The sequence below is a fragment of the Saccharothrix stipae genome, from assembly GCF_054781895.1.
Genome location: NZ_BAAGTN010000002.1, coordinates 683,791 through 741,461, shown reverse-complemented (window position 1 = coordinate 741,461; position 57,671 = coordinate 683,791). Strand labels below are relative to the sequence as shown.

Below are 57,671 nucleotides of genomic sequence, written 5' to 3'. Positions count from 1 at the left end.
AGCAGGTCCACCAGTCGGGTGCCCGCGACGACGTGCGGCACCACCACGAGCACAACACGGCAACCCGCCACCGTGATGCGGTTCTCCGCACCCAGGCCGACAGGTGCGTTCGTCCAGCCGTCTCCGATCATGACGAGTTTCGGCGTAGTGCAGGAGTCGTGGTGATCCGCCTTCGCATCATCGGTATGCCACCTCGTCATGGCCACGCGTGAGCGCCCGACTTTCCTGGGCGGTGCAAAGGGGCATACGTGCCGCCCGCCGTCGACGACCTGGGTGTTACTCCTTCGTTATCCGGGCTGTGGTCGCTCTGAGGCCGGCGGCCAAACGGAGCTATGAGTCCACCCGACGGTCACCCGGCGACCGATGTCATTTCTGTGACACTCAAGTCACGGGTTGTACAGGGAGGGGGCCTGTGAGGCACAGCAGGGAGAACGTGGTGGCAGGCACGGCTTACGGTCCGGTGGTCCAAGCCGGAAGCGTCGGAGCGGTGCACTTCAACACTCCGCGCTCGGAACCGGTGATTCCCTACCAACTACCGCCCGCGCCGAAGCTGTTCACGAGCCGGCGTCGTGAACTGGCGGCGCTCAACGGCTGGCTGGAGGCGGACGAGGCGCCGGTGGTGGTGATCAGCGGACCGGGCGGCGTGGGAAAGACCTCGTTGGCCTTGCGGTGGCTACATGACACCCGCAAGCGCTTCCCTGACGGCCAGCTGTACGCGGACCTGGGCATTCACCACCTCGGGGCACCGACAACGCCGGAGGAAGTCCTTGAGTGGTTCCTCCTGGCGCTGGGCGTACCGGGAACCGACATCCCGTCGGGGCTCGCCCGAAGACAGGCGACCTTCCGCACCCTCACCGCCGACCGGCAAGTGGCGCTGCTGCTGGACAACGCGATCTCCGCGGCACAGGTGCGCCCGCTGCTCCCCACCTCGCCGCGCAGTGCGGTCGTGGTCACCAGCCGCTGGCGGTTGGGCGGACTGGCGGTGGACGGCGCCAGGTTCGTGGAGGTCGAGTCGTTCGACGAAGACGCGTCGCTGGAACTGCTCGAACGCGCCGTGGGCTCGCGCGTCACGTCGGAACCTTCTGCCGCTCGGGAACTGGCCCGGCTCTGCGCGGGGCTGCCCATCGCGCTGTCCGTGATCGGTGCGCGCCTGTCGACCCACCCACGTCGGTCGCTGTCGAAAGAGGCAGGCTCGCTGCGCGCCGAACGCCTGGCCACCCTGGTGGCGGACGACGGCGTGTCGGTCGAGGCGGTCTTCGACCTGTCGTACACGGACCTGCCACCTGATCACGCCCGCGTCTACCGCCTGTGTGCCCTGCACCCCGGGCCGACCTTCGATGCCGAAGCCGCGGCCGCGATGGCGGGCGAGCCACGGCCGGAGATCGAGCCCGTGTTGGGCGAACTCGTCGAGAAGAACCTCCTGACCGAGGTGGGGGACGAGCGGTTCCGGTTCCACGACCTGCTGCGGCTGCACGCCCGCCGGCACGCCGACTGGGCTTCGCACGAGGAGCGCGACGCTGCCCTTCGACGCATGGTGGAGTGGTACCTGGACCGCTTGGTGGACGCGGACCTGGCCCTGCGCCCGACGCGCCACCGGGTCAACACGCGCTTCCACGACCGGCGGTCCTCGTTCCCGACCACGCGCGAAGCGCTGGTTTGGCTGGAGGAGGAACGGGTCAACCTGCGCGAGGTCTGCCAAATCGCCGACAACCTGGGCTTCGACGAGCAGGTCTGGAAGTTCTGCGAGGCGATGTGGGGGTTGTTCCTCCACCTGCGGCACTACGACGACTGGTTGGCGTTGCACGAACTCGGCGTGCCGGCGGCCGTGCGGTGCGGCAACCGGGCAGCGGAGGCCAAGCTGAGGGCACAGTTGGCGTTCACCTACGGGAGCCTGCGCCGGTTCCAGGACGCCGAGCGGGAGGGAACCCGTGCGCTGGCCATTGCGGAGCAAGACGGGGACAGCCAGGGTGTTGCCGTCGCGCTGACCGAACTCGGCGGCGTGGCGCAGGGTGCAGGTGACCTGCAACGGGCTTTGGACCTCTTGGTGCGTGCGCGGGAGATCCGCCGGCACACCGGGTCGCCACGGGCCGAGGCGCTGTGCACCCGCCGGATCGGAGAGGTGCTGGCCGAACTGGGCCGCGACGATGACGCGATGGCGGAGCTGGTCGCCGCGGCCGACTCCATGAGACGGCACGGTGATCGCGCGGGAGAGGCCAGGTGCCTCATGTCCGTCGCCGCGATCGAAGTGGGCCGGAGGCACACCGCCGAGGCCGAGGGGCACCTGCGCACGGCGTTGGAAGTGGTCCGCGGCTTCGGTTCGCCGTTCTACGAGGCGGAGATCCTGGTGATGCTCGGGGAGGTCGCCGAGTCCGGCGGCGACCTCCCCGCAGCACGCGAACGCTACCGCGAGGCGCAGCGACTGCTCGGTGGCTCGGGGAACCCGAAGGCCGCCACGATCACCACCAGACTCGCGGAGCTCGACCGGTGAGTCGGCTCTATCACCAGGTCGGCCAATCCGAGCGCGGCGGGGTCGGCGCGGCCCACCTCACCGATCAGGAGTTGGTCGAGGCTGCCGGACAGGGGGCCGAAGACGAGGCGGTGCACGCCGACACCCACGCCGTCGACGACCAGCCACGCGATCATGTGTGCTCCAGGTGGAGGCGAGTTGGAGCGGGCACCGCCGCGGTGGTGGCGGCCCGATCGGGCTCCGGCAACCTCATCAAGCGGTACATGATCGCGCGCAGGGCCGCCGAGGCCCGACCCGGTCGTGATGACATCAACTCGGCCACCCCCGCCGCGTTCCCGGCGCGGACCGCGGCGACCTGGGGCAGCAACGGCCGATCGCGGTCCAGCATCGGCACGCGTTCGCGGACCGCGTCCGCGAGGCTGCCGCTGCGGACGTTCGCCTCGGGGAAGGACGCCAGCACCACCGGTTTGCCGATCGCCGCGGCGTACTGGGTGGTGGAGCCGTGATCCCCCACCACGGTGTCACTGGCGATGACGGTGCCTCGCCAGCCCTCCTCGGGCGGGATCACCAACAACCCGTCTTCGATGCAGTCGTGCAACCAAGCCCGCACCTGCCACCACCCGTGGACGGCCCAGACGTTCGGATGCAGTACCAGCGCGACCCTGTACCTCGCCCTCGGCAACTCGTCGAGCAACGCGCGGCACAACGACAGGTCGCTGCCGAAGGCCGAATCGGGCGCCCAGGTCGAACTCACCGTGACCAGGAGCTGCTCCTCGCGCACCGCCAGCGCCTCGCGGTAGCGAGACCGGAACGGGAGGCTGGCCACCATCCGGTCGAGGCAGGGATCCCCGACCACCGAAGCGCTTCCCAGTGCTTCCGGGCAGGACGTGCCCAACGCGACCAACTCGTCCTCGTGCGTCAGGCCGATCACGGTGGGGAGGACCCGGCCGCGCCGGACAAGCGACTCACGGCTCAGCCCGGCGTGCGGCAGGGCGGCGCGTCCCGCGTGTCTGCTGTACTTGCGCGACGCCAGGTTGCCCGCTCCGTGCGGCAGCAGCACGATCGGCCCGCGAGCCTGGTCCAGGTCGTTGTGGGCCGCGGCCAGCACCAGGTCGAAGTCGTGCTGGGTCGCCTGGTGCCAGGGCACGACGACTCCTCCCTGCCTGCGCACGTACTCCTCGGTGCCGTGCCACCACTGCCCGGTGTCGGTGACCGAGAACACCACCTGCACCCTGGGGTCGTTGAACAGGAGCGGCACCACGTCGGAGATCAGCCGCGTGCCCGCGACGAGGTGCGGCACCATCACCAGGACGGTCCGACAACCGGGCACCGTCACCCGTCGTTCGGCGTCCGGCCCGATCGGGCCCCTGATCCAGTGGTCCGTCATGCCGCGGACCGGAGGCGTTCGGGAACCAGGCGCGGCTCGCCGGTCGAGCAGTCGAAGACCGGCACGCCCAACCCGTGCAGGTCCTCGTAGACGCGGTGCGGAGTCATGACGACCGCGAAGTCGACACCTCCGAGATCCCCGATGTCCCTGCTGCGGAGCTCGGCTCCGTCGGACAGGACGAGCTCCGCCACATAGGGGTCGTGGTAGTCGACCGCGGTCTCCCTGCGCAGTTCCTCCAGCACCGCCACCGCCGCCGACTGGCGCACGTTCGGGGTGTCGGGCTTGTAGGTCACGCCCAGCACGAGGACCTTGCTGTCGCACAGGGGTTTCCGGGTCACCCGCGCGGCCGCCTCGCGCAACCGGTCGACCGTGTGCGCGGGCATCGCGTCGTTGAGGGCCAAGGCGGCGTCGATCAGCGGGGTGAGCGTGCCGCGGCGTCGTGCGGCGGTGGAGAGGAAGCGTGCCGAGACGGGCACGCAGTCGCCTCCCGCGCCCGCGCTCGGTTGGTGCCCGAGGAACCCGAACGGCTTGGTGCCCGCGGCGCGCAGCACTTCCGCCACGTCGACCCCGTACGCCCGGCAGACGACCGCCAACTCGTTGACCAATGAGATGTTGACCAGCCGGAAGGCGTTCTCGAAGACCTTGGCCAACTCTGCCGCGCAGCTCGTGGTCACGGTGACGACCTGGTGCGCGATCGAGGACAGGAACTGGGTGGCTTGAGCCGCGCACCGGGCGGTGTGGCCACCTACGACGCGGGGTATGGCGGCGAGTTGGTGCGTCCGGTTCCCCGGGTCGATCCGCATCGGGGCCGTGGCGACGTGGAAGTCCGTGCCGGCGCGCATGCCGGAGAGCCGCTCCAGTGCCGGCACCAGGGACTGGTCGACGGTTCCCGGGGGGCACGTGCTCTGGACGATCACCAGATCACCCCGACGCAGCACCTTCGCGACCGCGTGCACCGAGTGGATCAAGGGGCGGATGTCCACCCCGCCGCGCGGTTCGGGCGGGGTCGGAAGGCACAGCACGTGCACCTTCGCGGCCGGCAAGCCACCGGCGACGTCGCGAACGACCAGCCGCCCCGTCGCCAGCACGTCGCTCAGGACCTCTTCCGGCACGGTGCCCAGCCCGCAACCGGGTTGGACGGCGACCACGTCGTCGATGCGCTGCGGTGAGCTGTCCAGACCGAGGACCCGCAGGCCTGCTTCCGCCGCCGCCACCGCCGTGGGCAACCCGGTGAAGCCGAGACCGACCACCACCACATCAGGGAACTCCATGCGTACCTCCTCGGCGATCCGAGCGGGCGTTTCCCGCCGGAGGTGTCCCCAGCCTGGGAGCGGCCGCTGTCGAATCCGGTTCATCGCGCATACGGAAGGCTGAAAGCCGTGCTCCGGGTGGTTGCGGAGATCAATACCGACGCGGATTTGCACGTGCAGGAGCGCGAGCACCAGGTGTGAGCCGCACGCACCTTTCAAAAACCTTTCGGACTCCACCGGGCTAGGCCGACCGGACTACGCATTGTCACATCGAGGTATCGGAACGTGATGGGGAGCTGGATCGAGTAGGTGTGTACGGGCAGACTCAAACGCGAATCATTGCCTCCAGCGAGGGGTGGCGCTGGTGACCATGGATTTCAAGATCCTCGGACGGACACGCGTGCGGGTGGTCGACGGTTTCAGCCACGACTGGGGAACGCCAAAGGAACGCGGTGTTCTCGCGGTGCTGCTGATGTACGTCGGCAAAGCCGTGCCGGTCCGCACTTTGGCGGAATGGGTGTGGCCGGACGGCAAGGCGCCGCGTGATCCCGCGGCCACGCTGTCCACGTACTCGACACGAATACGCAGTGCCCTCAAGCTGCACGACCTGCCGGCGCAACTCAAGACCGAGGACGGGGCGTACCGATTGATCGCCGACCCCGCCACCATCGATTTCCACGTGTTCCAGCGGATCGTGGGAGAGGCGCGTCGGCTGGGGAAGTCGGGCGAGCGGGAGCGCGCCTGCGAGCTGCTGGAGTCGGCGCTGGAGCTCTGGGACGAGCCGCTGGCGGACCTCGACACCGACCGCGCCGACGACTGGCGCCGCGTGGTCGGCCGGGACGAGTGGTTGCAAGCCAACAACGCCCTGATCTACGGCCGCCACCAGTTGGGCGAGTACGAGGAGGTGCTGCGCCTGGTCAAGGCGGCACAGATCGAGTACGACGCGGACGTGCTGCTGGCCAAGCGCCGTCTCCAGGCGTTGTACGCCCTGGAGCGCAGGGAAGAAGCAGTCCAGTACTTCCTCGACTACCACCGCCGTGCCCGGGCGGCGGACTTCCCGGAACGGGCCGACGAGCTGCGCAGGTTCCACGACGAACTGCTGAACGGCAGTCCTCGACCGGTGCCCGCGCGCGGTGCGCCGCAGCGCACCGTGCCGATGTACCTCCCGTACGACATCGACGGCTTCACCGGTCACGAGGACCTGTTGTCCGAGTTGGACGCGCTCCTTGCGGACGGCCCCCGGTCGCGCCTGATCGCGTTGGACGGGCAGCCGGGAGTCGGCAAGACCACCCTCGCCGTGCACTGGGCGCACCGGGTGAAGGGTCGGTTCCCGCAGGGCTTGTGGTTCGTCAACCTCAACGGCTTCGGCGAAGGCCCTTCGATGACCGAGGAGGAGGTCGTCGCGGGACTGCTCGACGCGGTCGGGGTCACCCCCGCGGACTGCCCTCCCACCACCCGGGCCAGGCGCGCGAAGCTGCGCGACGTCCTCTCGACCCGCCGGCTCCTCGTCATCCTGGACAACGCCGCCGACGCCGGACACGTCGAAGGCCTGCTCCCGCTGCTCACGGGGTCGGTCGTGGTCGTCACGAGTCGCGGACGGCTCAGCGACCTCAGCCTCCGCTACGGAGCGCGCTGCTTCACCGTGTCCCCGCTGGAGATCGGCTTGGCGAGGCAGTGGCTGCACGACCGCCTCGGGGCTCGTGCGGAGGCCGAGCCGGACGCGGTGGAGCGGCTCGCGGTGCAGGCAGGGGGCATCCCGTTGACGCTCGGGCTGATCGGGGAGTACGTGGCCGCGCAGCGCGGGAAGCCGATCAGCGACTTCGTGGTCCAGTTCCGCGAGCGCGGCGCCCTCCTCGACCTCGACGCGAACGGATCCCAGGTCGTGGTGTCGCCGCGCGCGGCCATCGACTGCTCGTACGAGGTGTTGAGTCCGCCGGTGCGCCGCCTGTTCCGCCTGCTGGGCTTGTACCCGGGTCTCGTCGTCCAGATCGGGGTGGCCGCGGCGTTGACCGGTCTCCCGCTCGCCGAAGTCCGGCCGCAGCTCGAAGCGCTGGTGTGGGCCAGGCTGCTGGAGCCCAGGGAGGGTGATCGGTACGCCTTCCACGACCTGCTGCGCGACTACGCGGCCGAGCGCGTAGGCCGCGACGAGGGAGCGGAGGAACGACGCCAGGCGGCACGGCGAATGCTCGACTGGTTTCTGCACACCGGCAACAACGCCGACCGCATGGTGTTCGCGAACCAGGAGGGCGTGCCGCTGCTGGAACTCTCCGAGGGCGTCGCGCCTTCGGTGTTCGAAGACCCGGAAGCGGCACTGGACTGGTGCGCCCGGGAACGCGCGGAGCTCGCGGCCGTGATCGATTTCGCGGCGTCGAACGACTTCCACGACCACGTCTGGCGCCTGTTGAACGCCGTTGGCGAGATCATGATGCGCCTGGGGTTCAAGGACGAGGTATTACAGGGGTCGCAGGCGGCCGTCCGGAGTGCCGGGTCTTCGGGCGACCGGGCCGGTGAGGGAAGTCTGCTGTGCAACCTCGGGCTCACCTACGCACGTTTCTACGAATACCCACAGGCCGACGAGTGCTACCGGCTCTCGTACGACATCCTGCTCGAAATCGGGCATCTGCGTGGACAGGCGACGGTGCTGCGCAACATCGGTGAACGGCGCTCCATGGCCGGCGACGTCCCGGGCGCGTTGGAGGTGCTGAACCGGGCCCTGGTGGTCGCGCGGCAGGCGGATGACGTGAACTTGGAAGCCAGCGTGCTGCAGCGCATCGGCGACGCCATGCTCCAGGGCGGGAGGCTGCACGATGCCGTGGTCCAGTTGCACCTGGCGCGGTCGTTGCGGGATCGCCTGAACGACGAGGCCGGTGCCGGCGTGGCCCTGGCATCCCTGGCCAACGCCTACCACGCCCTGGGCGACCACTCCGGTGCGCTGGGCCACGCCCACCAGGCGATGTCCATGTTGAGCAAGGCCCGCGGGCCGGCCCTTGAAGGGCAGGCTGCCACCACGGCGGCTTCCGTGCACCGTGACCTCGGCGATCTGGAGAACGCCTCCTTCTACGCCGAGCGCGCCGTAGACCTCTGTCGTCGAGCCCACGACCCGCTTCGACTGGCGACGGCCCTGGACATGATGGCGCAGATCCGCTGGCGTCAGGGCGCGCACGAGGAAGCACGTCGGTGCTGGAGCCTGGCTCGTGAGCTGTACGGCGGCTTGGGCGACCCCAGGGCGCACAGCATCAGCGCCCAGCTGGCCGAGTGGAGCGACCCGGATGTCCCTGCACCACAGGCCACCGATGGGGTCGGGAAACTCTCACCCGTTAGAGGGAATTGAGTCACTCGAACGGATGGGTTTTCCGCGCGTCGAACCACGAGACGCGGCATGGCGTGGGTCTGGTTCACGTGTCTGACGACGCATGATCACCTAACGCAACCGGGTTCGCCCGCTCGCCGGTACTGTCCCGCTGGGACAGTACCGGTTCGGGAGTGTGCGAGGATTCCCGGCCGTGACACGAAAGAGCCCAATTGGGCGAACCAGATGGCGAGTTGTCCCCAGGGTCCTGGTGGTGCTCGCAGTGATGACGGCGGCGACCGCACTGGTAGGTACGGCCACCGCGTCGGCTGAGCCGACAGACGTTGAGTCCACCCTTGGTCAGTGCGACGTCAACGCCTCGTCATCCATGTGGTGGGAATAGTGATCTTCAAGCACGCCTGCTAAACGCCGATCGATTACCCCCACCACACAGTGCCCGGCTCTGAGACAGAGCCGGGCACGATTATGTGCACATGCAGCATGCTCGATCGGAGCGGTTGCGGACAAGTCGGCACGGGTCGATGTTCCGGAATTGACACCATCGTGTGGATCGCGATTCTTGGTTCCCTGGAATAGTGCATGATCCGAATCGGTACCGTCGGCCCAGAAACTGTGACGGGGCAACCAATGTCCTATTTTGCCTGGTAAGTCACGCTTTCCCGGCGATGAAAGACCACGGGCGGGTGATCGTTCGCGGTGTCGGGGCCGGCGGTCCACGGGCGACCACATCTTCCCGGCCCTGCCGACCCTGTCGATTTGCTGTAGAAGTGCCACCCTGCCGGCGACGGCCTTCACCGCGCGTCCGGCGCTGCGGAACACTCCGGGTCGCCTCACGAGCGAACGCTCCACGAGTCGAGAAGGAGTGTGGTCATGTCTCGCACCCTCGGTGCGCTGGCCGCCGTGGTGTTGGGGGTTTCCCTCGTCACCGCCGCGCCCGCCACCGCAGCGCAAGCACACCCGTTCCCCACCGAGTTCCCCCTGCCCGACGGCTTCCTGCCGGAGGGCATCGCGATCGGCTCGGCGCCGACGGCCTACTTCGGGTCCCGGGCCGACGGCGACCTGTTCCGCGTCGACCTCCGCACCGGGCGCGGCGAGGTGTTCAGCCAAGGGCCGGGAACGGCGTCGGTCGGGCTGAAGGTCGATCGGCGCAAGAGGCTGTTCGTGGCGGGTGGCGCGGGCGGTGACGGTCGCGTTGTCGACGCGCGAACCGGAGTAATCCTCAAGTCCTACGAGTTCGCCGCCGATCCGAGCACTTTCGTCAACGACGTCGTGATCACCGATGAGGCCGCGTACTTCACCGACTCGCGCAAGGCGCTGCTCTATCGCGTCCCGTTCGGCCGGCACGGCGCGTTGCCCGACTCCCACACCGCGATTCCACTCACCGGTGACTTCGTGCTCACTCCGGGCGTGAACAACGCCAACGGGATCGCCGAGACGCCCGACGGCAAAGCCCTGCTGATCGTGCAGAGCAACACCGGCCAACTCCACCGGGTCGACCCGCGCACGGGCCGCACGACCCTCGTCGACCTGGGCGGCGAGGTGCTGACCAACGGCGACGGGCTGCTGGTCGAGGGCCGCACGCTCTACGTCGTGCAGAACCGCCTGAACACCGTCGCGGTGTTTTCGCTGGCCAAGGACGGGTCGCGGGGCACGCTCGTGACGAAGATCACCGATTCACGGTTCGACGTGCCGACGACGGTCGCCTCGTTCGCGGGCCGGCTGTACCTGCCGAACGCCCGCTTCACCACACCGCCCACGCCCACGACGACGTACGACGCGGTTTCGGTCCCGAAGCCGTGAAAGACAGGGGGCCGGTGTCGAGAAGTTCACATCGGCCCCCTGTTGGTGGGATCACTCGACTGGGTAACCTCATCGTCGCGTCGCGCAAGTGATCGCTGTCTCTTCGTAATGATGATCTTCGGGTGTTACCGTTCCGTCGCCGATCGGGTGAAGAAGAGGCAGCGGTACTAGTGCTGCGCCTGACCTGGCAACGGACGAGGCTGCGGAGCGCTGTGAAGCAGAAGAGCACCACGGAGACGAACTACAAGACGATCCGTTCACGACTCACCGGTGTCGTCGTCGTCCCCAGCATCGTCCTGCTCATCATGTGGGCGCTGTTCTCGTCGTACACCCTGTTCGACGGCTTCTACCTCCGCGCGGTCGCCTCCGGCGTGAAGGACGCGTCGATCCCGGCGGTCCAGACGTTCGCCGCGCTGCAGAAGGAGCGCGAGCTGAGCATGACCGCGCTCAGCCAGCCCGACCGCGGCACCAGCGACCTGCAGGCCCAGCAGCAGGAGACCGACCGCGCGGTCGACGAGATGCGCACGGCGTTCGACGAGTTGGCCGCCCAGGCGCCGCAGGAGATCGTCGACAAGATCAACGCGCTGAACGTGCTGCTGGACCAGCTGCCGCAGCGCCGCAGCGCCCTCGAATCGGACCGCGCGTCCAAGTCCGAGATCTACACGTACTACAACAGCCTCCTGGACGCCGGTGACGCGCTGTTCAGCGTGCAGGCCCGGGTGGTGCCCGACCACGAGTCGGTCAAGGGCGCCATCACCGCCACCGAGTACTTCAAGGCCGCCGACTGGATGTCCCGCGCCACGTCGCTCGCGTCCAGCGCCCTGGCCTCCGGGCAGTTCACGCCCGAGGAGCACATCGAGTTCGCCAACCTGGTCGGCGCCTACCACTCCTCGTACGACTCGATCGCCCCATACGCCCGGCCCGAGGTGCGCGAGCACTACCAGTTCATGATCGAGGGCGACCAGTGGAAGCGGCTGGTCGAGTTCGAGGGCAAGCTGATCCAGAACGGCCCGAAGCCGTCCAACGCCGGGTCGCTGCAGGAGTGGCAGAGCGTCAGCGGCCCGATCTCCGACGAGCTGACGGCGCTGGTCAGCGAGCAGGCCTCCAGCGCGGTGGGCGTCACCATGGCCCGCGGCGAGAGCAAGTTCCGCACCGTGCTGATCGGCAGCCTGGTCGCGCTGCTCGCCGTGATCATCGGCATCCTGATCGCGATCCGCACGTCGAACCGCCTGGTCAACCGCGCCCTGATCACCCGCCTCGCGGCGCTGAAGAAGGACTCGCTGACCCTGGCGCACGAACGGCTGCCCGACATCGTCGACCGGCTCCGCGAGGGCAAGCACGTCGACGTCGAGGTCGAGGTGCCGCCGCTGGACTACGGCAGCGACGAGATCGGCCAGGTGGCCGACGCGTTCAACGCCGCCCAGTACACCGCCGTCGCCGCGGCGGTGAAGGAGAGCCAGGCCCGCGAGGGCGTGAACCGCGTCTTCCTCGACATCGCGCACCGCAACCAGGGGCTGGTGCACCGCCAGCTGAAGATCCTGGACAAGCTGGAGCGCGAGGAGGAGAACCCCGAGCAGCTCGACGCGCTGTTCCAGCTCGACCACCTCGCCACCCGCGCCCGCCGCAACGCGGAGAACCTGATCATCCTCGCGGGCGAGCAGCCGGGCAGGCAGTGGCGCAAGCCGGTGCGTCTGCTCGACGTGCTGCGCGCCGGTGTCGCCGAGACCGAGCAGTACGTCCGGGTCAAGGTGAACCCGGTGCCCGACACCGCGCTGGTGGGCGCGGCCGTCGCGGACACCATCCACCTGATCGCCGAGCTCGTGGACAACGCCACCGCGTTCTCCTCGCCCCGGTCCCAGGTGCAGGTGCACGCCAGCGAGGTGCCTCAGGGCATCGTGGTCGAGATCGAGGACCACGGCCTGGGCATCAACCCCGAGGACCGGGAGCAGCACAACGCGATGCTGGCCGACCCGCCGGAGTTCGACGCGATGCGCCTGCGCGGCGAGTCGCGCCTGGGCCTGTTCGTGGTCGCCCGGCTGGCCGCCCGCCGCGGCATCCACGTCGAGCTGCGCGAATCGCCCTACGGCGGCACGTTGGCGCTGGTCCTCATCCCGTCCGCGATCGTCGCGGGCCCCACCACGGCGACGGAGCCCGCCGAGACCCGGCAGCTGCCGCGCCGCTCCTTCCACGACATCCCGGAGCAGGGCGACGACTCAGTGCGAGACGCCAGGTTTCCCGACAGTTCCCGAGACCTCGAAGGTTTCTGGGCCCAGGCCGAGGCCGCGGCCAACTCGGATCCCCTTCCCGAGGTCGAACGAGTGAGCGGCGGGCTGGACCTGTCGCAGCGCAGCGGCGAGCTCGAACTGCCGCAGCGGAAGCGGGCCACGTCCGAGTGGCCCGCGGACGAGCCGGGGTCGGCCGCGACCGCCGCCGACCGACCCGAACTGCCACGCAGGCGCCGTCAGCAGAACCTGGCGCCGCAGTTGGTGCGCAACGATTTCCACCCTTCGCCCGAACCGCTCCCCGAGGTCGATCCCGAGCAGTCCGCCGAGAGGGTCCGCAAGGGCCTGTCGGCGTTCCAACGGGGCACACGCGACGCGCGCCGGACACCCTCCGGCGACCTCGAACCCTGATCAGCAGCAGTGGCCGGACGACTGGAAACCGGAAAGGCAACCCGATGAACGACATGACCAGCCAGCACAACGAACTGAACTGGTTGTTGGAGGACCTGGTCGGGCGGGTGGTCGGAGCTCGACACGCGGTGGTCCTCTCGGCCGACGGTCTGCTGCTGGGCCGTTCGCCCGGGCTCTCGAAGGACGACTCGGACCACCTGTCCGCGATGGCCTCGGCGTTCCAGAGCCTCGCCCGCGGCACGGGGCGGCACTTCGGCGGCGGCGCGGTGCGGCAGACCATCGTGGAGATGGAGCACGCCTACCTCTTCGTCACCGCCGCGGGCCACGGCGCCTGCCTGGCCGTGCTCGGCGAAGAGGACTCCGACATGGGCATGATCGCCTACGAGATGAACATGCTCGTCAAGCGGGTCGGCACGTACCTGTCCTCGGCGCCGCGCGGCACGGCCGCGGCGAGCCTGCCGGCCGCCCGAAGGTCCTCCTGATGGCCGGCCGCGAGGACTGGTGGTACGACGAGGCCGCGGGTCCGCTGGTCCGCCCGTACGCGATGGTGCGGGGTCGGACCCGTCCGCTGCGACCGGAGCTGCACCTGGTCACGCAGGTGCGCGCGATGCCGTCGCCGTCGGACCCGGACGCGTTGTCGGTCGAGCACATGGAGATCATGGAGCTGTGCCGGCGCCCGCTCTCGGTGGCGGAGGTCGCCGCGTACCTCGACGTGCCGCTCGTCGTCGTCAAGGTGCTGTTGAGCGATCTCATCCAACGCGGTGACGTCGTGATCCGAGACCCCTCCCGAGTCCCGCAGGTGCCGGACCGGAACCTGCTCCAGGCGGTGTTGGATGGTGTCCGTGGAATCTGAGCGGCCGGGTGGGGAGCTCCTCGTACCCACCCCAGTGAAGATCGTCATCGCCGGTGGCTTCGGCACCGGCAAGACGACGATGGTCAACGCGGTCAGCGAGATACCCCCGCTGCACACCGAGGAGCTGCTCACCGAGGCCGGTGTCGGCGTCGACGACGTGCTGGGCCTGGAGGCCAAGGAGACGACCACGGTCGCCCTCGACTTCGGCCGCATCACCATCAACCCGGAGGTGGTGCTGTACCTGTTCGGCACCCCGGGTCAGAACCGGTTCTGGTTCATGTGGGACGAGCTGGCCTACGGCGCGATCGGCGCGGTGATCCTGGTCGACACGCGGCGGTTGGACAGCAGCTTCCCGTCGATCGACTTCTTCGAGCGGCGCGGCATCCCGTTCATCATCGCGGTGAACTGCTTCGAGGGCGCGCACAACTACGCGGTCGACGAGGTGCGGCGGGCGTTGGACGTCGACGCCGCCATCCCGCTCGTGCTGTGCGACGCGCGGGACCGGGAGTCGGCCAAGAACGTCCTGGTGAGCCTGATCAAGCACACCATGGACCGGCTCGACGCGATGGCTTAGGGCCCGCGGCCGCGCGGACCGGCAGGTCGGTCGACGGCGGGTCGTCGCCGGGCGGGAACGCCGCGACGCCCCCCGACCTGGAAGGCGGGTGACCGGAACCGGTCACCCGTCCCGCCTACACCACCGGTTCGAGCCGGCAGTTGAAGTGTCGCAACAACTTCGGCACGTGCGTCAGCCGGTACCCGGGCACCCGTTCCGGGTCCTTCGCGATCTCCGCCAGCGTCTCGCCGACGTACTCCAGGTGGCTCTGCGTGTAGACCCGCCGCGGGATGGCCAGGCGGACCAGCTCGTACGGCGCGGGCTTGAGCAGCCCACCCTCGTCGTCCAGCTCACCCAGGTACAGCGAGCCGAGCTCGGCGCACCGGATGCCGCCCGCCAGGTACAGCTCGGTGGCCAGGGCGAACCCCGGGAACCTGCCCGGCGGCAGGTGCCGCAGCAGGCGCCCGGCGTTGAGGTACACCGCGTGCACGCCGGTCGGCCGCACGCTGTCCACCCCCGCCGCCTGCGCCAACTCCGCCACGTACGCGGTGGCGTCGGCCCGTGCGCGCAGGTACTCCGGGTCGGTCACCTCCAGCAGGCCCTGCGCCAGCATCTCCAGGTCGCGGCCGGCGAGACCGCCGTAGGTGCGGAAGCCCTCGGTCGCGATCAGCAGCAGCTCGCACTTGGCGGCCAGCTCCGGGTCGCGGATCCCGAGCAACCCGCCCATGTGGACGATGGCGTCCTTCTTCAGGCTCGCCACGCACCCGTCGGCCAGGCTGAACGCCTCCTCCGCGACCTGCCGCGGCGTGTGGTGCTCGTAGCCCGGCTCCCGCTGCGTGACCAGCCACGCGTTCTCCGCGAAACGCGCCGCGTCGAGGAAGAACGGCACGCCGTGGCGGCGTGCGATCTCACCCGCCGCCTTGATGTTGGCCATCGACACCGGCTGCCCACCACCACCGTTGTTGGTGATGGTGAGCAGCACGATCGCGACGTCGCGCGGCCCGGACAGGATCGCTTCCAGCGCGTCCAGGTCGATGTCGCCCTTGAACGGCGCGTCGTCGTCGAGGTCCCCGGCGGCCCGGCACGGCAGGTCGACGGCCTGACCGCCGAGGATCTCGACGTTCGCGCGCGTGGTGTCGAAGTGCGTGTTGCTGACGCTGACCTGACCCGGCTTGAGCAGCGCGGTGAACAGGATCCGCTCGGCCGCGCGCCCCTGGTGCACGGGGTAGGCGTGCGGGTAGCCGGTCAGGTCGTGCACCACGTCGCGGAACCGGTAGTAGGAGCGCGCACCCGCATAGGTCTCGTCACCGCGCAAACTCGCCGCCTGCTGCTCGGCCGACAGGGCGCCGGTGCCCGAGTCGCTGAGCAGGTCGATCGTCACGTCGGTGGCGGCGAGGTTGAACGGGTTGTACCCGGCCGCGGCCAGCGCCCGCTCGCGGTGCGCGCGGGTGGTGATCGGGATGGGCTCCACGACCTTGATGCGGTACGGCTCCATGGTGGGCATGGGTGACTCCTAGCCGGCCAGGCTGATCGAACGGGGTGAGGCCACGTCGTAGGCCTCGGAGGAGAGGTAGACGGTGATGCCGGGGCGCGGCCTGCCCATGCGCAGCGACACGTGGGCGATCAGGCCGACACCCTCGTCCAGCGGTCGCCGGGCGATGGTGCGCAGCGCGCTGTCGAACTGCGTCGGGTCCAGGTCGTACTTGGCCATCACCGCGAGCACCCGCCTGCGGGCCTCCTCGTCGTCGGTCACGTAGTCGCGGATCGGCACGTAGAGGGAATAGCCGCTCGGTGCCTCGGCGTCGCCGTCCAGGAACGTGTAGCTGGAAATGAGCGGGCGCTTGTCGAAGGTTCCGGTGTGCCCGCCGGTGAGCAGGCAGAAATCGGGCACCCTGTCCACATCGACACCTCGCGCGGCCTTCGCCGCCCGCGTGACGTCCGTTACATCCGCCGCGTGGTGGGAGATGTAGACCTTCACCCGGGCCCGCCGTTGTTCGACCAGGTCGAGGGCGAAGAAGGAATACCTGTCAAGTCCGGGCCGGGTCACCGCGTTGGCGCGCAGGACCGGAAAACCGGCGGCGAAGCCGGTCCGGTCCAGTGCTTCGCGCACCAATCCTTCGGCAGCGGCCTCGCCGCGCACTTCCGGGTTGAAGTAGACCTTCACCGCAGGTGCTTCGTCCGGCCGGAAAACCAACGAGTACCAGAACGTGAAGTCGCGTTCGGGGCGTTGCGGCAGGAACAGGTCCCGCACCGCGTCGAAACGGCGGGTGTCCAGGTTCTCGCGCTGCCTCATCCGGTCCAGCGCGGCGAGCGCCGCCGCCGTGTTGGCAGCACGGGAAGGCCTGGTCGCGGTGGGTTCGACGATGGTGCGGACGATCGGGGCCTCGCCCGCGGCGAACGCCGTGGAGAACTCGACGGGGGTGTGGTCGTCGGCGACGTCGGAAGGCCAGGCCGGGCTGGTGGAAACCGGTCGCAGGCCTCCGGGACCGAGCGCGTCCGCGAGCAATCCATCGGATTTTACGATGTTTTGCGTGATGCCCAAAGAATGCAGGAGGGCGCTGAGCTGTCGGCCCGTGAAATCGCGTATGGATACTTTTTGAGGGTCCAAGGCGGGGTTCTCCTCGTGGGGGGCGAGTCGAAAGTTACGCTAGGCGAAGCAATCTTGTCCACCAGGCGGCCGTAGCGTGACGTAGGGCACTCTAAAGGCAGTTCACGGTCCTGTCGATCAGTAGTTCCCCGGCTTGGCACGGTAATCAAGACTACTCCGAACGGCCTATTGACTAGACCTCGGTCAGTCTTTCGCACTAATCGCGGGACGAAGTCCGATGACGGATCGTGGCATTTTGTCCCGGCGTCCGCCTGGGGTACGGTCGCACGTTTGCCCGCTATTGCCGTCCGGCCATTCAAGACGTGTTCTGTGAATTGCTCGCCCGAGTTGCCGGCGTGACTTCCGCACCAGTCGTGTGGTATGTCCCCCCAGCGGCCGACGGGGCCGCCGATCACCCGGATCGACGGCCCCGCGCACGCCCGGTCGGGCGTGAGGTCGGCTCAGGACGCGTAGTTGTGGAACCCGCGCCCGCTCTTCTTGCCCAGCAGCCCCGCGTCCACCATGCGCAGCAGCAACGGCGGCGGCGAGTACAGCGGCTCCTTGAACTCCTCGTACATCGACTCGGCGATCGCCTTGGTGGTGTCCAGGCCGATCAGGTCGGTCAGGCGCAGCGGACCCATCGGGTGCGCGCAGCCGAGCACCATGCCGTTGTCGATGTCCTCGGCGCTGGCGAACCCGGACTCCAGCATCCGGATCGACGACAGCAGGTAGGGGATCAGCAGGGCGTTGACCACGAACCCGGCCCGGTCCTGCGAGCGGATGACCTCCTTGTGCAGCACGTCGGTCACGAACGCCTCGGCCCTGGCCTTGGTCTGCTCGCCGGTCAGCAGCGACGGCACCAGCTCCACCAGCTTCAACACCGGCACCGGGTTGAAGAAGTGCACGCCGATGACCTGCTCGGGGCGGGTGGTGGCCATGCCCAGCTTCATGATCGGGATCGAGGACGTGTTCGACGCGAAGAGCGCGTCCCGGTCGACGACGACCTTGTCCAGCGCCGCGAACACCTCGGTCTTGACCTGCTCGTTCTCCGCGACCGCCTCCACGACCAGGTTCCGGTCGGCGAAGTCGGCGAGGTCGGTGGTGAACCGCAGGCGCTCCAGTGCGGCGTCCCGGTCCTCGGCGGACAGCTTGCCGCTGCGCACACCCCGGCCGAGCGAAGAGGCGATCCGCCCCCGCGCGGCCTCCGTGGCGTCCGGGCTGACCTCGGCCACCAGCACGTCCAGCCCGGCCCGCGCGCAGACCTCGGCGATGCCGGAGCCCATCAGGCCCGATCCCACCACTCCAACACGTTGAATGTCACTCACGCCCCGATCCTGCCAGGGGCGTCGCCGACGGGCACATCTCCACCGGCGTTCGCCCCGGTCGACCGGGGGACGGGCGCCGGGTCGCCGTATCCCCGGATACCCGCACCCGTCGGCCGCGGAGGTGCCAGGCTGTGGGCGTGGGTATCGAGGTCGCGCTGATCCCGTTGGGTGCGTCGGTGGTCCGCAGCGCGCTGAAGCTGTGGTTGGGGGACAAGTCGGTCACCGCCGCCGTCGGCGGCACGGGCGTCGACCTGCTGGAGAAGCGGCTCACCGGGACGCTCGACCAGCGCAAGCTGCGACGGATGGGCGAGCAGTTCACCGACGCCGTGGTCGAGCGGGTCCAGCCGATCGTGGACACCGAGTACCGCCGATTACCGGAGCACGAACGGCTCGCCGCGATCGAGGCCGTGCGCGAGACGTTCGAACGGGCCGCGCTGGACGACGACGACCTGTTCGCCGCCGACCTCGACGCCCGCCGGCTCGACCGGCACCTGCGCGGCCGCGCGCCCGACGCCGCCGACGGGCTGTCCACCGACGCCGTCCAGCTCTACGGCCTGCTGCTGCGCGAGTGCACCGGGTACGTGATCGAGATCGCGCGCAAGCTGCCGCCGTTCGGCCCGAGCGCGCTGACCGAGGTCCTGCGCCGCGAGACCGAGATCATCACCGGCATCCGCGACGTGCTGGCCCGGCTGCCGCAACGGCGCAGCTCGACCGACTTCTCCTACGACTACCGGCAGCTCGTCGCCCGCACCCTCGACCAGGTCGAGATGTTCGGGGCGACCCTGTCGGAGGCGAGCCGCCGCTACCCGCTCTCGGTAGCCTACATCAGCCTCACCGCCGACGCCCCGGCCACCGACTACTTCACGCCCGGTCAGCGCGTGGAGGACCTGCTGGCCTCCGGCGACCGGATCTTCATCCGCGGCGAGGCGGGGCTCGGCAAGACCACCCTGTTGCAGTGGATCGCGGTCCGCAGCGCGCTGCGGGACTTCGCCGAGCCGTTGACCCGGTGGAATGACACCATCCCGTTCTTCGTCCCGCTGCGCCGCTACGCCGACCGCGAGCTGCCGCCGGCCGAGTGCTTCCTGAACGAGGCCGGCCGCCACATCGCCGACGAGATGCCGTCGGGCTGGGTCCAGCGGCAACTGCGCAACGGCCACGGCCTGATCCTGGTCGACGGCGTGGACGAACTCGCGCCGCACCGCCGCCAGGAGGCCCGCGAGTGGTTGCGGTCGCTGGTCCTGGCGTTCCCCGCGGCGCGGTTCGTGGTCACGTCACGCCCCAGCGCCGTCGACCCGGACTGGCTGGCGGCCGACGAGTTCGCGGTGGCCTCCCTGCAACCCATGACGTCGACCGACGTGCGGGTGTTCGTGGAGCGCTGGCACGACGCCATGCGTTCGCAGCTGTCCGACGACCTGGCCCGCGACGAGCTGGCGGGCTACCAGGCGCGGTTGCTCGACGAGTTCGGCTCCCGGCACCACCTGCGCAAGCTCGCCGGGTACCCGTTGCTGTGCGCCCTGCTGTGCGCGCTGCACCGCGACCGGCGCGGCCACCTGCCGGACAGCCGCATGGAGCTCTACGACACCGCGTTGCAGATGCTGTTGGAACGCCGTGACGCCGAGCGGCGGATCGAGCCGCTGCCGGGGTTGTCGCGGACGCGCAAGATCCTCCTGCTGGGTGATCTGGCCTACTGGTTCATCCGCAACGACCTCACCGACGCGCCGGTCGACCGCGCGATCGGCCAGGTCGAACGCCGGTTGGCGTCGATGCCGGAGGTGCGCGCGTCCGCCGAGGACGTCTACCGGCACCTGCTGGAGCGCAGCGGTCTGCTGCGGGAGCCGGTCGAGGGCCGGGTCGACTTCGTGCACCGCACGTTCCAGGAGTACCTGGCGGCCGGCGCGGCGATCGACGTGGACGACATCGGCACGCTGGTCGCCCACGCGCACCTCGACCAGTGGCACGAGGTGGTCGTGATGGCTGCGGGCCACGCCTCGCGCGGGCGGCGCGACGAGCTGCTCGACCGGATCCTGACCCGCGGCGACGAGTCGAAGCGGCACCGGGCCGCCCTGCACCTGCTCGCCGTGGCGTGCCTGGAGACCGCGCCGGAGCTGACGCCCGCGCTCCGCGACCGCGTCCAGGACCGGGTCGCGCGCCTGCTCCCGCCGCGCTCGGTGACGGCGGCCAAGTCGTTCGCCTCGGCGGGCGCGTTCGTGCTCGACCTGCTCGCCGCGTCGCGGCCCCGCACCGAGGCCGAGGTGGCGGCGACCGTCCGCGCGGCCGCCGCGATCGGTCTGGACGACGCGTTGCCGCTGCTGGCCTCGTACGGGCGGGACACCCGGGAACGGGTGAAGCAGGAGCTGGTCGCCGCGTGGGGCAAGTTCGACGCCGACACCTACGCCGCCACCGTGCTCACCGACCTGCCGGTGCGGTCCGTCAGCCTCACCGATCCGGACATGGCCCGCGGCCTGCGCCACCTCAAGCACGTGCAGCGGGTGTCGTGCTTCGCGCCGCCCGGCCCGCTCGACTTCGTGCCGCCCCAGGTCCGGATCCTCGGGCTGACCCTGCGCGACGAGCCGGACCTCGGCACGCTGCACACGCCGGAGTTGGCGCACCTGAGGGTCGTGCACGCCGGCAGGCTGGACGTCTCGCCGCTCGGCGACCTGCCGGCGCTGCGCGCGGCCCACGTCACGGCCGAGGAGATCACCGGCCTGGCCGGTCTGCGCCGTGCGCCGGCGCTGAACCACCTGAACCTGATCGGCGGTTGCGACGCCGCGGAGCTGGCCCGGCTCGGCCGATGGGAGCTCGCGACGCTGAAGTTCACCAGCGTCCGGCGGCTTGGCGACCTGGACCTGCTGGCGTTCCTGGCCGCGCCACGAGAACTGCGCGTCGAGGACGTGCGGCTGCTGAACATCACGGCCGTCCAGCGGTGGGCCGCCACCCTGGAGACCCTGTCCCTGCGCCGGTGCGGCACCGTCGACATCGGCCCGATCGCCTCGCTGGTCAACCTGCGCAACCTCGACCTGTCCCACACCACGGTGTTCGACCTGCGGCCGTTGGCCGGTCTGTCGCGGTTGGAACGACTGACGGTCAGCTCCACGCGGGACCTGCGGGCACTGGCGCCGATCGCCGGCCTGCCCGATCTGAAGGAGATCGCCTTCACCGAGGGCACCCCGGTGAACCTGGCCGCCTTCGCCGGGCGCCGTGGGTTGTTGGTGAAGGTCCAAGGGCTGCTGACCAAGGTGGTCGGGGCCGAGCTGCTCGGTGAGGGCAGCGTCGTCGAGACCGTCTCGACGTTGCGCCGACCGGTCAGCCCGTGACGCCGAAGTCCTGGGTCCAGTAGGCCTTGTTGCCACCGTCCACGGAGTGGGCCACGCCGAGTTCGCGCAGCTCGCAGTTCACGATGTTGGCCCGGTGGCTCTCGCTGCTCATCCAGGCGCTCACGACCTCCTCGGCGGTCCCCTGGCCGGCGGCGATGTTCTCCGCCATCAGCCGGAAGTGATACCCCGCATCGGTGACGCGTTGCGCCGCTGTGCTGCCGTCCGTGCCGGTGTGGCTGAAGTTGCCCGTGCGCGCCATGTCGTCGCTGTGCCGCTTGGCCGCCGCGGCGAGTTGGGCGTTGGCGGCGAGGGCGGGGCAGCCCGCGGCCGACCGTTCCCCGTTCGTCAGAGCCAGAACCCGGTCTTCGAAGGTCGGCGCGGCAATCGCGGGCGCGGTGGTGAACAGCAGTGCGGCGACCGCCGCGCCGACCGTGAACGTCCTGCGTTTCATGATCGTCCTTCCGTCGTCGGTGGAACCCTGTTGTCAAGGGGTTCCCACGTGCGGAAGGACTTGCTGTACACGATCGGTGGATCCGCAACCACGTCGGGTGGCGGCGTCCACCGCCACCCGACGCGCCGGTCAGTCCTTCAACTCCTCCTCGGCCTGCGCGATGGCGGCGAACTCCTCCTCCGGCGCGGCGGCCACGAGGTGGTGCCGGCTGTAGAACCAGAAGTACGCCAGCGCCACCACGACGATGCCCGCGGTGATCCCGGCGGCCAGCTCGTCCACGAAGAACGTCGCCACCACCGCCGCCACCGCGAGCACCAGCGCCACCCCGGTCGTGAAGACCCCGCCCGGCGTCCGGTACGGACGCTCCAACCCGGGCTCGCGCACCCGCAGCACGATGTGCGCCACCATCATCAGCACGTACGACAGCGCCGCGCCGAACACCGCCACGTTGATCAGCGTCGCGCCGCTCTTCAGGATCGCCGCGAGGATGAACCCGATGGTGCCGGGCACGATCAACGCCAGGTACGGCGTCTTGCGCTTGCCGGTCTTCGACAGCCAACGCGGCAGGTACCCCGCGCGCGACAGCGCGAACAGCTGCCGCGAGTACGCGTAGATGATCGAGAAGAACGACGCCACCAGCCCGGCCAGGCCCACGTAGTTCACGATCTGGGCGAGCGCGTTGTCGCCGCCGTAGGCCGCGCGCACCGCCTCGGGCAGCGGGTTGCCGGACGACATCAACGCCGCCGAGCCCGCGCCACCCGGCGCGAACACCAGGATCGCCGCCGCGAACACCAGCAGCGCCAGCATCGCGCCGATGATGCCGCGCGGCATGTCCTTCTTCGGGTCGCGCGCCTCCTCCGCCGCCAGCGGCACGCCCTCGACCGCCAGGAAGAACCAGATCGCGAAGACCAGCGCGCCGAGGGCGCCGGTGAACCCGAACGGCAGGAAGCTGCCGTCCCCGATGTCGAACAGCTTGGCCGAGTCGAACTTCGGGATCATCCCGACGACGAACGCGATCAGCGCGACCACCGCGACACCGGTGATGACGAACATCAGCCGCAAGGCCTCGCCGACGCCGTAGAGGTGCACGCCGACGAAGATCAGGTAGCAGACCAGGTACACCGGCCACGAGCTGGTGAGCCCGAACAGCCCGAGCGCCTGGACGTAGTCGCCGATGAACACGACGATCGCGGCGGGCGCGATGGCGTACTCGACCAGGATCGCGATGCCGGTCGCGAAACCGCCCAGCGGTCCCAGCGCCCGGCGCGCGAAGCCGTACCCCGCGCCGGCCACGGGCAGCGCGGCGGCCAGCTCCGCCAGGCCGAACACCATGCACGTGTACATGGCGCCCATCAGGATCGTCGCGACCAGGAGCCCGCCCCAGCCGCCCTGGGCGAGCCCGAAGTTCCACCCGGCGAAGTCGCCGGAGATGACGTACGAAACACCCAGACCCGCCAACAACACCCAGCCGGCCGCGCCGCGCTTGAGCTGCCGGTGCTCCAGGTACTCGCTGCCCACCTTCTCGTACTCGACGTGTTTGGCCATCTGCGCTCCCTAATGGGTCAGTCGCGCTCCTTTGCAGGGGAGAGTGGCGCGCGTCACCGGATCGTGTCAACAGGGAGCACGCCGTGGACGTGCCGCCGAAGGGTGTGGCGGGCTTCACTCGAAGGTGTCAAGATGAGGTGTCCAATGGCTCGCTGACATACCTTTGGGAGGTACTGCGGATGCTCGCCGTGGAGGAGTTGCGCGTGCTCGTGGACGCCGGGGAGGTCGACACGGTGCTGGTCGCCGTCGTCGACATGCAGGGCCGCCTCCAGGGCAAGCGCTGCGCCGCGCGCTACTTCCTGGACGAGGTCCTGCCGAACTCCGCCGAGGGCTGCAACTACCTGCTGGCCGTCGACGTGGAGATGAACACCGTCGGCGGCTACGCCATGTCGTCGTGGGACGGCGGCTACGGCGACTTCGTGATGAAGCCAGACCTGTCCACGCTGCGCCGCGTGCCGTGGCAGGAGGGCACCGCGCTGGTCATGTGCGACCTGGTCTGGGAGGACGGCGAGCCGGTGGTGGCCTCGCCGCGGCAGATCCTCAAGCGCCAGCTCGACCGGCTCGCCGAACGCGGGCTGAGCGCGTTCGTCGGCACGGAGCTGGAGTTCATCGTCTTCGACAACACCTACGAGGACGCCTGGGACCGCGGCTACCGCGGCCTCACCCCGGCCAACCAGTACAACGTGGACTACTCGCTGCTGGGCACCTCGCGCGTCGAGCCGCTGCTGCGCGCCATCCGCAACCACATGACCGGTGCCGGCATGGTGGTCGAGTCGGCCAAGGGCGAGTGCAACCCCGGCCAGCACGAGATCGCCTTCCGCTACACCGAGGCGCTGGCGACCTGCGACAACCACAGCCTCTACAAGACCGGCGCCAAGGAGATCGCGGCGCAGCAGGGCCGGTCGCTGACGTTCATGGCCAAGTACAACGAGCGCGAGGGCAGCTCCTGCCACATCCACCTCAGCCTGCGCTCGGCCGACGGCGAGCCGGTGTTCGCCGAGGGGCACGGCATGTCCAAGCTCATGGAGCACTTCATGGCGGGGCAGCTGGCCGCGCTGCGCGAGCTGACCTACTTCCTGGCCCCGAACATCAACTCCTACAAGCGGTTCGCCGAGGGCAGCTTCGCGCCGACCGCGGTGGCGTGGGGCAAGGACAACCGGACGTGCGCGCTGCGCGTGGTCGGGCACGGCCAGTCGTTGCGGTTCGAGAACCGGGTACCGGGCGCCGACGTCAACCCGTACCTGGCCGTGGCCGCGCTGATCGCGGCCGGTCTGCACGGCGTGGAGAACGAGCTGCCGCTGGAGGAGGAGTTCGTCGGCAACGCCTACGCCTCCGACCGGCCCACGGTGCCCGCCACGCTGCGCGACGCCGCCTCCCTGCTGGCCCGCAGCGAACTCGCCCGGGAGGCGTTCGGCCAGGACGTGGTCGAGCACTACCTCAACGCGGCCCGGGTGGAGCTGGCCGCGTTCGAGAAGTCGGTGACGGACTGGGAGCGGATCCGTGGTTTCGAGCGGCTCTAGGGCACGGCCCCTCATCGGGGTCAGCACCTACCTGGAACGCGTGCGGTTCGGCGTCTGGGACGTGGAGGCGGCGGTGCTGCACCGCGACTACCTCGACTCGGTGGTGCGCGCGGGCGGCAACCCGGTGCTGCTGCCGCCGGTCGGCACCTGGGACCCCGACAGCGTCGCCTTCCTCGACGGCCTGGTGCTGGCGGGCGGCGCGGACATCGACCCCGAGCTGTACGGGCGGCCGCGCGACCCGCGCACCGGACCGGCGCGGCCGGAGCGGGACCGGGTCGAGCTGGACCTGGCCCGCGCGGCGCTGAAGCTGGACCTGCCGCTGCTCGCGGTGTGCCGGGGGATGCAGGTGCTCAACGTGGCGCTGGGCGGCACGCTCGTGCAGCACGTGGACGGCCACAACCCGGCGCCCGGCGTCTACGGGCACACCGGCATCGCGGTCGCGCCCGGTTCGGCGCTGGCCGGGATCGTCGGCCTGGCCACCACCGTGTACTGCCACCACCACCAGGCGCTGGACGTGCTCGGCGACGGCCTGCGGGTGGTCGCGGGCGCGCCGGACGGCACCGTGGAGGCGGTGGAGCTGCCGGGCGCGCGGTTCGCGCTCGGCGTGCAGTCCCACCCGGAGGCCGACAGCGAGGACGACCGGTTGTTCGCCGCGCTCGTGGGTGCCGCGTCCGACCGTGGCGCGTCCGACCGGGCGGCGTTCGACCGGGCGGCGTCCGATCGGGCCGCGTTCGACAGGGCCGCATTCGACAGGGGAGTGAAGTGACCGCGTACGACGTGATCAACCCGGCCACCGAGGAGGTGGTCCGCTCGGTGGCCCTGGCGACGGCGGAGGAGACCGACGCGGCGATCGCCCGTGCGTCGGCGGCGTTGCCCGGGTGGCGCGCGGTCGCCCCGGGTGACCGGGCCCGGCTGCTGCGCCGGTTCGCCGAGGCGGTCGACGGCGCGCTGGAGGAGCTGGCGGCGCTGGAGGTGCTCAACGCCGGGCACACCATCGGCAACGCCCGGTGGGAAGCCGGGAACGTGCGGGACGTGCTGCACTACTACTCCGCCGCGCCGGAACGGTTGTTCGGCAAGCAGATCCCGGTGCCGGGCGGGCTGAACGTCACGTTCCACGAGCCCGTGGGCGTGGTGGGCGTGATCGTGCCCTGGAACTTCCCGATGCCGATCGCCGCGTGGGGCTTCGCGCCCGCGTTGGCGGCCGGGAACACGGTGGTGCTCAAGCCCGCCGAGCTGACGCCGTTGACCGCGTTGCGGTTGGCCGAGCTGGCGCTGGAGGCCGGGATCCCACCGGACGTGTTCCAGGTGCTGCCGGGCGCCGGACCGGTGGTGGGGCAGCGGTTCGTCACGCACCCCGACGTGCGCAAGGTCGTGTTCACCGGGTCCACCCGGGTCGGCAAGCAGATCATGGCGGGCTGCGCCGAGCAGGTGAAGCGGGTGACGCTGGAGCTGGGCGGCAAGTCGGCCAACGTCGTGTTCGCCGACGCCGACCTGGAGCGCGCCGCGGCCACCGCGCCGTACGGGGTGTTCGACAACGCCGGTCAGGACTGCTGCGCGCGGTCCCGGATCCTGGTGCAGGCGTCGGTGTACGACCGGTTCATGGAGTTGCTGGAACCCGCCGTCAAGGGGGTCGTGGTCGGCGAGCCGGGTGACGAGGCGACCGAGATGGGACCGCTGATCTCCGCCGCGCACCGGGAGAAGGTCGCGTCCTACGTGCCGTCCGACGCGCCGGTGGCGTTCCGCGGCTCCGCGCCCGGGGGTGCCGGTTTCTGGTTCCCGCCGACGGTCCTCGCCCCCGTCGCACCCGGTGATCGCGCGGCCGTGGAGGAGATCTTCGGGCCGGTGGTGGCCGTGCTGCCGTTCACCGACGAGGAGGACGCGGTGCGGCTGGCCAACGACAGCGCCTACGGCCTGTCGGGGTCGATCTGGACCCGGGACGTGGGCCGGGCGCTGCGCGTGTCGCGTGCCATCGAGGCGGGGAACCTGTCGGTCAACTCGCACTCGTCGGTGCGGTACTGGACCCCGTTCGGCGGGTTCAAGCAGTCCGGCTTGGGACGTGAGCTGGGGCCGGACGCCCTCGACTCGTTCACCGAGACCAAGAACGTCTTCATCGCTCACTGATTGGGAGAGACATGGTTGTGCGACTTGAGGGCCGGGTTGCCGTGGTCACCGGCGGTGGCAGCGGCATCGGGCTGGCCTCGGTGCGGCGGCTGGCGTCGGAGGGCGCGCGGGTCGTCGTCGCCGACGTCGACGCCGACACGGGCAAGGCGGCGGCGGACGAGGTGGGCGGGCTGTTCGTGCCGGTCGACGTGACCGACGAGGAGCAGGTGTCGGCGCTGTACCAGACCACCGTGGACACCTACGGCTCGCTGGACGTCGCGTTCAACAACGCGGGCATCTCGCCGCCGGACGACGACTCGATCCTGACCACGGGCATCGAGGCGTGGGACCGGGTGCAGAAGGTCAACCTGACGTCGGTGTACCTGTGCTGCAAGTACGCGATCCCGCACATGCTCGCGCAGGGGCGCGGCTCGGTGATCAACACGGCGTCGTTCGTGGCGACGATGGGCGCGGCGACCTCCCAGATCTCGTACACGGCGTCCAAGGGCGGGGTGCTGGCGATGAGCCGCGAGCTGGGCGTGCAGTTCGCCCGGCAAGGCGTGCGGGTCAACGCGCTGTCACCCGGACCGGTGAACACGCCGCTGTTGCGGGAGCTGTTCGCGAAGGACCCGGAGCGGGCCGCGCGGCGGTTGGTGCACGTGCCGTTGGGCCGGTTCGCCGAGCCGGAGGAGATCGCGGCGGCGGTGGCGTTCCTGGCCAGTGACGACTCGTCGTTCATCACCGCGTCGAACTTCCTGGTGGACGGCGGGATCGCCGGTGCCTACGTGACACCGCTGTGATGCCGTTGCCGGACGCGTTGTTCCGGCCGGTGCGGGCGGGCAACGCGTTCGAGGAGACCGTGGAACGGCTCATGCAGGCGATCCGGCTCGGTGTGGTGGGGCCGGGGGAGCGGTTGCCCGCGGAACGCGACCTGGCGACCCGGTTGGGCGTCAGCCGGGTGACGTTGCGCGAGGCGATCCGGTCGTTGCAGGACGCCGGGTACGTCGAGTCGCGGCGCGGCCGGTACGGCGGGACGTTCGTCAACTCGCCGCTGCCGGTGCCCGCGCCCGACCGTCGGGTCGACCCGGTGGAGCTGGCGGACGCGTTGACGTTGCGCGCGGCGGTGGAGACGGGCGCGGCGGAGTGCGCGGCGGGCCGGGCGCTCGGTCCGGTCGAGCGGCGCAACCTGGTGGCGCGGCTGACCGAGTGCCGTGACGCGTCGGTGGACTCCTACCGGCGCAAGGACTCGCGGCTGCACCTGGCGATCGCCGAGGCGACCGGCTCCGCGTCGCTCACCGCGGCCGTCGCCGACGCCCGCACCAGGGTCAACGCGCTGCTGGACCGGATCCCGCTGCTGCCGCCCAACCTGGCGCACTCCAACGACCAGCACGAGCTGATCGTCACGCACATCGTGGCGGGCGACCCGGAGGCCGCGCGGCGGGCGATGGCCGAGCACCTGGACGGCACGGCCCTGCTGCTGCGCGGCTTCCTGTCCTGAGCTCAGCGCTCGAAATCGGGTCCGGGCACCCGGTCGGGGCCGCGGTCACCCCGGTCCGGCCACTCGCGCCGGTCGCCTCGATCACCCCGGTCGCCGCGCTCGTCGAACCGCGAGTGACCGGGCCGGTCGGCGCCGACACCGTAGCGGTGGTGGTGGTCGCGGTCGGCCAGCGCCACGATCCCACCGCCCAGCACGAGCCCGAGCAGGCCGACGGCGACCAGCTGGGTGGCCCGGTGCCGGACGACCCGCCCGACCGCCGCGCCCCTGCCCGGAGGCGTCGGGTGGTGGCCGGGGTGCGGCGCGCCCGGCGCCGGTGGGGCGCCGACCGGTTCGGCCGAGGCCGCGGCCTGCTCGCCGGGCGCGGTGGGCCGGGCCGCCGGTGCGTCGGGAGTCCCGCCGGCCTGGGCGGCCGGTTCGCCGGGGGCCGCGGCGGCCTGGCCTGCGGTGGGCTGGGCCTCGCTGGGTTGGCCTGCGGTGGGTTGGCCGGCCGTGGGCTGGGCTGCCGTGGGCTCGGCGCTGGGGGACGCGGGCGTCGTGGCCGCCGGGCCGGCGGGATCGGGTGCCGGGGTGGCCATGGGCGTGGTGGCGTCTGCGGGTTGCTGCCCGGCGGCCGGGGGCGGGGGAGTCCGGTCGGCCGGCGGGCCGGGGTTGTCGTGCGGTGGTCGGTTCGGGTCTGACATGGCGGACTCCTGCTCTCCCGTGCTGGTGACCGCCATGGTGCGTGATCGACCTGAGGAGATCCTGATGGCCGGCTGTAGCTCCGCTGTGAACCCCTGGCGTCAGCACATGTTGACGCCCGCCGAGCGTCAGCATATGTTGACGACATGGCTGCGATCGCCGATCTCGACCCGGACGCGTACGGCGCCGACCCGGACGCCGGCCTGCGCGCCGTGGCCCGCCTGCGCCGCCTGGTCGAACAGCTGGAAGCCGAGCACGTCGCCGCCGCGCGCCGGGCCGGCTGGTCGTGGCGCGACATCGCCACCCGCCTGGGCGTGACCAAGCAGACCGTCCACCGCAAGTACGGCCGAGAGGACTGACCGGTGTTCCGAGGCGACCACCCCGACCTGGACCGCACCATCGGCCGCGCGCTCGCGCTGGCACGGGACCTGGGCCACCCGCGCACGGGCAGTGAACACCTCCTGGCCGCCCTCGCCACCACATCGCCGGCCGACCAGTCGCGCACCGCCGCCCCGGGAGACGACGTCCCGCTCGCCGACGTCCTGCGTCGCCACGGGGCGACCCCCTCCGCGATCCGGGACGCCGCGCACCTCGCGGCGCCGCTCGGCGCGGGCGGTGCGGCGGACCGGGTCGTGCTCGCGCCCCTGGGTGTCGACCTCGACCGCCTGCTGGGCCGGGGTGGCGCACCGGCCCTGGACCGCCCCGCCGGCCGGGAACCGCTGCTGCCGTTCGGCGCGGCCCGCGCGCGCCGGCGCTGCGCCCGCCTCGACCCGCCCCTCGGCCTGGACGCGCAGGCCTCCTACTCGGCCTCCCTGCGCCTCGCCCTGGCCCGGCGCGAACGCGAGCACCGCCCCGAGCACCTGGCCCTCGCCCTCACCGCCCTCGACCCGGGCGTCGCCTGGGTGCTCAAGACCGCGGGCGTCGACCGGCCGGCACTGCTGGCCGACCTGGCCGCGACCTTCCCGCCCCCGCGCCGCAACCCGCTGCTCACCGCCGAACGCCGGCTCGGCCACCACGTCCGCCTCCGCGACCTCGTCCGCCGCTACCAGCGCACCACCGGACGGGCCGTGACCTCGGTCGACGCGCTGCCCACCCTGATCCGCGGCTGACGGGCGACCCGACCGGGTGATCGCGGTGAGCCGAACCCGGCCGACCCGGTGCGCCGGAAAAGGAGTCGGTGAGCACCGATAACATCTGCGGCGAAGGACGGACCACACCACGAGGAGTCACCGTGTCCCTACCGCGCCCCGCAGCCGCCCCGATCCCACCGCGCGTGGTGGTGCCGGCGGGGACCACCGCGGGGACGGCGGTGCGTGAAGCAGGGCTACCGGGCAAGGGCTCCGACGCCGTCGTGGTCGTGCGCGACCCCGAGGGCCACCTGCGTGACCTGTCCTGGACGCCGCAGGTCGAGGTGGAGGTCGAGGCGGTCGCCGCCGACACCGCGGACGGCCGCAGCGTCATCCGGCACTCCGCCGCCCACGTGCTGGCGCAGGCCGTGCAGCAGCAGTTCCCCGAGGCCAAGCTGGGCATCGGCCCGCCGGTCAAGGACGGCTTCTACTACGACTTCCGGGTCGACAAGCCGTTCACGCCCGAAGACCTCCAGGCGCTGGAGAAGCGCATGAAGGCGATCATCAAGGGCGCGCAGCGGTTCACCCGGCGAGTGGTCGAGTCGGTCGACGCCGCCAAGGCCGAGCTGGCCGCCGAGCCGTTCAAGCTGGAACTCGTGGACATCAAGGCCGAGCTGTCCGACACCGCGGTCGACTCCTCGGAGATCATGGAGGTCGGCGGCGGCGAGCTGACGATCTACGACAACCTCGACCCGCGTTCCGGCGAACGCGTGTGGGGCGACCTGTGCCGCGGCCCGCACGTGCCGACGACCAAGCACATCCCGGCGTTCAAGCTGACCCGCGTCGCCGCCGCGTACTGGCGCGGCAACGAGAAGAACCCGCAGCTGCAGCGCATCTACGGCACGGCGTGGGAGTCGCAGGAGGCGCTGGACGCGCACCTGGAGCTGCTGGCCGAGGCCGAGCGGCGCGACCACCGCAAGCTGGGCGTCGAGCTGGACCTGTTCAGCTTCCCCGACGAGATCGGCTCGGGCCTCGCGGTGTTCCACCCGCGCGGCGGGATCATCCGCCGGGCCATGGAGGACTACTCGCGCGCCCGGCACTCCGAGGAGGGCTACGAGTTCGTCTACTCGCCGCACATCACCAAGGGCAACCTGTTCGAGACGTCCGGCCACCTCGACTGGTACAAGGACGGCATGTACCCGGCGATGCACCTCGACGCCGAGTACGACGAGGACGGCAAGCTGCGCAAGCCCGGCCAGGACTACTACCTCAAGCCGATGAACTGCCCGTTCCACGACCTGATCTTCAAGTCGCGCGGGCGGTCCTACCGCGAGCTGCCGCTGCGCATGTTCGAGTTCGGCTCGGTCTACCGGTACGAGAAGTCCGGCGTGATCCACGGCCTCACCCGCGTGCGCGGCATGACGCAGGACGACGCGCACATCTTCTGCACCCCCGACCAGGTGCAGGAGGAGCTCAAGTCGCTGCTCGGCTTCGTGCTCGGGCTGCTGCGCGACTACGGCCTCGACGACTTCTACCTGGAGCTGTCCACCCGCAACGACGAGAAGTACGTCGGCTCGGACGAGGTGTGGGAGACGGCCACCGAGGCGTTGCGGGAGGCCGCCGAGGACTCCGGCCTCGAACTGGTGCCGGACCCGGGCGGTGCGGCGTTCTACGGGCCGAAGATCTCCGTGCAGGCCAAGGACGCGTTGGGCCGCACGTGGCAGATGTCGACCATCCAGCTCGACTTCACCCTGCCCGAGCGGTTCGAGCTGGAGTACACCGGCCCGGACGGCACGCGGCAGCGGCCGGTGATGATCCACCGCGCGCTGTTCGGCTCGATCGAGCGGTTCTTCGGCGTGCTGACCGAGCACTACGCGGGCGCGTTCCCGGCGTGGCTGGCGCCGGTGCAGGTGGTGGGCATCCCGATCGCGGACGAGCACGTCGACCACCTGCTGGCGGTGGCGAAGCAGCTCAAGGCGAAGGGCATCCGGGTCGAGGTGGACGCCTCCGACGACCGGATGCAGAAGAAGATCCGCAACCACACCACGCAGAAGGTGCCGTTCATGCTGCTGGCGGGCGGCAAGGACGTGGAGCAGGGCGCGGTGTCGTTCCGGTTCCGCGACGGCACGCAGATCAACGGCGTGCCGGTCGAGCGGGCGGTCGAGACGGTCGTGGACTGGGTGGCGCGGCGGGAGAACGCCTCGCCCACGGCGGACCTGGTCCAGTGACCAACGAGTACGAGGAGCAGGACGGGGTCGGGGTCGACGACGCGTTGCAGCGGCTGTGGACCCCGCACCGCCTCTCGTACGTGCGCGGTGAGGGCAAGGCCGTCGGCGACGAGCCCGAGGGGTGCCCGTTCTGCCGGGTGATCGGGCTGGACGACGCCGAGGGCCTGATCCTGGCGCGTGGTGAGCTGGTGTTCGCGGTGCTGAACCTGTACCCGTACAACCCGGGGCACCTGATGGTGCTGCCGTACCGGCACGTGCCCGACTACACGGACCTGACCGTGGCGGAGACGGCCGAGTTCGCCGCGTTCACCCAGAAGGCGATGCGGGTGATGCGCCAGGCGGCGAACCCGCACGGGTTCAACATCGGCATGAACCAGGGCGTCGTGGCGGGCGCGGGCATCGCGGCCCACCTGCACCAGCACGTCGTGCCGCGCTGGGGCGGCGACGCGAACTTCATGCCGGTGATCGGCCACACGAAGGTCCTGCCACAACTGCTCGGCGAGACCCGCCAACTCCTCGCCGACGCCTGGACCACCACCTGAGACGCGAGAGTCCTACCTCCACGTCACGAGAGTCCTACGTTCAGGTCGCGAGAGTCCTACGTTCAGAGCACCTGAATTCAACGCTCAGCCACCCCCGGTGGGTCGTGAGCGTTGAACTCAGGGGTCGTGAGCGTTGGACTCTCGTGGGTTGAGCGTTGGACTCTCGCGAGGTGAGTGTTGGACTCTCGCGGGTTGAAGGTTGGACTCTCGGGGGTGGGTGTTCGACTCGTGGGTTGAAGAAATTTCAACTTTTTTTCGTTCGGCTTGAACGGACGGCGGGGCTGTCTCGTTCAGACCGGGTGACCGCGCCCGGCTGACGAGAGGTGCACACCCTGTGACGGCCATGACCGAGCCCTCCGCTGTGCAAGGCCTGCCCCCGGACGATCGTCCGCTGTTCCGACGATTCGGTCGCGGGCCGAGCGCCACCCCGCCGCACCACCGGATCCACCAAGCCTTCGAGTTCCACGCGGCACGGTCGCCTCACGCGCGCGCGGTCGAGCACGAGGGCGATTGCCTGACCTACGGCGAACTCGACCACCGCGCGAACGTCGCCGCCGCCGCGCTCCTCGACGCGGGCGTGCGCCCCGGTGATCACGTCGGCATCTTCTTAACCCGGTCGATCCACCTGGTCGTCGGCATCCTGGCCGTGCTGAAGGTCGGCGCGGCGTACGTGCCGCAGGACGTCCGGATCACCCCGCGCCCCCACCTCGACCACGTCGTGCGCACCGCGGACATCCACGTCGTCCTCACCACCCGCGAGCACGCGCCCGCACTCGCCGCACCCGCGGTCCTGGCCCTCGACGCCCTCCCGGACCGCCGCGTCGGCCCACCCACCACCGAGCACGGCGAGACCGCCGTCGTCATCTTCACCTCCGGCACGACCGGCGTGCCCAACGGCGTCCTCGTCACCCACGCCAACCTGTGCAACGTCCTGCTCACCGCACCCGGCAACCTGGGCATCCGACCGGGCGACCGGGTCGCGCAGCTGCTCAACATCGCGTTCGACATGGCGGTCTGGGAGATCTTCGGCGCGCTCGCCCACGGCGCCACGTCCGTCCTGCGCGGTCGTGACATCGGGGCGACGGCGAGCACCGCCACCGTCCTCATCGCCACCCCGGGCGTGCTGTCCACAGTGGACCCCGACGCGTGCCCCGACGTGCGCGCGGTCGCCGTGGCGGGGGAGCGCTGTCCCAAGCCCCTGGCCGACGCCTGGTCCGCCCGCGCGGCGTTCCACAACGCCTGCGGCCCCACCGAGGTCACGATCGTCAACACCGTGCAGCGCTACGACCCGCGGTCGGGCGGGCTGACCATCGGTCGCCCGGTGCCCAACACCACGGTCTACGTGCTCGACCAGGACCTGCGGCCGTGCCGGATCGGCGAGGTCGGCGAGATGTGGGCGGGCGGCGCCTGCGTCACGGCGGGCTACCTGGGCAACGACGTGCTGACCGCCCAGCGCTACCGCCCCGACCCCTTCCTCGGCGGCGACCACCTGATGTTCCGCACCCGTGACCTGGTCCGATGGACGCCGGAAGGCGAGCTGGAGCACCACGGCCGCACCGACGACCAGGTCAAGGTCCGCGGCTTCCGGGTCGAGCTGGACGCGGTGACGTCGGCGTTGGAGACGACGCCCGGCTGCGCCCGCGCGACCACCGTGCTGCACGAGGGCAGGCTCGTCGGGTTCGTCAGCCCCGCCACCGTCGCGCCCGACGCGGCCCGGGACGCGGTCGCACGCGCCCTGCCGTACTACTGCGTGCCGTCGCTGGTCATCGCGGTGGACGACCTGCCGCTGACCGACCGGGGCAAAGTGGACCGGGCCGCGCTGTCGTCGCTGGTGACGGTCGCATGACCACGACGCGCACCGCCCCGCCGCCGTGGCAGCTCAGGCTCAGGAGGCGCCCGTTCACCCACCACAACCGACTCGCCGTCGCCGTGGTCGGGGCCAACGCGGTCGCGTCGTTCGGTGTGGACTCCGCGGCGGAGCTCGCCGACCTGGTCGTGGTCAACGTCGCCCTGGCCGTCCTGATCCGCCAGCAGCACGTGATCAACCTGCTGTTCCGCCTCGCCACGAGCGCGCCGACGACGTGGCCGCTGCGGGTCCGCTGGACGTTGGGCAAGGTCTACCACTTCGGCGGCCTGCACGTCGGCGCCGCGCTGTGCGCCACCGCCTGGTTCGCGGTGCTGGCCTGGGTCCTGGCCGACCCCCTGACGTGGACGATCCTCGGCCTGCTGACCGCGATGGTGGTGTTCGCCCTGCCGGCCCTGCGCGCCCGGCGGCACGACGTGTTCGAGCGCGTGCACCGGTTCGCCGGCTGGACCGTGCTGGTCCTGTTCGCCGTGCACGCGTCCCGGCAGCCGGGTTTCGTCGGCTCGACCCAGTTCTGGCTGCTCCTGCTGGTGGTCACGAGCGTCGTGCTGCCGTGGACGCGGCTGCGTCGCGTGCCGGTGCGGATCACCCGGCCGTCACGTCACGTCGCGCTCGTGTCGTTCGACCACGGCGTGACGCCGTTCGCCGGTTCCTCGACCGCGGTGAGCCGCAACCCGCTGCTGGAGTGGCACTCGTTCGCGAACGTGCCGACGCCCGGCCGCCCCGGGTTCCGGCTCACCATCTCCCGCGCGGGCGACTGGACCGGCTCGCTGATCGACGACCTCCCCACGCACCTGTGGGTCAAGGGTGTCCCCACCGCCGGTGTCGGCAACATCGACAAGCTGTTCACCAGGGTGGTGTGGGTGGCCACCGGCAGCGGCATCGGTCCGTGCCTGCCCCACCTGCTGTCGCGGGAGACGCCGTCGCGCCTGGTGTGGTCCACCCGCACGCCGCGCGAGACCTACGGCGACGAGCTGGTGGACGAGATCGAGGCCGTGCAACCGGACGCGCTGGTCTGGGACACCGTCCGCGACGGCAAACCCGACCTGGTCGAACTGGCCCTGCGCGCGCACCGGGAGTTCGACGCCGAGGCCGTGATCTGCATCTCGAACAAGAAGACGACCTGGCACGTCGTGGAGGAGCTGGAGGCGCGCGGTGTGCCCGCGTTCGGCGCCATCTGGGACTCGTGAGGAGACTTCGTGGACTACTCGACCTTGCTCATCGGCGAACAGGACGGTGTCACGACGGTCACCGTGTCCCGGCCGACGGCGCGCAACGCGCTGTCCGGCCGGGTCCTCGCCGAACTCGACCACTTCCTGTCCGGCGTCCTCACCGGACGGGCGCCGCGCGGGATCATCCTCACCGGAGCGCCCGGCCCGGCGTTCGTCGCGGGGGCGGACATCCGCGAGATGGCCGTGATGACACCGGCGGAGGGCGAGCGGTTCGGCGCGCTCGGCCAGCGCGTCACCCGGCTGCTGGAGGAGGTGCCGTGCCCGGTGGTCGCGTGCGTCGACGGGTACGCGCTCGGCGGTGGCTGCGAGCTGGTGCTCGCGTGCGACTTCGCCTACGCGACCCGGCGCTCGGTGTTCGGCCAGCCGGAGGTCGTGCTCGGCCTCATCCCCGGCTTCGGCGGGTGCGTCCGGCTCCAACGCCTGGTCGGTCCCGCGGTCGCGCGCGAGCTGATCTACACCGGCAGGCACGTCGACGCGCCGGAAGCGCTGCGGCTCGGGCTCGTCACCGCGGTCTTCGACGGCCGGGATGAGATGCTTGCCGCCGCACGGGCCGTGCTCGGCCGGATCGCGGGCAACTCGGCCACGGCGGTGTCACTGGCCAAGACGGCGGTGAACGCCTCGAACGGCACCACCGTCGCCACCGGGCTGGCCGTCGAACTCGACGCGTTCCGCGCGGCGTTCCACACCGACGACATGCGCGAGGGCACGGCGGCGTTCCTCGCCAAGCGCACGCCCTCGTTCCCGAGCGCGACCCCACCGGTCGCCGCCGGAGCACCGCTGCCGCACGACTAGCCAAGGAGGTGCGCGATCAACGACAGTCACACTGCCCTGCTGCGCTCCCTCCACGACGAGCACGCGCCCGCCCTGTGGCGGTACGTGCGCCGGCTGACCGGGGACGACGAGCTGTCCCGCGACGTGGTGCAGGAGGCGCTCCTGCGCGCGTGGCGCAACCCCAAGGTGCTCGAACAAGGCCCGACGGCGGCCCGCGCGTGGCTCTACACGGTGGCGCGCAACGTGGTGATCGACGAGCGGCGCAGCGCCCGCGCCCGCTGGGAGGTCGGGTCGGCCCGGCCGCCCGAGCGGGCCCGCTCCGACCCCAGCGACTCGGCCCTGGACGCGTGGCTGGTCGCCGATGTGCTCACCCAGTTGACGCCCGAGCACCGCACGGTGATCGTGCGTGCGTACTACATGGGCCAGTCGGTCGCCGAGCTGGCCGTCGCCCTCGACCTCCCGGAGGGGACCGTGAAGTCCCGGCTGCACTACGGTCTGCGAGCGCTGCGGCTGGCGCTGCAGGAGAAGGGGGTCACCGGACGTTGAGCTCGCCAGTCGATCCGTACCGGGACTGGGCCGCCGCGTACGTCCTGGGTTCGCTGTCGCCCGGCGAACGGCGGGAGTTCGAGGGGCACCTGCCCGGGTGCCTGGAGTGCTCGGGCGACGTGGCGTCCTTCGCGGGCGTGCCCGGCATCCTCTCGGCGGTGCCCCGCGACCGGGCGCTCGACCTGCTCGGGCCCGAGCAGGTGGCCGACGAGCTGCCCGCGACGGTGCTGCCCGGCCTGGTGGCCGCCGAGCGGTCACGGCGGCGGCGTGCCCGGGTGTGGGTGGCCGCGGCGATGGTCGGCGCGGCGTTGACGGGGGCGGTGGTCGCGCTGATCCTGCGACCCGCCGCCCCCGACGCCTCGATGGGCCACGACGCGCCGCCGCCCGTGCCCGAGGTGGCCATGCACCAGACCGTGCCCAGCCCGGTGACGGCCACGATGCGGCTGGTGGAGGAGTCGTGGGGCACCCGGATCGAGGTGCTGTGCTCCTACGCCGTGCCGGACGGCCCGCCGCCGCCGGTCTTCGCCTACTCCCTGCACGTGGTCGCGGTCGACGGCACCGAGGTGCGGGTCGCGACCTGGACGGCGGGCCCGGGTTCCACCACCCGGCCGGTCGCGACCACCGAGCTGACCCGGTCGGCCATCACCGGAGTCGAGATCAGATTGGTGCAGAACGACCTGATCGTGCTGCGGGTCGACTTCTGACCCGTGTGCCGGGTGGCGGCAGGCCCGATCCTCGCGTGCCGACCCCCTCCCGGCGCGCTGACCTGCGGCCCTGGGGTCCGCCGCAAGAGCACCTGCACATCCGGATGCATGTGCGTCCCGTCCGGCGTCACCGACCGTGCTTGAGATCACCATCCGGGGGTCGTGGACGGGGCGGCAACACCTTCCTGGCCGATCGTCAAGAGGGGTGAGCGTCGATACGGTGCGTTGCATGACCGCACCTGAGCGTTCGCGGCTGGCCCGAGAACGGCTCTCGCGCGAGTTACGAAGGCTGCGCACCGAGGCCAAGATGACCGGCACGGCCACGGCGCGCGCTACCGGGATGAGCCAGTCCAAGCTGTCGAAGATCGAGAACGGCATGCTCCTCCCCTCCGTGACCGACGTGGAGCGCCTGGTCGCCGAACTGTCCGCGACCAGGGAGACCAGGGTCGAGCTGGTCGAGTTGGCCCGCCAGTTGCACGCCGAGGCGGAGACCCGCCGCGTGGTGCTGCACCGGGGGGCGCACCGGCACCAGCAGACCGTGGCCCGCATCGAGGCCCGCGCCACCACCAGCCGCTTCTTCCAGAACGCGGGCGTGCCCGCGCTGTTGCAGAGCGAGAACTACCTGCGGGTGGTGCTCGACACGACACCGTCGCACGAGCAGGACACCGCCGTCGCCACCCTGCGCAGCCGCCGGGCCCGCATGGACGACCTGGGCAAGCGGTTCGTGTTCCTGCTCGCGGAGAGCGCGCTGCGCTGGCGCATGGGGTCGGCCGACCTCATGTGCGAGCAGATCGACCACCTCGTGCAGATCATGCGAAGACCAAACGTGCAGCTCGGCGTGGTGCCGTGGACGGCGGACGCGAACCTGGTCGCCCTGCACGGGTTCCAGGTCTACGACGAGCGGGTGGTGACGTTGAGCGTGTTGACCGGCAACGCGACCATCACCGACCCGCACGACGTCCGCGAGTACCTGGCCCTGTTCGGCAGGCTCGAACGGCTGGCGGTGCGCGGTGATGCGTTGGAGGACCTGCTGGAGCAGATCTCCAGGGACCACCGCAAGCTCGGCTGAGCTGGGCGGTTACGCTGCCGAGGACCACTTCGTCCCCGTCGGTAGGTGCCCCGCCACCCCATGCTGAACATCTTCGCCCGCGCGTCGGTTTCGCGCGTCACCGATCCGATCGGGGCGTGGCTGCTGCGCCGCGGTCTCACCCCGAACGTCGTCACGGTGCTCGGCACCGCCGGCTCCGTCGCCGCCTCGCTGTGGTTCATCCCGCGCGGGCAGCTGTTCACGGGCGCGGCCCTGGTGACCGCGTTCGTGCTGTTCGACCTCATCGACGGCGCGATGGCCCGCGCGCAGGGAGGCGGCACCAGGTTCGGCGCCGTGCTGGACGCGAGCTGCGACCGGATCGCCGACGGCGCGCTGTTCGCCGCCATCGCCTGGTGGGCGTTCGGCGCGGACGAGCACGGGCTGGCCGCGGCGACCCTGGTCTCGCTGGTCGGCGCCCAGGTCACCTCGTACGTGAAGGCGCGCGCCGAGGCGTCCGGGCTCTCCGCCGACGGCGGGCTGGCCGAACGCGCCGAGCGGTTCATCCTGGCCCTGGTCGGCGTCGGCCTGCACGGGCTGGGTGTGCCCTACGTCCTGCCGGTGACGTCGTACCTGCTCGCCGCGCTCGTGACGATCACCGTCGTGCAGCGCGTCCTGGCCGTGCGCCGCGCCGCGAAGGAGCTCGGGACGTGAAGGCCCGCGAGGTGAAGCACCGGTTGGCCGACCTCGGCTACGCGGCCGGCTGGCGGCTGGTGCGGTTGCTGCCGGAGCAGGCGGCGCGGGCGCTGTTCGACGCGGTCGCCGACCGGGCGGCCGCGCGCGGCGGCGCCGGCGTGGGGCAGCTGCGGGCGAACCTGCGCCGGGTCGTGCCCCGGGCCGGCGAGGCGGAGCTGGACGAGCTGGTCCGGCTGGCCGTGCGCTCCTACGCCCGCTACTGGCGCGAGGCGTTCCGGATGCCGTCGCTGGACCTGAAGGACGCCTACGCCGAACTCGACCGGACGATGAGCGGCGTCGAGAACCTGGACGCGGCGCTGGCCGAGGGGCGCGGCGCGGTCATCGCGCTGCCGCACTGCGGCAACTGGGACATGGCGGGAGTCTGGCTGGTCGGGCACTGCGGCACGTTCACCACCGTCGCCGAGCGGCTCAAGCCCGAGTCGCTGTACCGGCGGTTCATCGCGTTCCGGGAGAGCCTCGGCTTCGAGGTGGTGCCGCTGACCGGCGGCGACCGCAACCCGGCGCTGGTGCTCGCCGACCGGCTGCGCGCCAACCGGGTCGTCTGCCTGCTCGCCGACCGCGACCTGACCGCGGGCGGCGTGCCGGTGACGTTCTTCGGCGAGCGCACCCTGATGCCCGCCGGTCCGGCTCACCTGGCCGCGACCACCGGCGCGGCGCTGATCCCGGCGGGCCTGTGGTTCACCGAGGACGGCTGGGTCATCCGGCTGCACCCGCCGATCCGGGTGTCGGGCACGGCCGGCGTGCCCGCGGCGACCCAGCAGATCGCCGACGTGTTCGCCGCCGACATCGCCGCCCACCCCACCGACTGGCACATGATGCAGCAGCTGTGGCTGGCCGACCTGCCGGAGAGCAGGCAGAAGGCGCTGCGCCGGGTGCTGGCCCGCCGGGGGGAGTCCGCGTGAAGGTCGGCATCGTCTGCCCGTACTCCTTCGACGTGCCGGGAGGGGTGCAGGCGCACGTGGTCGACCTGGCCCGGGCACTGCGGGGTCTCGGGCACGAGGTGGAGGTGCTGGCGCCCGCCGACGACGACACGCCGATGCCGGAATTCGTCACTTCGGCCGGCCGCGCGGTCGGCATACCGTACAACGGTTCGGTGGCGAGACTGTCGTTCGGACCGGTGTCCTTCACCCGCGTCCGGCGCTGGATCGCCGAGCACGACTTCGACGTGCTGCACCTGCACGAGCCGACCGCGCCGTCGCTGTCGATGCTGGCGCTGATGGTGGCCGACGGCCCGATCGTGGCCACCTTCCACACGTCCACGCCGCGGTCGAAGATGCTGTCGGCGTTCCAGGCGGTGCTCCAGCCGTTCCTGGAGAAGATCACCGCCCGGATCGCGGTGTCCGCGCTGGCCCGGCGGGTCCAGGTGGAACACCTCGGCGGCGACGCGGTGGAGATCCCCAACGGTGTGGACGTCGGGTTCTTCGCCGACGCGACACCCCTGGAGGGCTACCCGCGCCCGGGCGGCACGGTCGGTTTCGTCGGCCGGTTCACCGAGCCGCGCAAGGGCATGTCGGTGCTGCTCGACGCGTTGCGCCTGCTCGACCTGCCCGACGTGCGGCTGCTGGTGGTCGGGCGCGGCGACGCCGACGAGCTGTGCAAGCAGGCGGGACCGGAGCTGGCGTCCCGGATGGTGTTCCTGGGCATGGTGGACGACGAGACCAAGGCGCGCGCGCTGCGCAGCGTCGACGTCTACTGCGCGCCCAACACCGGTGGCGAGAGCTTCGGCATCATCCTGACCGAGGCCATGTCGGCGGGCACCGCGGTGGTGGCGGCCGACCTGGACGCGTTCCGGCGCGTGCTCGACGACGGCAAGGCGGGCGTGCTGACCCCGGTCGGCGACCCGGCCGCGCTGGCCGCGGCGCTGCGCGAGCTGCTGACCGATCCGGCGCGGCGGGCGGACTACGTGGACGCCGCGCGGCAGCGCGTGATGATGTTCGACTGGTCGATCGTCGCGCACCAGGTGCTGCGGGTGTACGAGAGCGCCATGGCCGCGGACCCGCGTCGGGTGGGTGAGGCGTGACCAGTTCCGGCGTCGCGACGACGTTCCTGGTGCTGCTTGCGCTGGCCGTGCTGGTCGGGCCGTGGACGCTCGGCACGGCGAACCGGCTGGACCGGCTGCACGTGCGCACGGACGCGGCCTGGGCGGCCCTCGACGCGGCCCTGGCGCGGCGGGCGGTGGTGACCCGGGCGGTGGCGGCGGTGTGCGGCAAACCGGAGTTGCGCGCGGCGGCGGACCGGGCCGAGCGGTCGACGCGGTCGGACCGGGAAGCGGCCGAGAACCGGCTGTCGGCGCTGCTGGAGGGGCTCGACCGGTCGATGTGGGAACCCGAGCTGGCGGCCGAGCTGTCCGACGCCGAACAGCGGGTGGTGCTGGCACGACGGGTGCACAACGACGCCGTGCGCGACACGTTGGCGCTGCGCAGGCGGAGGTCCGTGCGGTGGCTCCGGCTCGCGGGCACCGCGCCCACGCCGTCGTACTTCGAGATCGCCGAACCCGGCGGCGACGCCGACGCGTCCGCCCTGGCCCAGCGCGTGTCCGCGCGGGTCGTGCTGCTGGACGCCGAGGACCGGGTGCTGTTGTTCGAGGGCATCGACCCCAACCGGCCGGACGAGCTGTTCTGGTTCACCGTCGGCGGCGGGGTCGAGCCCGGGGAGGACGTCCGGACCGCGGCGGTGCGGGAGCTGTTCGAGGAGACCGGTGTCGAGGTCTCCGGCGACGAGCTGCTCGGTCCGGTGTGGAAGCGGCACGCCGTGTTCGCCTTCGACGGCTTGAACTACGCGGCGGTCGAGTGGTTCTTCGTGGCAAGGGTGGAGGGAGTCGACGTGGACACCTCGCGGTTCAACGAGATCGAGCAGCAGACCATCCGCCGACACCGGTGGTGGTCGGCCGCGGAACTGGCGTCGACCGACGCGACGGTGTACCCGGTGCAGCTGGCCGAGGTGCTGCCCGGCGCGCTGGTCGAGTGGGACGGCACGACCCGTTCGGTCCGATGATCGGGATATCGAGCCGGTTGGACGACGTGGTGGCCTTCTACCGCGCGTTGGAGGCCTCCGACCGGCCGCGTGCCTGCTTCGAGTTCGTGGACGCCGAGGGCTGGGTGGACGAGGGCGCCCGTGCGCTCTACGAGACCGTGGAGTACGACGGCGAGCTGATCACGATCCGGCAGATCGAGCTGCCCTCGTCGGGCGGCATCCACCGGTACTCGTGGCGGGTGATGGAGGACGCCTACGGCTGCCTCACCGACGAGCCGCTCGACCCCCACGAGGACCCGATCAAGCCGATCGCGCGGGAGACGTTCGAGGCGATCTGGAACACGGTGCCCGAGCAAGCGTGACCCGTCGGTGACACGGCCGATCGGTGTATCGCCTTCCCGTTCCCCCGGGCATAAGGTGGGCCGGCCCGGGTGGGGACGTGGGGGGAACATCATGCGGTTGCGGGTCGTGGTTGTCGTGTGCGCGTTGGCCGTGCTCGGGGTGCACCCCGTTGCGGCCCAGGCCGATCCGGTTGCCCGGGGGGTGGACGCCGCACAGGTCGTCGACGAGGGCGTCACGTTCGTCCCGATGGCGCCGCAGCGGGTGCTCGACACCCGCACCGGCGCCGGTGGCCCGGTCCGGTACCGGGCGGACCTCGACGTGTCCGCGCACGTGCCCGCGACGGCGACCGCGGTGGTGTTCAACCTGACCGGCACGGAGCCGACCGCGGCCACGTACGTCCGGGCGTGGTCCGAGGACTACAACGTGCCCAACTTCTCCAACCTGAACCTCGCGGCGGGCGAGACCCGGGCGAACCTGGTCACCGCCGCGCTGTCGCAGTACCACCGGAAGCTGTACCTGTACAACAACCAGGGCACCGTGCACCTGATCGCGGACCTCGCCGGCTACTACACCACCGACGCGGCGTCGCGGTTCACCACGACATCCCCGACCCGCGTGCTGGACACCCGCACGACCGCGGCCCTCGGCCCCCGCGCGTCACGCGAGGTCGACCTGTCCGGGCAGGTGCCCGCCTCGGCCACGTCGGTCACCCTCAACCTCACCGGCACCGAGCCGACCGCGTCCACGCACGTGATCGCGCACCCGTCGGGCGCGACCCGGCCCGTGGTGTCGAACCTGAACCTGGAGCCGGGGCAGACCGTGCCGAACCTCGTCACGGTCGCACTGGGCGCCAACCGCCGGATCACGCTGTACAACAACGCGGGCTCCACGCACCTGGTCGCGGACCTGGCCGGCTACTACGCGGGCGACCGCGGCCACCGGTTCTTCCCGGTGTCGCCGGTCCGCGCCGCGGACACGCGCGAGGCGGGCGGTCCGCTCGGCGCGGGGCAGACCAGGGTGGTCGACCTGGCCACCCGGATCCCACCGTCCGCAGCCGCCGCCGTGCTGAACCTGACCGGCACCAACGCGACCGCGTCCACGCACGTCACCGCGTACCCGACGGACACGACCCGGCCGGTCGCCTCGAACCTCAACCTGGTCGCGGGCCACGACACGGCGAACGCCGCGGTGGTCGCGCTGGGCGCCAACGCGCGGATGACGCTCTACAACAACGCGGGTTCCACCGACCTGGTCGTCGACGTCGCCGGCTTCTTCGCCAGCCCCGCCACCTGCGCCGCCGATTGCCTGCACGCCTGGGGCGGTCAGTTCCGGTACGGCTCGACCCCGGCCCGCCGCCCGTGGCTGTCCGGCGTCACCGCGGTGGCGGCGGGCGTGCAGAACACGCTCGCGCTCAAGTCCGACGGCACCGTGTGGTCCTGGGGCGACAACCAGTTCGGCCAGCTCGGCGCGGGCGCCACGGAGGGCTGGTCGAACGTGCCGCTGAAGGTCTCCGGGCTGAGCGGCGCGACCGCGGTGGCCGTCGGGACGTGGACCGGGTACGCGTTGAAGTCCGACGGCACGGTGTGGTCGTGGGGCTGGGGCGAGGCCGGTCAGCTCGGCGCGGGCGGCCCGGTCGAGTCGAACGTCCCGGTGCGGGTGTACGGCCTCACCGGGGTGACGGCCATCGCCGCCACGCACCAGACGGCGTACGCGTTGAAGTCCGACGGGACCGTGTGGGCGTGGGGCAACGACGTGTGGGGCGGCCGGGGCAACGCGACCTGCCCGGCCGGCCAGTCCTGCCCGGCGAACACGCCGCTGCGGGTGGGCCTGCCGCTGCCCGGTACGACCAGGATCACCGCGATCGCGGCGGGCGACTCGGAGACCGGGTACGCGCTGCGCTCCGACGGCACGGTGTGGGCCTGGGGGCGGAACTGGACCGGCGAGACCGGGACCGGCTCGGCGCCGCGCAGCTCGGTCAGCCCCACCCAGGTGGTCGGCCTGACCGGTGTCGTGTCGATCGCCGGCGGCGAGGAGGTCGGCTACGCCGTCACCGGCGACGGCCGGGTGTGGGCGTGGGGCGCGGACTACTGGGGCACCCTCGGCACCGGCGCGCCGTGCGTCGACACCGGCACCCCGCAGGTTCCCGGCTGCATGTCCTCCGTCCCGGTCCAGGTCTCCGGGCTGACCGGTCCGGTGGCGATCGACAGCGGGTCGGGGACCACGTTCGCGGTCAAGCCGGACGGCACGGTGTGGGCGTGGGGCCGCAACGCCGAGCAGGGCAACATCGGCAACGGCACGACGGGCAGCTGCGGCACGTTCCCGCAGCCGGAGGGCAGCTGCCGGCAGAGCGTGCCGGTGCGGACCACCATCGCGGGCGTGTCCAGGGTCGCGGCCGGCGGGCTTGGCCACTTCGCCGTCGTGCCGGGCTGACGCCGGGCCCAGGCCGGCGGTGATCGGCCCGTCACGCGTGTGTCGCTTCCGGATTCCCTCTCTCACAAGGTGATCCGGCTCATCGGAGACCTGGGGGAACACCGTGCGTTGGCGTGTGGCGTTGTTGGTGTGCGGAGTGGCCGTGTCGGGGTGCAACCCGTTGCGGCACAGGCTGATCCGGCCGGTCGGCCCGTGGTGGCGGCTCAAGGATCGGGTGCCCGGTCGGTGAACCCGCGGGCCGTGGACGAGGGCGCGACGTTCGCCCCGGCGGCGCCGTGCCGGGTGCTGGACACCCGCGACGGCACCGGGGGCACGGTCGGTCCGATCCACACCGGGACGACCCTCGACCTGTCCGCGTCCCGGTGCCGGTGCGCGGCCTCACCGGGGTGACGGCGATCGCCGCGATCAGCGCCACGGCCTACGCGCTCAAGTCCGACGGCACGGTCTGGGCGTGGGGCGACGCCTCGTCGGGTGCCTTGGGCGACGGCACCTGCCCGCCCGATCCGCACTGCGGGCCGGGCACGCCGGTGCGGGTGGCGTTGCCGCGGCCGGAAGGCACCGCGTTCACCGCGATCGCGGCGGCGGCCGTGGGGCGGACCGCCTACGCGTTGCGCTCGGACGGCTCGGTGTGGGCGTGGGGCTGCAACTCCGTGACCGGGAACCTGGGCAACGGCACGACCGGCGTCTGCGACGGGATCCCGTTGCCGGACGAGTGCCGGTCGACCGTTCGGTGCGGACCACGATCGTCGGCGTGTCCACCATCGCCGCGGGCGGGTTCGGCCACTCCGCCGCCGAACCCGCCGAGTCACAACCAGCCGGTCAGAGGATGAACGTCGCGATGATCTGCCCGAGCAGCCGCACGTCGGCGTGGCCCTTGAACTCCAGCCGCACCTGGCCCAGGCCGCTGAACCACAGGTCGAGCTCGGCGTCCATGTCGAAGGTGCCCGCGGTCTCGATGGAGAACGCCTGCACCCGGCTGTAGGGCAGCGACGTGAAGTCCTTCTTGCGGCCGGTCATGCCCTGGACGTTCACCGCGATCACCCGCTTGTTGGTGAACACCACGAAGTCCCGCACCGTCTTGAAGCTCGACACGATCTGCTCGCCCTGGATCAGGATCGGCGACACCTGCGACGCGATGTCCTCGGGCGCGCACGGCGCCAGCTTGAAGACGGACTGCTTCTCGAAGTCGATCACACCCGCGACGGTACCGGCTACCTCGGCCACCCCGCCGGGTTCGAGACCGATTCCCGGGAGATCCCCGACCCCGTCTCCGGGTAATCCCCGAACCGGTCGGCGTGCAGCCGGGCGAAGAAGTAGCAGAACGCCTCGCACTCGGCGTCCGGCACCGCCACCCGCGGATCGCGGGCCACGGCCTCGTAGAACTCCCGGCCCAGGACGAGGATGAAACCGCGGGCGTAGAGGAAGCCGTCGTCCGAGCCGTCGGTGACCTCCTGCACGTCGGCCCGGTCGATCTCGTACAGCTTGCGCTCGGCCACCCGGTCCAGCGCGGTCAGCTCCTCGGCGGACAGCTCGGCGGAGGCCGCGACCAGCGCCCGGAGCACCGACGGCAGGTGCTCCTCCAACTCGGCGGCCTCCTCGAAGGCCTCCGCGGTCACGTCACGCTTGGCCAACGCGCGCCGCACCCCGTCGGGCCCGGGGCCGAGCCCGGCCCACGCGTCTTCCAGCATCGCCCAGAAACGGGCCTCTTCGGCAGCGGTCGGAAGGGTCATGCGGCGACGCTAGCAACGGGGTACGACAATCGCGGCACGCCGTGGTCGGGGGGTGTGCCCGGTCACCCGGAACACCCCCCGATCGGGTCACACCCGGCCGATCACCTCGTCGCCGTAGGACGCGAGCGTCTTGTCCTTGTCGTCGTGCATCAGGTACAGCGCGAAGTTGTCCACGCCGAGCTCCCGCAGCTCCTGCAACCGGTCCACGTGCGCGGACGCCGGGCCGAGCAGGCAGAACCGGTCCACGATCGAGTCCGGCACGAAGTCGGTCGACCGGTTGCCCGCCTTGCCGTGGTGGGCGTAGTCGTAGCCCTCGCGGTCCTTGATGTAGTCGGTCAGCGCGGCCGGCACCGCGCCCGTGTCGCCGTACCGCGCGACCAGGTCGGCCACGTGGTTGCCGACCATCCCGCCGAACCAGCGCAGCTGGTCGCGCTGGTGCGGCAGGTCCGCGCCCACGTACGCGGGCGCGGCCACGCAGATCGTGATCGCCGACGGGTCGCGGCCCGCGGCCACCGCCGCCTCCCGCACCGACCCGATCGTCCACCGCGCGATGTCCACGTCCGCGGTCTGCAGGATGAACCCGTCCGCCTGCTCGCCGACCAGCCGCAACGCCCTGGGCCCGTAGGCGGCCATCCACATCTCCAGCTTGCCGTCGCGCACCCACGGTATGCGCACCGGCGTGCCGTGGTGCTCGACCTCCCGCCCCTCGGCCAGCTCCTTGATCACCGTCATGGCGCGGCCCAGGGTGGACAGCGTCGCGGGCTTCTGCCCGATCACCCGGCGGGCCGAGTCGCCCCGCCCGATGCCGCACACCGTGCGGTTGCCGAACATGTCGTTCAGCGTGGCGAACAGCGACGCGGTCACCGACCAGTCCCGGGTGCTCGGGTTGGTCACCATCGGACCGACCACCAGGTCCTTCGTCGCCGCCAGCACCTGCGAGTAGATGACGAACGGCTCCTGCCACAGCACCACCGAGTCGAACGTCCAGCCGTACCGGAAGCCGCGGTCCTCCGCGGCCCTCATCGTCGCCACGACGTCCCGCGCGGGCGGATCCGTCTGGAGCACCACACCGAAGTCCACTGCCGCCTCCTACACCAGGTACTGGTTCAGCTCGCGGGACAGGAACTTCCCGTGCCCGGCCGCGCCGTGGAAACCCCGGGCGTCCACGACCACCCGGCCGCGCGAGAGCACCGTGTCGACCTTGCCGGTGATCTCCATGCCCTCGTACGCCGAGTAGTCGACGTTCATGTGGTGCGTGGCCGCCGAGATGACCTGGCGCGCCGCCGGGTCGTACACCACGACGTCGGCGTCCGCGCCGGGCGCGATGACACCCTTGCGCGGGTACAGGCCGAACATCCGCGCGGGCGTGGTGGAGCTGATCTCCACCCACCGCTCCAGGCTGATCTCGCCCTTGACCACGCCCTGGTGCAGCAGGTCCATCCGGTGCTCCACGCCCGGCATCCCGTTGGGGATCTTGGAGAAGTCGCCGCGCCCGAGTTCCTTCTGGTCCTTGAAGCAGAACGGGCAGTGGTCGGTCGACACCACCGACAGGTCGTTGGTGCGCAGGCCCCGCCACAGCTCGGACTGGTGCTCCTTGGGCCGCAGCGGGGGAGAGGCGACGTACTTCGAGCCCTCGAAGTCCGGCTTCGCCATGTCCTCCAACGACAGGTACAGGTACTGCGGGCACGTCTCGGCGAACACGTTCTGCCCGGTGTCGCGCGCCTTCGTCACCGCGTCCAGCGCCTGCGCGGCGGACAGGTGCACGATGTACAGCGGCGACCCGGTGACCTTGGCCAGCGCGATGGCGCGGGACGTGGCCTCGCCCTCCAGCTCGGCGGGCCGGGTCAGGCCGTGCTCGACGGGGTCCGTGCGGCCCTGCGCGAGCGCTTGCGCGACCAGCTGGTCGATCGCGATGCCGTTCTCCGCGTGCATCATGATCGTCGCGCCGGTCTCCCGGGCCTTCTGCATGGCGCGCAGGATCTCGCCGTCGGTGGCGTAGAAGACGCCGGGGTAGGCCATGAACATCTTGAACGTGTTCACGCCCGCGTCGATGCAGGACTCCATCTCTTTCAACGACGTGTCGGTGACGTCGGAGACGATCATGTGGAACCCGTAGTCGACCGCGCACCGACTGTCCGCCTTGGCGTGCCACTTGTCCAGCGTGGACAGCAACGACGAACCCTTGGGCTGCACGGCGAAGTCGATGATCGTGGTGGTGCCGCCCCACGCCGCCGCGATCGTGCCGGTCTCGAACGTGTCCGCGGAGAACGTGCCGCCGAACGGCATCTCCATGTGCGTGTGCCCGTCGATGCCGCCGGGGATCACGTACTTTCCCGCGGCGTCGATCGTCTCGTCGGCCTGCACCGGGAAGCCCGGGGCCAGCAGCGCGACGATCTGCTCGCCGTCCACCAGCACGTCGGCCGTGACGGCGCCGGTGGCGTTGACCACCGTGCCGCCCTTGATCAGGATGCTCACGGCCGGACCAGCCCTTCGTAGGTGTCGGGACGGCGGTCCCGGTAGAACGCCCACAGGTTGCGGACCTCGGCCAGCAGGTCCATGTCGAGGTCGCGGACCACGACCTCCTCCTCCGTGTCGGAGGCCGCCTCGCCCACCAGCTGACCGCGCGGGTCGGCGAAGTACGACTGGCCGTAGAAGTCGTTGTCACCCAGCGGTTCCACGCCGACCCGGTTGATCGTGCCCACGTAGTACTCGTTGGCCACGGCCGCCGCGGTCTGCTCCAGCCGCCACAGGTACTCCGACAGGCCGCGGCTGGTCGCCGACGGGTTGAACACGATCTGCGCGCCGCCCAGCCCGAGCGCCCGCCAACCCTCCGGGAAGTGCCGCTCGTAGCAGATGTAGACGCCCACCTTGCCCACGGCGGTGTCGAACACCGGGTAACCCAGGTTGCCCGGCTTGAAGTAGAACTTCTCCCAGAAACCCTTGACCTGCGGGATGTGGTTCTTGCGGTGCTTGCCGAGGTAGGTGCCGTCCGCGTCGATCACCGCGGCGGTGTTGTAGTAGATCCCCGGCTGCTCCTCCTCGTACATCGGCACGACGAGCACCACGCCCAGCTGCCCGGCCAACTCGCACATCAGGTCGGTGGTCGGGCCGTCGGGGATGCCCTCGGTGTAGGAGTAGTAGTCCGCGTCCTGCACCTGGCAGAAGTACGGCCCGTAGAACAACTCCTGCAGGCACACCACCTGCGCGCCCTGCGACGCGGCGGAGCGCACCGCCTCGACCGCGTTCGCGATCATCGACTCCTTGTCGCCGGTCCACTTCTGCTGCACCAGACCAGCACGGATGATCTTGCTCACGCGTTCTCCCTCCGTGGCGCCAGCGCCAGGTAGACGAGCATGCCGCCGACCAGGCCGACGACCCAGTTGTAGTCGTAGAGCGGTTTGAGGAACGGGATCAGGCCGTCGGCCGGGAACGGCCCGTTGTAGGCGCCGCCGACCGCGAGCACCGAGCCCACCAGCGTGGCCACGACCGCCCGCCAGTTCCACCCCGCCTTGAACCAGTACGCGCCCCGCCCGGCCAGGTAGAGGTCCGGCAGCTCCAGCCGCGTCCTGGCCAGGATCCAGTAGCCGGCGATGAACACGCCCGCCACGGACGCCAGCAGGCCGCCGTAGAAGCCGAGCCAGGCGAAGATGTAGATGCCCGGGTCGGAGATCAGCCGCCAGGGCTGGATCAGGATGCCGATCACGCCGGTGATCAGGCCGCCCACCGCGAAGGTGATCTTCTTCGGGAACGCGTTGGAGAAGTCGTAGGACGGGCTCACCACGTTCGCCGCGAGGTTCGCCGACACCGTCGCCAGCACCAGCGCCACCAACGCCACCAGCACCACCGCGGTGCTGTCGAACCGGCTGGCCAGCTCCGCCGGGTCCCAGATCGGCTCCCCGTACAGCGCCATCGCGCCGGACGTGGTCAGGATCGCCACGATGGCGATGAACGACATCGTGGTCGGCAGGCCGAGCAGCTGGCCGACGACCTGCTTGCGCTGGCTGCCGCCGAACCGGGTGAAGTCCGGCATGTTCAGCGACAGCGTGGACCAGAACGCGATCATGCCCATCAACGACGGGAAGAACACCTTCCAGAAGTCCGCGCCCCAGCCGAGCTCGGACGGCGCGGACAGGATCGGGCCGAACCCGCCCGCCTTCACCGCCACGTAACCGAGCAGCACCAGGAAGCCGACGCTGACCAGCGGCGCGGTCCAGTTCTCGAACCGGCGGATCGCCTCCATCCCGCGCCAGATGATCAGCATCTGTACCACCCAGAACGCCAGGAAGCACAGCCACAGCGTCCACACCTGGCCCAGCACGACCGGCGCGTCCACCCACCCGTCGCCCGCGAGCCTGCCCACGATCACGTGCAGCGCCTTGCCGCCGACCCACGTCTGGATGCCGAACCACGCGCACGCGATGAACGCCCGCAGCAACGCCACCAGGTTCGCGCCCCGGATGCCGTAGAACGCCCGGGCGAACACCGGGAACGGGATGCCGTACTTCGTGCCCGCGTGGCTGTTGAGCAGCATCGGGACCAGCACGATCAGGTTGCCCAGGGTGATCGTCAGGAACGCCTGCAACCAGTCCATCCCCAACGCCACCAGCGACGCGGCCAGCGTGTAGCTGGGGATGTTGTGCGCCATGCCCATCCACAGGGCGAAGAAGTTGTAAGTGGACCAGGTGCGCCGCTCCAGCGGCACCGGCGCCAGGTCGGAGTTGTAGTGCGGGCTGCCCGCGATCGCGGAGTGATCACGCAGCTCGACGCGGCCGTCGGGATCGGCTGTGACCTGGGTTGCGGAGTCAAGGGCCATCGGTCACTTCCCTGTTACGCTCGTGGAACACCCTTCGTACGGGCGGTTCGGCGCGATTTCCATCCCGGCATCCTCCGGTCGGTCCGCGCGCCTGGGCAGTGGCAAAGTGTCCACGCTTGCCATGATCAGGGCACACTCTGTCCATTGCCACTCCAGCCGCTGGTCCGGGCCGGTCCGCGGACCTCCGGAGACGCTGGTCCGGGCCGTCGCGCGAGCCCCCGGCCGACCCTCGACTGGTGGGTGAACGGTGACCTACCGTCCGGTGGATGAAGCTGGAACTGCGGCACCTGCGGGTCGTCTGCGCGATCGCGGACGCGGGCAGCCTGTCGAAGGCGTCCTCCCTCCTGGGCCTGGCGCAACCCGCCCTCACGGCCCAGCTGAACCGGATCGAGACCCTGCTCGGCGGCAAGCTGTTCGAGCGCGACCACCGGGGCGCCCGGCCCACCACGCTGGGTGAACTGGTGCTGGAACGGGCACGCGTGCTGCTGCCCGCGTTCTCCCGGTTGCAGGAGGACGCGCTGCGCCTGGTGGACGACGACGTGCCCGGCGACCGGTACCGGGTGGGCGCGGTGAACGGCCCGATGCTCGGCGGGCTGGTGCACCGGCTGACCGAGGCGCACGCCGGCGCGCACGTCTCCACCCAGGTGTCCTGGTCGGGGCGGGAGCTGTCCGCCATGGTCGCCGCCGGGCGGCTGGACTACGTGCTGGTCGGTGTGTGCGGTGACGCGCCGCCACCGTCGGAGCACGGGCTGACGTGGCACGTGATCGCGGTCGACCCGGTGTTCGTGCTGATGCCGGAGGACCACCCGTTCACGCTGCTGGAGGAGGTGGAGCTGGGTGCGTTGAGGGACACGCAGTGGGCGGTCGTGCCGGGCGACGGGTGCTTCGGCGACTGCTTCGTGGCCGCGTGCAGCCGGGCCGGCTTCACCCCGCGCACCATGTACGAGGTCGACATCAACAGCTGCATCGAGCTGGCCTCGTCCGGTGACGCGGTCGCGCTGTGCCAGCCGACGTTCCGCCGCACCCCGGGCCTGGTCTCGATGCCGCTGGCGGGCGCGCCGCTGCGGTGGCGGCACCTGATCGGCTGGGACCCCGAGGGCCCGGCCGCCGCGTTCGGCCCGCAGGTGCTGCGGTACGCCGCCGAGGCCTACCGGGAGACCGCCGAACGCAACCCGCGCTACACGGGCTGGCTGCCGGGACACCCCGAGTACGGCGCGATCCCGCACCAGGCGCCGGCCTGACCCCGCACCTCCGCCCCGGCGTTCGGCCTCCGCACGCCCTCTACGTCCCACGCACGTCCTCGACGTCCACGCACGGCCCGAACACCACACGGTGGCCATCACTGCGTCTTATGACCTAAGCGGTATTACCGCGACCGGGCCGGCGGTCCTACTTTCACGGGGAATCCCTGCCTCCCATCGAGGAGAATTCCCGATGTCAGCACTGTTGAGACCACTGGCGCTCGCCGCGGCGCTCATCGCGGCGGGGCTCCTGACCCCCGCCGGCGCGACACCCAACGCCCAGGCCGCCCCGGCCGGCCAGGACGCCGAGGTCCTGTCCTCGATCCAGCGCGACCTCGGCCTGGACGCCGACCAGGCGCGTGCCCGGCTGGCCGCCGACGAGCGCTCCGCCGACGCCGCGCGCGGCCTGCGCAAGCGGCTGGACCGCTCGTTCGGCGGCGCGTGGATCGACTCCTCCGGCACGCTGACCGTCGGCGTGACCCGCGCGTCCGACGCGGACCAGGGCGGCGTGCGCACCAAGCTCGTCCAGCGCAGCGAGGGCGACCTGGACGCGGTCAAGGCGGCGTTGGACGCGAACGTGGCCAAGGCGCCGCGGTCGGTGCCCGGCTGGTACGTCGACCTGCCGACGAACACCGTCGTGATCAAGTCCCGGCCCGGCGAGCTCGCCGCCGCACGCGCGTTCGCCGCGTCCTCCGGCGTCGACGCCGCCGCCGTCCGGTACGTCGCCACCACCGAGGCTCCCCGTCCCCTGATCGACGTGATCGGCGGCAACGCCTACAACATCGGCAGCGGCACGCGCTGCTCGGTCGGCTTCTCGGTCAACGGCGGGTTCGTCACCGCCGGGCACTGCGGCTCGACCGGCGCGTCGACGTCCAACCCGAGCGGCACGTTCCGCGGCTCCAGCTTCCCCGGCAACGACTACGCGTGGGTGCAGGTCGCGGCGGGCAACACGCCGCGCGGGCTGGTCAACAACTACGCCGGCGGCACGGTGTCGGTCGCGGGCTCGCAGGACGCGCCGGTCGGTTCGGCGGTGTGCCGGTCCGGTTCCACCACCGGCTGGCACTGCGGCACCATCCAGGCCCGCAACTCGTCGGTGACCTACCCGCAGGGCACGGTGAGCGGTCTGATCCAGACCACCGTGTGCGCGGAGCCCGGCGACTCGGGCGGCTCGCTGCTGGCGGGCACCCAGGCGCAGGGCGTGACCTCCGGCGGTTCGGGCAACTGCCGCACCGGCGGCACCACGTACTTCCAGCCGGTCAACGAGATCCTCCAGGTCTACGGCCTGACCCTGGTCACCTCCGGCGGCGGCGACCCCGACCCGCCCACCGGCTGCGACAACGCCGAGACCACCCACAACGGCTCCCTGGCCGCGGGCGGGCAGGCGTACCAGCCGAACAACGGCTACTACCAGTCCACGGTGTCCGGCGCGCACGTCGGCTGCCTGGCCGGCCCGGGCGGCGCCGACTTCGACCTCTACCTGCAGAAGTGGAACGGCAGCTCCTGGGCCGTCGTGGCGAAGGGCGACAGCCCCGCCGCGAGCGAGACCGTGAACTACAACGGCACACCCGGCTACTACCGGTACCGCGTGCACGCGTACGGCGGCTCCGGCAGCTACTCGCTGGGGGTCACCAACCCCTAGCTGCTCTGGGGGAAGAAACCGCCGCGGGCCCGTGTCGCACCTCGTCTCCCCGACACGGGCCCGCGCGGCACCCGATCCGCCATGGGGGCGGGCGGCCCCGCGGCTCCGGTGCCCCGACCCCGGAGCCGCGGGGCTATCACTCGATCGAGCGGGGCGGGTTTACGCAGCGTCAGTCACCTGATCGAGCGGTCAAGGGTGGGGGGTCCGGTGGTCGATGCGTAGGAGGTCAACTTGCAGGTCCCCAACCAGGTTAGGAAAACCGTGTCTGGATACCGCACGCGCGGACTCCTGCGTGCCGCCGCCCTGCTCGCCGTTGGTACCTCGCCGCTGCTCGCGTCCGCCGCGTCCGCCGCCGAGGCACCCACGGAGATCATGGACGGCAAGATCCGCAACGCCCCCGAGGTCGGTCTCGACGTCACCAAGCCCGCGACCGACCTGCTCAGCGGTCAGGCCGTGCGGCTGCCCGCGCCGCTGCCCGGTGGCACGTCGGAGGTCACGGCGCCGCAGGTGGCCGCCCCCGCCGCGCTCAAGGCCCCGGCCGCGCCCGGGTTGCCGCAGGCCGACGACGTCCTCGCACCGCAGGCCCGCGCCCTGCCCGCGCCCCCGGCGCTCCCGCTCGTGCCGCCCCCGGTCGCGGGTCCGGCGCAGGGGCCCGACCTCGCGGAGCTGGACAAGCTGCCGGTGCCGATGCCGCTCGGCTAGGCCGTCGACGTGGGCGGGCGGGGCAGCTGAGGGTCCCGCTCGCCCATGTCCTGCACCAACAACGCCACGTACAGCGAGAGCACCGACTCCGGGTCCTCCAGGGACACCCCGAGCACCTGCTCGATCCGGCTCAACTGCTGGTAGTACGCGGTCCGGGAGAGGTGTGCGGCGGCCGCCGCGGCGGACTTGTTGCCGCCGTGCTCGCAGAAGCACCGCAACAGCTCCACCAGCCGGGTGCCCTGGTTCGCGTCACGCGACAGCAGCAGCCCCAGCTCGCGGTCCGCGAACGCCACCACCCGCTCGTCCTCGCGCAGCAGGTGCAGCAGCCCGCGCAACCGCACGTCGTCCAGCCGGTGGTACAGCCGCGTCCCCGGTGACCGCAGCGCCGCACCCGCCACGTGCGCCGCCTCGCCCAACGACCGCCGCACGTCCGGCAGCGCGCTCACGGTCGTGCCGACGGCGACCACCACGGGCAGCGCGTGCTGCGTCGCCGCCGCCCGCCGGTGCACCTCCCGCGCCAACCGCCGCAGCACACCGTCCAACCCGGCCTGCGGTGGCAGCGACAGCAGCGCCCGCACACTCGTGTCGTCCACCACCCCGACGAGTGCGGGCACGGTTACCCGCCGCGCCGCCAACGCCGTCGCCTCGGCCAGGTCGCGCAACACCTCCTGCGAGGCCAGCGCCTGCGCGGGCGCGGTCGCCGTGCCCGGCCGGATCGCCACCCCCACGAGCTGGCGCCGTTCCAACGGCACACCGAGCGCGGCCGCACGCGTCGGCAGGTCGTGCGGCGGCTGCCCGAGCAGCTGGGTGAGCAACGTCCGGTGCGTCTGCCGTTCCAACGACTCGCGGTCCCGCGCCACCAGCCGGTGCACGGCCAACGCGGACGCGGCGCGTTCGGCCACCACGACGTGCCGGTGCGGCGGCGCCTCCGGTGAGAGCAGCACCAGCCGACCCCAGTCCGCGCCCCGCGCGCCGACCACCGTCACCAGCCACCCGGCCTGCTCGTGGTAGGCGGTGCGCTCCGACACGGCCACCGCCCGTGACCGCTGGCCCCAGTCGGCCAGCAGCGCGGTCGGGTCCTGCCCCGCCGCGTCGTAGGCCAGCACCTCGTGCCCCAACGTCTCCAGCACCACCGGCAGCCCGGCGGTGCGGGCCACCTCGCGCAACACCTCGGCGGGCTCCGCGCCGGCCACGGTCAACGCGGTGAACGCCTCGTGCACCTGCTCGGCCGCCCGCAGCTCGGCGAGCTGCGCGTCCACGATCAGCGACACCACGGCCTCGGTCACGGACACGAACCGGGTCTCCTCCGCCAGCGTGACCAGCGGCAGCCCGTGCTGCTCGGCGGCGGCCACCAACGCGCCGGGCACGTCGTCGCTCCACCGCCGCACCAGCTCCACCACCAGCCCGGACGCGCCCACCGAGGCGAGGTCGGCGACGTAGCGGCGCAACCCGTCCGGGTCGTCGGGCAGCGCGATGCCGGTGGTCAGCACCAGCTCGCCACCGCGCAGCAGGTGCGCGATGTCGGCCACCTCGGCGACGTGCACCCACCGCACCCGGCGGCCCATCCCGGCGGCCCCGGCGACCACGGCCGGCTTGCCGCGGCGGACCACGGGCAGTGCGAGCGCTTCGGCCACCGTCGGGTACATGGACACAACGTAATGCGCCGGGCGGCAAAGGGGTACAGGTTGTCCATGGCGGCCCCCGGCACCGCCGACCACACTCCTCGCAGGGACCTACGACCGGAGGACGCGATGGGACACGAGGAGTTGCTGGCCCGGCACCGCGCGGTGATGCCC

51 protein-coding genes and 1 pseudogene (2 of these 52 only partly in view) are annotated in these 57,671 nt (G+C 71.3%); 36 read left to right on the top strand and 16 right to left on the bottom strand.

Going from position 1 to position 57,671, the window contains the following annotated elements:
* Window positions 1–131, bottom strand: the 5' end (the start) of a protein-coding gene (locus ACYVLT_RS06340) for a hypothetical protein (protein ID WP_461119141.1). Its footprint begins 1,018 nt before the window's first position; 131 of the gene's 1,149 nt are visible here — the first part of the coding sequence; its start codon is at window positions 129–131; the stop codon falls past the left edge of the window.
* Between the two features lie 356 nt (window positions 132–487).
* On the opposite strand from ACYVLT_RS06340, the gene ACYVLT_RS06335 reads away from it, so the two are divergent.
* Window positions 488–2,488 carry an ATP-binding protein gene (locus tag ACYVLT_RS06335; RefSeq protein WP_461119140.1) on the top strand — a complete coding sequence of 667 codons (2,001 nt, stop codon included), beginning with the start codon at window positions 488–490 and terminating at the stop codon, window positions 2,486–2,488.
* A 151-nt stretch (window positions 2,489–2,639) separates the two neighbouring features.
* Here the strand turns inward: ACYVLT_RS06335 and ACYVLT_RS06330 are convergent, their stop codons facing one another.
* A complete protein-coding gene (locus ACYVLT_RS06330) occupies window positions 2,640–3,854 on the bottom strand; it encodes a hypothetical protein (protein ID WP_461119139.1) in 1,215 nt (404 codons plus the stop codon).
* Complete coding sequence (locus tag ACYVLT_RS06325; protein WP_461119138.1) at window positions 3,851–5,125, bottom strand: nucleotide sugar dehydrogenase; 1,275 nt, start codon at window positions 5,123–5,125, stop codon at window positions 3,851–3,853. Before ACYVLT_RS06325 ends, ACYVLT_RS06330 begins: the two co-directional genes overlap by 4 nt.
* Before the next feature lie 349 nt (window positions 5,126–5,474).
* On the opposite strand from ACYVLT_RS06325, the gene ACYVLT_RS06320 reads away from it, so the two are divergent.
* The 6 genes from ACYVLT_RS06320 to ACYVLT_RS06295 all read left to right on the top strand — a co-directional run bounded on the left by ACYVLT_RS06320 (window position 5,475) and on the right by ACYVLT_RS06295 (window position 14,274).
* A complete protein-coding gene (locus ACYVLT_RS06320; protein WP_461119254.1) occupies window positions 5,475–8,435 on the top strand; it encodes a BTAD domain-containing putative transcriptional regulator in 2,961 nt (986 codons plus the stop codon).
* Between the two features lie 849 nt (window positions 8,436–9,284).
* Entirely contained in the window at window positions 9,285–10,214 is a 930-nt protein-coding gene (locus ACYVLT_RS06315) for an SMP-30/gluconolactonase/LRE family protein (protein WP_461119137.1), read from the top strand.
* 212 nt (window positions 10,215–10,426) lie between these two features.
* Window positions 10,427–12,847 carry a sensor histidine kinase gene (locus ACYVLT_RS06310; RefSeq protein WP_461119136.1) on the top strand — a complete coding sequence of 807 codons (2,421 nt, stop codon included), beginning with the start codon at window positions 10,427–10,429 and terminating at the stop codon, window positions 12,845–12,847.
* A 44-nt stretch (window positions 12,848–12,891) separates the two neighbouring features.
* Window positions 12,892–13,329, top strand: coding sequence for a roadblock/LC7 domain-containing protein (locus tag ACYVLT_RS06305; RefSeq protein WP_053718071.1), 438 nt, complete (start codon window positions 12,892–12,894; stop codon window positions 13,327–13,329).
* Window positions 13,329–13,700: a DUF742 domain-containing protein gene (locus ACYVLT_RS06300; RefSeq protein ID WP_053718070.1), complete on the top strand. Its 372-nt coding sequence runs from the start codon at window positions 13,329–13,331 to the stop codon at window positions 13,698–13,700. The genes ACYVLT_RS06305 and ACYVLT_RS06300 overlap by 1 nt, the downstream gene beginning before the upstream one ends.
* Window positions 13,681–14,274 carry a GTP-binding protein gene (locus ACYVLT_RS06295; RefSeq protein ID WP_461119135.1) on the top strand — a complete coding sequence of 198 codons (594 nt, stop codon included), beginning with the start codon at window positions 13,681–13,683 and terminating at the stop codon, window positions 14,272–14,274. The genes ACYVLT_RS06300 and ACYVLT_RS06295 overlap by 20 nt, the downstream gene beginning before the upstream one ends.
* A gap of 115 nt (window positions 14,275–14,389) precedes the next feature.
* On the opposite strand, the gene ACYVLT_RS06290 is transcribed toward ACYVLT_RS06295, so the two are convergent.
* From ACYVLT_RS06290 to ACYVLT_RS06280, 3 genes are all read right to left on the bottom strand, one after another.
* The gene (locus ACYVLT_RS06290) at window positions 14,390–15,757 is read right to left on the bottom strand and encodes a tryptophanase (protein ID WP_461119134.1); all 1,368 of its coding nucleotides are present in this window, start codon (window positions 15,755–15,757) and stop codon (window positions 14,390–14,392) included.
* Window positions 15,758–15,766: 9 nt separating this feature from the next.
* Window positions 15,767–16,795: a tryptophan dimethylallyltransferase family protein gene (locus ACYVLT_RS06285; RefSeq protein ID WP_461119133.1), complete on the bottom strand. Its 1,029-nt coding sequence runs from the start codon at window positions 16,793–16,795 to the stop codon at window positions 15,767–15,769.
* A gap of 506 nt (window positions 16,796–17,301) precedes the next feature.
* Window positions 17,302–18,165, bottom strand: a complete 864-nt coding sequence (locus ACYVLT_RS06280) for a 3-hydroxybutyryl-CoA dehydrogenase (RefSeq protein WP_461119132.1) — start codon at window positions 18,163–18,165, stop codon at window positions 17,302–17,304.
* 131 nt (window positions 18,166–18,296) lie between these two features.
* Here ACYVLT_RS06280 and ACYVLT_RS06275 point away from each other — a divergent pair, with 131 nt between their 5' ends.
* The gene (locus tag ACYVLT_RS06275; RefSeq protein WP_461119131.1) at window positions 18,297–21,479 is read left to right on the top strand and encodes an NACHT domain-containing protein; all 3,183 of its coding nucleotides are present in this window, start codon (window positions 18,297–18,299) and stop codon (window positions 21,477–21,479) included.
* Here the strand turns inward: ACYVLT_RS06275 and ACYVLT_RS06270 are convergent.
* Both ACYVLT_RS06270 and eat read right to left on the bottom strand, forming a co-directional pair.
* Window positions 21,469–21,930 (bottom strand): CAP domain-containing protein, encoded by a 462-nt coding sequence (locus tag ACYVLT_RS06270; RefSeq protein ID WP_461119130.1) that lies wholly within the window; start codon window positions 21,928–21,930, stop codon window positions 21,469–21,471. The genes ACYVLT_RS06275 and ACYVLT_RS06270 overlap by 11 nt on opposite strands.
* Before the next feature lie 129 nt (window positions 21,931–22,059).
* Window positions 22,060–23,475, bottom strand: a complete 1,416-nt coding sequence (gene eat / locus ACYVLT_RS06265) for an ethanolamine permease (protein ID WP_461119129.1) — start codon at window positions 23,473–23,475, stop codon at window positions 22,060–22,062.
* A 179-nt stretch (window positions 23,476–23,654) separates the two neighbouring features.
* Here eat and ACYVLT_RS06260 point away from each other — a divergent pair, with 179 nt between their 5' ends.
* The 5 genes from ACYVLT_RS06260 to ACYVLT_RS06240 are packed head-to-tail and all read left to right on the top strand — an operon-like array spanning window position 23,655 to window position 28,593.
* Complete coding sequence (locus tag ACYVLT_RS06260) at window positions 23,655–24,995, top strand: glutamine synthetase family protein (RefSeq protein ID WP_461119128.1); 1,341 nt, start codon at window positions 23,655–23,657, stop codon at window positions 24,993–24,995.
* Entirely contained in the window at window positions 24,976–25,761 is a 786-nt protein-coding gene (locus ACYVLT_RS06255; RefSeq protein ID WP_461119127.1) for a gamma-glutamyl-gamma-aminobutyrate hydrolase family protein, read from the top strand. Before ACYVLT_RS06260 ends, ACYVLT_RS06255 begins: the two co-directional genes overlap by 20 nt.
* Window positions 25,758–27,116 (top strand): aldehyde dehydrogenase family protein, encoded by a 1,359-nt coding sequence (locus tag ACYVLT_RS06250; protein ID WP_461119126.1) that lies wholly within the window; start codon window positions 25,758–25,760, stop codon window positions 27,114–27,116. Before ACYVLT_RS06255 ends, ACYVLT_RS06250 begins: the two co-directional genes overlap by 4 nt.
* An 11-nt stretch (window positions 27,117–27,127) precedes the next feature.
* Entirely contained in the window at window positions 27,128–27,895 is a 768-nt protein-coding gene (locus ACYVLT_RS06245) for a 3-oxoacyl-ACP reductase (protein ID WP_461119125.1), read from the top strand.
* Window positions 27,895–28,593 (top strand): FadR/GntR family transcriptional regulator, encoded by a 699-nt coding sequence (locus tag ACYVLT_RS06240; RefSeq protein ID WP_360456967.1) that lies wholly within the window; start codon window positions 27,895–27,897, stop codon window positions 28,591–28,593. The genes ACYVLT_RS06245 and ACYVLT_RS06240 overlap by 1 nt, the downstream gene beginning before the upstream one ends.
* A 2-nt stretch (window positions 28,594–28,595) precedes the next feature.
* Here the strand turns inward: ACYVLT_RS06240 and ACYVLT_RS06235 are convergent, their stop codons facing one another.
* A complete protein-coding gene (locus ACYVLT_RS06235; protein WP_461119124.1) occupies window positions 28,596–29,273 on the bottom strand; it encodes a hypothetical protein in 678 nt (225 codons plus the stop codon).
* Window positions 29,274–29,417: 144 nt separating this feature from the next.
* Here ACYVLT_RS06235 and ACYVLT_RS06230 point away from each other — a divergent pair, with 144 nt between their 5' ends.
* From ACYVLT_RS06230 to ACYVLT_RS06140, 19 genes and pseudogenes are all read left to right on the top strand, one after another.
* Window positions 29,418–29,630 (top strand): helix-turn-helix domain-containing protein, encoded by a 213-nt coding sequence (locus tag ACYVLT_RS06230; RefSeq protein ID WP_461119123.1) that lies wholly within the window; start codon window positions 29,418–29,420, stop codon window positions 29,628–29,630.
* A gap of 3 nt (window positions 29,631–29,633) precedes the next feature.
* On the top strand, window positions 29,634–30,380 hold the full coding sequence (locus ACYVLT_RS06225) for a Clp protease N-terminal domain-containing protein (protein WP_461119122.1): 747 nt from the start codon (window positions 29,634–29,636) through the stop codon (window positions 30,378–30,380).
* Between the two features lie 122 nt (window positions 30,381–30,502).
* Window positions 30,503–32,566 carry a threonine--tRNA ligase gene (gene thrS / locus ACYVLT_RS06220; RefSeq protein WP_461119121.1) on the top strand — a complete coding sequence of 688 codons (2,064 nt, stop codon included), beginning with the start codon at window positions 30,503–30,505 and terminating at the stop codon, window positions 32,564–32,566.
* Complete coding sequence (locus ACYVLT_RS06215; RefSeq protein WP_461119120.1) at window positions 32,563–33,108, top strand: HIT family protein; 546 nt, start codon at window positions 32,563–32,565, stop codon at window positions 33,106–33,108. Before thrS ends, ACYVLT_RS06215 begins: the two co-directional genes overlap by 4 nt.
* A gap of 343 nt (window positions 33,109–33,451) precedes the next feature.
* Window positions 33,452–34,954, top strand: a complete 1,503-nt coding sequence (locus tag ACYVLT_RS06210) for an amino acid adenylation domain-containing protein (protein ID WP_461119119.1) — start codon at window positions 33,452–33,454, stop codon at window positions 34,952–34,954.
* Window positions 34,951–36,162, top strand: coding sequence for a ferredoxin reductase domain-containing protein (locus ACYVLT_RS06205; protein ID WP_461119118.1), 1,212 nt, complete (start codon window positions 34,951–34,953; stop codon window positions 36,160–36,162). The genes ACYVLT_RS06210 and ACYVLT_RS06205 overlap by 4 nt, the downstream gene beginning before the upstream one ends.
* A 9-nt stretch (window positions 36,163–36,171) precedes the next feature.
* A complete protein-coding gene (locus tag ACYVLT_RS06200) occupies window positions 36,172–36,996 on the top strand; it encodes an enoyl-CoA hydratase-related protein (protein WP_461119117.1) in 825 nt (274 codons plus the stop codon).
* 15 nt (window positions 36,997–37,011) lie between these two features.
* The gene (locus tag ACYVLT_RS06195) at window positions 37,012–37,521 is read left to right on the top strand and encodes a sigma-70 family RNA polymerase sigma factor (protein WP_461119253.1); all 510 of its coding nucleotides are present in this window, start codon (window positions 37,012–37,014) and stop codon (window positions 37,519–37,521) included.
* Window positions 37,518–38,225, top strand: a complete 708-nt coding sequence (locus ACYVLT_RS06190; protein WP_461119116.1) for a zf-HC2 domain-containing protein — start codon at window positions 37,518–37,520, stop codon at window positions 38,223–38,225. The genes ACYVLT_RS06195 and ACYVLT_RS06190 overlap by 4 nt, the downstream gene beginning before the upstream one ends.
* 229 nt (window positions 38,226–38,454) lie before the next feature.
* Window positions 38,455–39,294, top strand: coding sequence for a helix-turn-helix domain-containing protein (locus tag ACYVLT_RS06185; RefSeq protein ID WP_461119115.1), 840 nt, complete (start codon window positions 38,455–38,457; stop codon window positions 39,292–39,294).
* Window positions 39,295–39,354: 60 nt separating this feature from the next.
* Entirely contained in the window at window positions 39,355–39,963 is a 609-nt protein-coding gene (gene pgsA, locus ACYVLT_RS06180; RefSeq protein ID WP_461119114.1) for a phosphatidylinositol phosphate synthase, read from the top strand.
* A gap of 11 nt (window positions 39,964–39,974) precedes the next feature.
* The gene (locus tag ACYVLT_RS06175; RefSeq protein ID WP_461119252.1) at window positions 39,975–40,907 is read left to right on the top strand and encodes a phosphatidylinositol mannoside acyltransferase; all 933 of its coding nucleotides are present in this window, start codon (window positions 39,975–39,977) and stop codon (window positions 40,905–40,907) included.
* Window positions 40,904–42,025, top strand: coding sequence for a glycosyltransferase family 4 protein (locus ACYVLT_RS06170; protein ID WP_461119113.1), 1,122 nt, complete (start codon window positions 40,904–40,906; stop codon window positions 42,023–42,025). Before ACYVLT_RS06175 ends, ACYVLT_RS06170 begins: the two co-directional genes overlap by 4 nt.
* Before the next feature lie 26 nt (window positions 42,026–42,051).
* A pseudogene (locus ACYVLT_RS06165) lies at window positions 42,052–42,501 on the top strand (LemA family protein); the annotation flags it as partial.
* Between the two features lie 36 nt (window positions 42,502–42,537).
* Complete coding sequence (locus tag ACYVLT_RS06160) at window positions 42,538–42,999, top strand: NUDIX hydrolase (RefSeq protein WP_461119251.1); 462 nt, start codon at window positions 42,538–42,540, stop codon at window positions 42,997–42,999.
* The gene (locus tag ACYVLT_RS06155; RefSeq protein ID WP_461119112.1) at window positions 42,996–43,340 is read left to right on the top strand and encodes a hypothetical protein; all 345 of its coding nucleotides are present in this window, start codon (window positions 42,996–42,998) and stop codon (window positions 43,338–43,340) included. Before ACYVLT_RS06160 ends, ACYVLT_RS06155 begins: the two co-directional genes overlap by 4 nt.
* 106 nt (window positions 43,341–43,446) lie before the next feature.
* Window positions 43,447–45,750 (top strand): RCC1 domain-containing protein, encoded by a 2,304-nt coding sequence (locus ACYVLT_RS06150; protein ID WP_461119250.1) that lies wholly within the window; start codon window positions 43,447–43,449, stop codon window positions 45,748–45,750.
* Between the two features lie 225 nt (window positions 45,751–45,975).
* On the top strand, window positions 45,976–46,140 hold the full coding sequence (locus ACYVLT_RS06145; protein WP_461119111.1) for a hypothetical protein: 165 nt from the start codon (window positions 45,976–45,978) through the stop codon (window positions 46,138–46,140).
* Window positions 46,137–46,580 carry an RCC1-like domain-containing protein gene (locus tag ACYVLT_RS06140; protein WP_461119110.1) on the top strand — a complete coding sequence of 148 codons (444 nt, stop codon included), beginning with the start codon at window positions 46,137–46,139 and terminating at the stop codon, window positions 46,578–46,580. The genes ACYVLT_RS06145 and ACYVLT_RS06140 overlap by 4 nt, the downstream gene beginning before the upstream one ends.
* Here the strand turns inward: ACYVLT_RS06140 and ACYVLT_RS06135 are convergent.
* From ACYVLT_RS06135 to ACYVLT_RS06110, 6 genes are all read right to left on the bottom strand, one after another.
* Window positions 46,570–46,944 (bottom strand): PH domain-containing protein, encoded by a 375-nt coding sequence (locus ACYVLT_RS06135; protein ID WP_461119109.1) that lies wholly within the window; start codon window positions 46,942–46,944, stop codon window positions 46,570–46,572. The genes ACYVLT_RS06140 and ACYVLT_RS06135 overlap by 11 nt on opposite strands.
* Before the next feature lie 17 nt (window positions 46,945–46,961).
* Window positions 46,962–47,480, bottom strand: coding sequence for a DUF4240 domain-containing protein (locus tag ACYVLT_RS06130; RefSeq protein WP_461119108.1), 519 nt, complete (start codon window positions 47,478–47,480; stop codon window positions 46,962–46,964).
* A gap of 87 nt (window positions 47,481–47,567) precedes the next feature.
* Window positions 47,568–48,560, bottom strand: coding sequence for a TIGR03842 family LLM class F420-dependent oxidoreductase (locus tag ACYVLT_RS06125; RefSeq protein ID WP_461119107.1), 993 nt, complete (start codon window positions 48,558–48,560; stop codon window positions 47,568–47,570).
* Window positions 48,561–48,569: 9 nt separating this feature from the next.
* Window positions 48,570–49,955 carry a dihydropyrimidinase gene (gene hydA / locus ACYVLT_RS06120; RefSeq protein ID WP_461119106.1) on the bottom strand — a complete coding sequence of 462 codons (1,386 nt, stop codon included), beginning with the start codon at window positions 49,953–49,955 and terminating at the stop codon, window positions 48,570–48,572.
* Window positions 49,952–50,794, bottom strand: a complete 843-nt coding sequence (locus ACYVLT_RS06115; RefSeq protein WP_461119105.1) for a nitrilase-related carbon-nitrogen hydrolase — start codon at window positions 50,792–50,794, stop codon at window positions 49,952–49,954. The genes hydA and ACYVLT_RS06115 overlap by 4 nt, the downstream gene beginning before the upstream one ends.
* Complete coding sequence (locus tag ACYVLT_RS06110; protein ID WP_461119104.1) at window positions 50,791–52,293, bottom strand: NCS1 family nucleobase:cation symporter-1; 1,503 nt, start codon at window positions 52,291–52,293, stop codon at window positions 50,791–50,793. The genes ACYVLT_RS06115 and ACYVLT_RS06110 overlap by 4 nt, the downstream gene beginning before the upstream one ends.
* 266 nt (window positions 52,294–52,559) lie before the next feature.
* On the opposite strand from ACYVLT_RS06110, the gene ACYVLT_RS06105 reads away from it, so the two are divergent.
* The 3 genes from ACYVLT_RS06105 to ACYVLT_RS06095 all read left to right on the top strand — a co-directional run bounded on the left by ACYVLT_RS06105 (window position 52,560) and on the right by ACYVLT_RS06095 (window position 55,875).
* Window positions 52,560–53,534, top strand: coding sequence for a LysR family transcriptional regulator (locus tag ACYVLT_RS06105; RefSeq protein WP_461119103.1), 975 nt, complete (start codon window positions 52,560–52,562; stop codon window positions 53,532–53,534).
* A gap of 193 nt (window positions 53,535–53,727) precedes the next feature.
* Window positions 53,728–55,173 (top strand): S1 family peptidase, encoded by a 1,446-nt coding sequence (locus ACYVLT_RS06100; protein WP_461119102.1) that lies wholly within the window; start codon window positions 53,728–53,730, stop codon window positions 55,171–55,173.
* Between the two features lie 261 nt (window positions 55,174–55,434).
* On the top strand, window positions 55,435–55,875 hold the full coding sequence (locus tag ACYVLT_RS06095; protein ID WP_461119101.1) for a hypothetical protein: 441 nt from the start codon (window positions 55,435–55,437) through the stop codon (window positions 55,873–55,875).
* Here ACYVLT_RS06095 and ACYVLT_RS06090 read toward each other — a convergent pair.
* Window positions 55,872–57,521, bottom strand: coding sequence for a PucR family transcriptional regulator (locus ACYVLT_RS06090; RefSeq protein ID WP_461119100.1), 1,650 nt, complete (start codon window positions 57,519–57,521; stop codon window positions 55,872–55,874). The two genes, ACYVLT_RS06095 and ACYVLT_RS06090, sit on opposite strands and share 4 nt — an antisense overlap.
* A 105-nt stretch (window positions 57,522–57,626) precedes the next feature.
* Between ACYVLT_RS06090 and ACYVLT_RS06085 the strand changes: the two genes are divergently transcribed.
* A protein-coding gene (locus ACYVLT_RS06085; RefSeq protein ID WP_461119099.1) for an aspartate aminotransferase family protein crosses the window boundary here: on the top strand, window positions 57,627–57,671 show its 5' portion. 1,230 nt of this gene lie beyond the right edge of the window; only the first 45 of its 1,275 coding nucleotides appear in the window; its start codon is at window positions 57,627–57,629; its stop codon lies beyond the right edge, outside the window.

What these genes read in the sequence shown, in the direction of transcription:
- ACYVLT_RS06185 (WP_461119115.1), top strand. Translation starts at nt 38,455, where the DNA reads ATGACCGCACCTGAGCGTTCGCGGCTGGCCCGAGAACGGCTCTCGCGC.
- ACYVLT_RS06270 (WP_461119130.1), bottom strand. Translation starts at nt 21,930, where the DNA reads ATGAAACGCAGGACGTTCACGGTCGGCGCGGCGGTCGCCGCACTGCTG.
- ACYVLT_RS06090 (WP_461119100.1), bottom strand. Translation starts at nt 57,521, where the DNA reads ATGTACCCGACGGTGGCCGAAGCGCTCGCACTGCCCGTGGTCCGCCGC.
- ACYVLT_RS06290 (WP_461119134.1), bottom strand. Translation starts at nt 15,757, where the DNA reads ATGCCCACCATGGAGCCGTACCGCATCAAGGTCGTGGAGCCCATCCCG.
- ACYVLT_RS06230 (WP_461119123.1), top strand. Translation starts at nt 29,418, where the DNA reads ATGGCTGCGATCGCCGATCTCGACCCGGACGCGTACGGCGCCGACCCG.
- ACYVLT_RS06155 (WP_461119112.1), top strand. Translation starts at nt 42,996, where the DNA reads ATGATCGGGATATCGAGCCGGTTGGACGACGTGGTGGCCTTCTACCGC.
- ACYVLT_RS06320 (WP_461119254.1), top strand. Translation starts at nt 5,475, where the DNA reads ATGGATTTCAAGATCCTCGGACGGACACGCGTGCGGGTGGTCGACGGT.
- ACYVLT_RS06315 (WP_461119137.1), top strand. Translation starts at nt 9,285, where the DNA reads ATGTCTCGCACCCTCGGTGCGCTGGCCGCCGTGGTGTTGGGGGTTTCC.
- ACYVLT_RS06300 (WP_053718070.1), top strand. Translation starts at nt 13,329, where the DNA reads ATGGCCGGCCGCGAGGACTGGTGGTACGACGAGGCCGCGGGTCCGCTG.
- ACYVLT_RS06240 (WP_360456967.1), top strand. Translation starts at nt 27,895, where the DNA reads ATGCCGTTGCCGGACGCGTTGTTCCGGCCGGTGCGGGCGGGCAACGCG.
- ACYVLT_RS06330 (WP_461119139.1), bottom strand. Translation starts at nt 3,854, where the DNA reads ATGACGGACCACTGGATCAGGGGCCCGATCGGGCCGGACGCCGAACGA.
- ACYVLT_RS06295 (WP_461119135.1), top strand. Translation starts at nt 13,681, where the DNA reads ATGGTGTCCGTGGAATCTGAGCGGCCGGGTGGGGAGCTCCTCGTACCC.
- ACYVLT_RS06210 (WP_461119119.1), top strand. Translation starts at nt 33,452, where the DNA reads ATGACCGAGCCCTCCGCTGTGCAAGGCCTGCCCCCGGACGATCGTCCG.
- ACYVLT_RS06325 (WP_461119138.1), bottom strand. Translation starts at nt 5,125, where the DNA reads ATGGAGTTCCCTGATGTGGTGGTGGTCGGTCTCGGCTTCACCGGGTTG.
- ACYVLT_RS06235 (WP_461119124.1), bottom strand. Translation starts at nt 29,273, where the DNA reads ATGTCAGACCCGAACCGACCACCGCACGACAACCCCGGCCCGCCGGCC.
- ACYVLT_RS06130 (WP_461119108.1), bottom strand. Translation starts at nt 47,480, where the DNA reads ATGACCCTTCCGACCGCTGCCGAAGAGGCCCGTTTCTGGGCGATGCTG.
- pgsA (WP_461119114.1), top strand. Translation starts at nt 39,355, where the DNA reads ATGCTGAACATCTTCGCCCGCGCGTCGGTTTCGCGCGTCACCGATCCG.
- eat (WP_461119129.1), bottom strand. Translation starts at nt 23,475, where the DNA reads ATGGCCAAACACGTCGAGTACGAGAAGGTGGGCAGCGAGTACCTGGAG.
- ACYVLT_RS06305 (WP_053718071.1), top strand. Translation starts at nt 12,892, where the DNA reads ATGAACGACATGACCAGCCAGCACAACGAACTGAACTGGTTGTTGGAG.
- ACYVLT_RS06110 (WP_461119104.1), bottom strand. Translation starts at nt 52,293, where the DNA reads ATGGCCCTTGACTCCGCAACCCAGGTCACAGCCGATCCCGACGGCCGC.
- ACYVLT_RS06245 (WP_461119125.1), top strand. Translation starts at nt 27,128, where the DNA reads ATGGTTGTGCGACTTGAGGGCCGGGTTGCCGTGGTCACCGGCGGTGGC.
- ACYVLT_RS06105 (WP_461119103.1), top strand. Translation starts at nt 52,560, where the DNA reads ATGAAGCTGGAACTGCGGCACCTGCGGGTCGTCTGCGCGATCGCGGAC.
- ACYVLT_RS06205 (WP_461119118.1), top strand. Translation starts at nt 34,951, where the DNA reads ATGACCACGACGCGCACCGCCCCGCCGCCGTGGCAGCTCAGGCTCAGG.
- ACYVLT_RS06260 (WP_461119128.1), top strand. Translation starts at nt 23,655, where the DNA reads ATGCTCGCCGTGGAGGAGTTGCGCGTGCTCGTGGACGCCGGGGAGGTC.
- ACYVLT_RS06100 (WP_461119102.1), top strand. Translation starts at nt 53,728, where the DNA reads ATGTCAGCACTGTTGAGACCACTGGCGCTCGCCGCGGCGCTCATCGCG.